We start from the raw sequence: 57,671 nt of genomic DNA on the forward strand, positions 1-57,671 counted from the left end.
CAACCAACCTGTAGGGACAGGCCTCGTGCCTGTCCGCCACACGCTCATCGGACAGACACGCGGTCTGTCCCTACATTTTCGCTTGCCACAAACAGGGGATTCGTGCCTGAAATCTGTCCTTTATACGGATTCTGTCTGCGCTATAGGAGGAGTGCAACCAACCTGTAGGGACAGGCCCCGTGCCTGTCCGCCATACTCATATCGGACAGACACGCGGTCTGTCCCTACATTTTTGATTGCTGTCAAAGGAAGATTCAAGCCCCGAAAGCGGCTTTGGGGGAGGGAATGTATAAATTGTTGATAATCAGCAGAATAGAAACGGAGAAACAAAAATGGTATTCCGGCAATGTGAAAGTGCCACTTTGACCATGCGAAAACGGTACTTTGACTATGCGAAAACGGCACTTTCGTTTCATGGCAAAGACTGGCCGGCTCTTATATGCAGCAGGATGGCCGAACGGCAATGCCGGACGGAAAGGGCGGCGAGTGGTAGATGGTGGCATTTCCGGTGCAGGGCGGCGGTGGCGGAAGTCCGGCTGCAGTCTGCCGGCGGCCGTCTTCTCATATCAGGCTGAGCAGGAGGGCCACAAGGGCGATGCCGCCCTGCTTGACGACGATGAGGGGATGGCTGGTGATGCTCCCGTAGATGGCGACGAGAACTATGTAGCCCAGCAGGAGCTGCATCCAGAGCCTGTTGCCCGGAATCCACACGGCAAGGAGGAGAAGGACGGCAAGAAGCCCGTTGTAGACGCCTGATTGCGGAACAGGGTGCGGACGGCCGGCTGCCGAAGCTCGTCGGCGGAGATGCTGAAGACGCGTGCGGTGGTTGCCGACGTGGTGAGGACGGTCTCCAAGAGCATGATGTAGAGATGCTCGAGGGCGGAGAGGGTGGCGAGAATCTGTATGAGGGTCTGCATGGCGGCGGTACTTTGTGATGACGGGATGGGGAACAATAAGGCGCGAAGTGCCTGACGGTACTTCGCGCTTCCGTTATGATTTGCCTATAGGAAAGGTTTCGCTATGATTACTTCAGGGCGGCTACCTTGCTGTCGACGTGGCTGATGGCGTGCTCGGGCATCTGGTTGAAGAGGTCGATAATCTCGCTCACGGTGTATTCCTCCTCCACTTGCTCGTCGATATACTTGGCGATGAAGTTCTGAGAAGCGCGGTCTTTCTCATCGTCGGCAACGTCTGCGAGCTTGTTTATGAGTTCGGTAACGTGCTGTTCGTGCTTGAGGGTCTCCCTGAATATTTCCTCGGGGCTGTTCCATTCGGTCGGAACGGCGTCGATAGTGCCGAAGCTCGCCCTGCCGTTGCGCTGGCAAACGTAGTTGGCCATGTCGAGTGCGTGTCCGCGCTCTTCCTCGGCCTGCTTTGCCATCCAGCCTGCAAAGCCTCTCCATCCCTTGTTGCGGAACCAGAACGACATCTGAAGGTAGAGGTTAGACGACCAAAGTTCTGCTGTAATCTGTGCGTTGAACGCATCTTGCATCTTTTTGCTGATATCCATAAGCTGTATTTTTGTTTTAATAGTTTGTACTTTTTGCAAAGTTAGATGTTTTTCCGTGGACGGGCAAGGGTAACGGACTGATTAACATTATATTAACAGCTGACGGCCGTATGGCGGCTACCCGGGTGTCAGGCCCCGGCTGAGGAAGAGGTCCGCCGTCTCCGTGCGGCCGTCGCGTCAGGAGCAGTCAGATGCGTGCGGAGGGCCTGCCGTGGCTCCGGTCGTGGGACAGGGGGTTAGGAAACGGCGGATGCGCTGCTTACAAGCAGGATGTAGCGGACGACTTTCCCCAAGGTGATGGTGAAGACGGAAAGGGGAATGTTGGCGCGCGTAAGCCCGAGCACGATGGTGATGGCACTGCCGAGGATGGGCAGGAAGGCGAAGATGCCCATCCATGCACCGTGTCCTGCCATGAAGCGTTTGGCGCGGTCGAGCGATTCGGGCTTCACGCGCAGGTAGCGTTCTATCCAGTCGAGGTTGCCGAGCCGCCCGAGTCCGTAGTTGAGCATGGCACCGAGAACATTGCCCACGCTGCCGTAGATGATGAGGGGGACAGGTTGCAGTCCGGCGGCAAGGAGTCCGAGCATGACGACCTCGCTGCTGAAGGGCAGGAAACTGCCTGCGAGAAAGGCCGAGGCGAGCATGCCCCAGTAGCCGTAGTCTAAAAGGAAATGGGTAAGGAAGTCCATAGGTTGTAGGCGGTGAGGACGAGCGAGAGGACGACGAGCACGCGGAAGGTGATGTCGCTCAGCCTGCTGTGGGTCAGGGCAATGAAGTGTCCGATAAGCGGGGCGGTGGATACGGTGATGATACCGAGCAGCGGCTCGTAGTGCTGGGGCTGTAGCGCGGCGAAGGCGATGGCTGCCAAGTCTGCCGCAACGAATATCTGACAGAGCAGGCGCGTGCGGATGTTGTCGCGGCGGCGTTGCAGAACCACGTGCGCCATGCCGATGAGGGCGCAGAGGAGCACCATGGAGATGGTCATAATCTGGTTCACCGACAGCATGCCGTAGTCGGGGACGGGCTGGAATACGGCTATCTCGGCAAAGTGGCCGACGAGTTTCGACGGTTCCTGCCGGAAGAGGTAGTAGCCTCCGAGGAAGAGATTGGGGAAGACAAGGCCGAAGATGGACGAGACGAAGCTGCGCAGGCTAAGTGCCAAGAGGTTGGTGCGCATGATTATCCACAGCATGGGGACGAAGAGAAGGGTCTGTACCCATACGACGCTGCTAAGCCCTACGCACAGGAAAGCGTAGAAAGTCCACCCCTGCGACTGCGTGTCCTGATAGCAGCGGAAGGCGATGATGTAGTAGCCTACGGTACACAGGATGACGATGGCGGCCCGGATGGAGGTGAACTGGAACGTTGCCATCGTCGTAAGGACGAGGAACGAGCAGGAAATCATGCGGCTGTAGATGCGGATGAGGGCGTTGCTGTTGTTCAGCTCCATCATCAGGTAGGTGGAAAAGACGAGGCACAGCAGGGGCAGTATGGCGGCATGGTCGAAGTAACCGACCACCGCCCATACGGCAACGGCTATCGGCATGACGGTGGGAAGAAGCCAACGGCTCTCCGCTATGCGGTTCTGTAAGCGTTTTTTCTGCATAATCTGGGGAACACCGGGCTGCGGCAGGGGCAGGAGAGGGTAGAGACAAAGGGTCTGCCGCTATGGAATACAGTGCTCCGGCGGTATGCGGCAACAAGTTCCGGCGGCCGTATGGCAGTTGCCTTTGCCTTCTCCTGCTCCTTCGGATTCTTGGTTTTTCCTCCCGCTACAGGTCTTGTCCGATGTCCTTTCTGAAGTATTTGTCCTTAAAATCAATCTTGGCGGCCTCGCTGAAGCTCTTGCGCAGGGCTTCCTCCTTGTCGCGCCCGTAGGACGAGACGGCGATGACGCGTCCGCCGGCGGTTACGGTCTGTCCGTCCTTGATGGCGGTTCCGCTGTGGAAGACGACCGAGCCGTCTACCCGTTCGAGTCCGCTGATGGGATAGCCCTTGACGTATGACTCGGGATAACCGCCGCTGACGAGCATCACGCAGACTGCCGCGCGTTCGTCGAACTCTGCCTTGCACTGGTCGAGCGTGCCCGTAGCGACACCTTCAAACAGGTCGACGAGGTCGCTCTTCAGGCGGAGCATGACGCTTTCCGTCTCGGGGTCGCCCATCCGGCAGTTATATTCGATGACCATAGGTTCGCCTTCCACGTTGATGAGACCGAAGAAGATGAAGCCCTTGTAGTCTATCCCCTCCTCGCGTAGACCGTCTACCGTGGGTCGGATGATGCGGTCTTCGACCTTCTGCATCCACTCCTTCGTGGCGAAGGGAACGGGCGTTACGCTGCCCATTCCGCCCGTGTTGAGTCCTGTGTCGTGCTCGCCGATGCGCTTGTAGTCCTTGGCTTCGGGCAGAATCTGGTAGTGCTCGCCGTCGGTCAGTACGAAGACGGAACACTCGATGCCCGTGAGAAACTCTTCGATGACGACCTTTGCCGATGCGTTTCCGAACATTCCGCCGAGCATTTCGCGCAGTTCGCGCTTTGCTTCGTCGAGTGTCGGGACGATGAGCACGCCCTTTCCGGCCGCCAGTCCGTCGGCCTTGAGCACGTAGGGGGGCTGGAGCGTCTCGAGAAAGCGCATGCCCTGCTCCACGGTCGTGCCGTCGAAGGTCCCGTAGGCGGCTGTGGGGATGTGGTGGCGTTTCATAAACGCCTTGGCAAAGTCTTTCGACCCTTCGAGCACCGCGCCTGCCTTGGATGGCCCGATGACGGGAATGGCGGCCGTGCGCGGGTCGTTTCGGAAATCGTCGTAGATGCCTTTGACCAGCGGGTCTTCCGGCCCGACCACCACCATGTCTACTTTCTGCCCGGCGGCGAAGTCCTTCAGCCGCCCGAACTCGTTCACCCCGATGGGCACGTTCGTACCCACGGCAGCCGTACCGGCATTGCCCGGTGCGATGAAGAGTTGTTCACACTTTGCGCTCTGCGCGATTTTCCATGCCAAGGCGTGCTCGCGGCCGCCGCTGCCTAAAAGAAGTATTCTCATAAAAACATTCCTCCCGGCTGTCCCCTCCGCCGTCTTCTCCTTGTCGGGAGGGCGGTGGTGGACGGCCTGTGGGTATTATTGGTGTTGCTGTTTGGCGTTGTGTGCCGGTGTAAGGACTGCGACGGTGCCGCAATCTGCCGGACTTCAGCCCTTGGATATGGCCTTCCTGCCCTTCCTTTTGCGGAGGGGCAGGGGGCGGGGTGGGGGCTGCGGCTACTTCAGATAGTCCTCAAAGTACTGCGTAATACGCTCGTGGAGGTGTACGCTCTGGTGTCCGCGCATGTTGTGAGGCTCACCGGGATATACGAAGAAGTCCGGCTGCGTGCCTGCACCGATACATGCTTTCAGGAAGGAATAGGCGTGCTGGGGAACTACCACGGGGTCGTTGAGACCGATGATGACCTGCAGCTTGCCTTTCAAATCCTTGGCCTTGCCGAGCAGCGAAGTCTGTGCGTAGCCCTCGGGATTGCTCTGCGGCGTGTCCATATAGCGTTCGCCATACATTGCCTCGTACCATTTCCAGTCTATGACCGGGCCGCCTGCCACTGCCACCTTGAAGACATCGGGGTAGTTGGTGGTCAGGGAGATGGTCATGAATCCGCCGAATGACCATCCGTGTACGCCGATGCGGTCCTTGTCTACGTAGGGAAGCGACTGCAAATACTTCACGCCCTGCATCTGATCCTTCATTTCTTCCTGTCCGAGATGGCGGAAGGTGGCCTGCTCGAACGCCTTGCCGCGGTTCTCGCTGCCGCGGTTGTCGAGGATGAAGAGGAGGTATCCCTTCTGCGCCATGTAGGTTTCCCATCCGCGTGAACCGTAGTGCCACGTAGCGTCGACGTTGTGGGCGTGAGGCCCTCCGTACACATAGACCACGGTAGGATACTTCTTCGACGGGTCGAAACCGACGGGCTTCACCATTCGCCAGTAGAGGTCAGTTGTTCCGTCGGCTGCCTTCACTGTTCCGCACTCATATTCCGGCACGCTGTATCCCTCCCACGGGTTCTTGGCGGTGAGCCAGTTGATGCGCGAGGACTTTGCACCGACGCTGATGATGTCAATCTTCCGCGGTACGGAAGGTTCGCTGTAAGAGTCGAAGACCTGCGTTCCGTCGTCGGCAATGGTGGCATAGTGGTAGCCCTTTCCGTTGTCGAGAAGCGTGCGCTTGCCCGTCTCGGTGCTGACGCTCCATATATTCCGCTGAATGGGCGAGCACTCGTTGGAGGCATAGATGACCGACTTGGTCTTGCTGTTGAATCCGAGCAGCTCCATGACTACCCACGGGCCTTTGGTCAGCTGGCAGACTTCCTTCCCCTCCTTATTATATATATAAAGGTGGTTGTATCCGTCGCGCTGGCTCTGGAGGATGAACTCGCTGCTGTTCCACGGCAGGAACTGTATGGATGGAGGGGTTCTACATACTTCGCGTCGGTCTCGCGGTAGAGTTCGGTGAGCCTGTCGCCCGTGGCGGCATCGTATGCAACGAGCCTGCAATCGTTCTGGTCGCGGTTCAGCTCGAACATGTAGATGGTCTTGCTGTCGGTGCTCCATGCGATGTTGGTGAAATAGCGGTCGGTCGGGTCGCCTGCCTTGAGGTAGACGGTCTTGCCCGTGAGCAGGTCGTAGACGCCCACGGTAACCTTGTGAGAAGTCTCGCCCGCCATCGGATAGCGGATGGGCGAGGCCTTGGCAGCGCGCGACTCGCCCTCTTTCGGAGTCCAGTCAATCTCGGGGAAGTCTGCCATCGGATAGGCGGCAACCATGCTCTGGTCCATCCGATAGAACGCGAGCTGATTGCCGGAGGGGCTGAAGAAGAGTCCGCCGTCGATGCCGAACTCGTCCCGGTGTACTGCCTGTCCGTAAACAATGTCGCCGGATCCGTCGGTCGTCAGCTTGGTTTCCTTTCCCGAGGCATCCGCTACGTAGAGCTGGTCTCCGAGCACATAGGCTGTCGCACCTGACTTCTTGTTCCACTGCCGTGCCTGTGTGTTCTGCACGCGTGCCCACCGCTTCTCGAGCTTGCGGCTCTTGAAGTTGACGAGCATGTTCTCGCGGCCGTTCACGACGAGCACTACGGGCTTGCCGCCATACGGGAACTCTGCGGAATAGAGGTGGCGCACCTTCTCGTCGTCGGCAGAGAGGCCTGCCCAGCTATTGATGTCGGAGAGGGAGAACAGCCGCTTTTCCTTGCCCGTCTTCGGGTCTACGAGTGCGCAGTAGTCTGTCTCGGTGCGGACAAGCTGGTTGCCCCACCATGTGGTGTAGCGGCTCTCGGGCCGCATGTTGTGGTAGTTGTTGCCTCCGAAGTTGAGGTCTTCGAGTGTGAGCGTCTTCTGCTGTGCCATTGTCGGTGCAGGGGCGGCGAGTGTCAGACAGCACACCAACCCCAATGTTGTAAGTATTTTCATAGGTGATTGAACCTCATCCCGGCCCTCCTCCAAGGGGAGTGGGAAGGCGATATGCCCGCGGGTGAAGGCTGATGTTAAGTTGTTGTTATTATTAGTTTGTTATATTCATTTCTCGACAGGACCTGTTCCGCCCTTCGGGGGACGGGGACAGACCTCCGTCCCCTTACTCTCCGTCCTTCGGGCGGTGGTTGCCTCGCTGCCCGAAGGGCTTCCGTCCCATTCCGCCCTTTCCGCCGCGGCTGTCCCATCCCGGCCGGTCGCGCCGGTCATCGCGTCTGAAACGGCTGTCGGGCCGGTCGGATTTCCCGAACCTTGCCGGCCTGCGGTCGCGCCGGCCGTCGCTATCATCCCTGAACCTCGTGCCTCCGAAAGGCTTGCGCTCCAAGCTGTGGAAGGTGAAGGAGCGGATGTCCGCGTCTTCGTTCTCCTCCTGTTCATCAATCCGCTTCTTGAAATCGCGCTCCTTCTTGAAGCGGTGTTTCTCTGCCATCTCCCTCTTCTCTTCCTCGGTCTTTACGATGCCGCCCTCGTGGCGGAAGTCGCTCATCTTGCCGTCGAAGAGCTGATAGCGGCGGAACTCGCACTCCAGAGAGCCGTTGTAGACGGGAATCTTGATGCTGGGCTTGAGTCCTATCTGCCGGAAACACTCCTCGCGGTAGGACAGTATCCACGCATTGTTGCCCATGAACTGATGCTTCAGCCGTTCGCCTATCATCTTATAGGTCTCCAGAAGGTTGGGCGTGGAGATGCGCTCGCCGTAGGGCGGATTGACGACGAGGATGCTTTTCTCCTTGGGCTGGGTGAAGTCCTTGAAGTCCTGACACTCTATGGTGATGCTGCGCGACAGGCCTGCTGCGGCGACGTTGCGCCGTGCGGTGTTGACAGCCTTCATGTCGGTATCGTAGCCGTAGATGTGGTGGGTGAACTCGCGCTCGGCAGAGTCGTCGTTGTAAATCGTGTCGAACAGCTCTTGGTCGAAGTCGGGCCACTTCTCAAAGGCGAACTCCTTGCGGAAGACGCCCGGCGAGATGTTTCGCGCTATGAGGGCGGCCTCTATGGCAACGTTCCCGAGCCGCACATGGGGTCGATGAAGTCGGTCTCGCCCTTCCATCCCGTCATCAGAATCATTCCTGCGGCGAGCACCTCGTTGAGCGGTGCCTCCACGCGCTCCTGCCTGTAGCCGCGCCGGTGAAGCGACTCGCCGCTCGAATCGAGCGAGAGCGTGGCATTGTCCTCGGCTATATGGATGTTCAGGCGTATGTCGGGGTTGCTGACGGAAATATTCGGCCGGTTGCCCGTCTTCTCACGGAACTGGTCTACGATGGCGTCCTTCACCTTATAGGTAACGAACCGCGAGTTGGTAAACTCCTCGGAATAGACGACGGAGTCGACGGAGAAGGTCTTCCCCTTGAGTATGTATTTGCTCCAGTCTATCTTCCTGACCTCGTCGTACATGTCTTCCGCGCTCTTGGCCTTGAAGTGCGCGATGGGCTTGAGTACGCGAATGGCGGTGTGCAACTGGAAGTTGGCACGGTACATGAGTTCCTTGTCTCCTGTGAAGGACACCATCCGGCGGCCTGTCTGTACGTTATTGGCCCCGAGTTGGGTCAGCTCCTGTGCGAGGACAGGCTCAAGTCCCATGAAGGTTTTGGCGATGAGTTCAAATTCTTGCATTATCTTGTCTGTATTATTGTTCTGTCGTTCTGTTGCACGAAAACCCTGCCGCCGGCTGACGGCCGGGGAGACGGTGCAGACGCCCCGCGCTGACGGGGGTCTGATATGTTTGTGGTGTGTAGGCTGGCGGACGATAGTTCATGGTAGGCAGGGGAGGAGACGGCATGCGGAAATCCGGCGGTTGCCTCCTCTTCTGCGGCAGACGGCAGCAGACGGCCGCCACTGCGTCCGTGGGAGAAGCCCCCGGCGGACTCGTGTCCCGAAAGCCGGCTGACGACGCGCGTGAGCTGCTGAGCGATTTCCTGACTACTCATTGATGTCTCAAAATGTAATTACAATTCCATCTGCAAAGATACGCAATTATCTTGTTATTGCCGATGAATGGCGCGATTTTTTTGCCCTTGCCGTGCTGTATTTTGCCTGTCGTGTGGCGGAAGCGGCGTTATGGGCAGACGAAAGTGCCGTTTTCGCATGGTGAAAGCGGCAGTTTGACCAGACGAAAGCGGCTGTTTCGTTTTCCCGTCTCTATTCTGTTGATTGTCAGATGATTAGTTGGAAAGCATGCAGGGGATAGGTTTTGGAGTGGGGAAGAGAGGGGGTGAGCAGGTTGATATTCGGAGAGAAAGTACGGAATGAACAGATTCCGGGTGCGAACACCCTGTTTGCAGCAAGCGGAAATGTAGGGACAGACCGCGTGTCTGTCCGATACGAATATTGCGGACAGGCAAAGGGCCTGTCCATACGGATAACTTTCTGTTTGTCAAATGCTATTCCCTGTCTGCTTCAAGCTCCACTGCATCCTGACCATCATCCTTTTTCCTGTTCCTTGCCGTGTTGATTTTGTCCTGTATGCTCTGTATATGGGCGATGGCGTGGCGGCGTGCGGAGAGAATCTGGTAGCGGTAGACGAGGCAGGTGGCAAAGAAATAGACCGTCGTCTGAATCCACAGGGCTTGGTATTCGGGCAGGATGTCTTCGAGAGTTGCGCCCATCGACGAGATGCGGAGGAAACCGCGCACGCCGAAGGTGGAGGGAATGAGCCAGCCGATGCCCTGCCAGATGCCCGACATGTTGCTCTGTGGCCAGCTGATGCCGGTGAGGAAGAGGAACGGAACGGAGGTGAAGACAACGAGAAGCATGACATTCTCGCGGTAGCGACAAGGCAGGAGAGCATCATCCCGAAGAAGATGACCGCGAGGAGATAGGGAACGAGCAGGGCAATGAGGTCGCCCGGACGGGCAAGCATCGTGAAGCTGAACATCCGGGGGACCACGAGTGTGATGTAGGCGGCAAGGACGCAGTAAATCATAAAGTAGCAGAGCGATTTGCCCAGCACTATCTTGAAGATACCGTTATAGCGGTGGCTGATGGGGACGAGGTCCTGATAGCGGTTGTTCTCGCGTGCGGTGCCTGCCGAAAGTCCGATGCCGAGGAGGAGGGTCTGCTGCAGAATGAGGATGAGCACGCCCGGGAGGATGGCGTTGCCGTACCCTCCCGTGGCATTGAAGACAGGCTGTTCGTCGAAGGCGAGGGGCTGCGTGCTGAGCTGTTCCTCGCGGACGGTGAAGCTGCGCGACCGGGGTTTCTGTATGTCGGCGTTCATTCTGAGCGACACGGCCTGCGCGCTCTGGAAGATGGCCTTGTAGGTCAGCATCAGCGACATGTCGCAGTAGACGCTTACGTGAGCTTGTCCGCCGCGGCGGAGGGTTCGCTCGAAGTCGTCGGGGAAGTAGACTATGCCGTGCACGGCCTGCTTGCCCACGAGCCGCTGCGCCTCGGGAAGGCTGTTGCACCAGTAGGCGGCACGCACGTCGGGGGAGGCGTCAAAGTGGCGGACGAACTCGCGCGAGGTGGCGGAGTGGCAGTTGTCGACGATGGCCACGGGAACGTCGCGCACCACCTCGTTGTTGTATATCCACGAATAGAGCAGCGGATAGGCAAGGGGAACGAGGAGGAAGAATATCAGTACGCCCTCGTCCTTGACGGTGTTCTTCGTCTCGAGCCACCAGATGTAGCACAGGTCGGCAACGCCCTCCCTTATCTGTTGCCACAAGGAAGGTGTCGCGCGCCGCGCGCCGCCCCTCTCCGGCTGGGGAGAGGGCGATGTGCGGTGTGTATGTTTCTTCTTCTTTATCATCATGCTGAAGCTCCGGCGGTCTCCCTCCTGCGGCGAGAGGTGCCGCTTGTAAGTGGGAGCGCGGGCGTTTCTTTGTTATGAGGAGGTCTTGTCCCGGTTGTTTCACCTCTTGGGAGGGCCGCTCCCGGCTTGGGATGCAGGAGGGCGCGCGGTACGGGGCGGCCGGGATGTTATGGTATGTATACGTATTCGAGCATGGCGCGCTTGATGTTCCTGACCGTGAGCATCGGCAGCAGGGCGAAGGCTACGAGCGCGACGACGTATGGCCAAGCGTCGGCAAGGGGATAGCCGTTGAAGATGCAGATCTGGTAGAACATGTAATAGTGGCGCAGGGGTATCAGCCACGAAAACGACTGGAGCATGTCGTCCATGGCAAATACGGGGTAGGTGGCACCGCAGGCGGAGAAGCCGACGACCGCCCAGAGCGAACAGACGCTCATGGACATGCGGAGCGAGGGGACGAGTCCGAACATGAACACGCCGAAACCCTGCGAGGAAAGGACGGTGAGGACGGTCTGCAGGAGTATCATCGGAAGTCCGCCGGGATGCGGAAAGCCGAGATGCCCGTAGACATACCACTGAAAGCCGAGGAAGACCGTGAGGAAAATGAGCGTCTGGGGCAGGAGCTTCCCCGTCAGGCTACGAAGATGTTGTTGCCCGAGAGCCGCATCCAGTCGTGGGCACGCCCGAATTTCAGTTCCGTACCGATAGAATAGGCGGTGATGAGGAACATGAAGAGGACGAGGATGCCCGGTATCATGATGGAACTGAGGTAGATGTTGTAGTTCATCCACGGGTTGCCAATCGCGTGGAGGTCGATGGCGATGGGCTGCAGGAACGTCCTTATCTCTCCGTCGGTCTTTCCGAGCATCTGCAACTTGGCTGCTCCGACGGCGGCCGAGCCGAGTGTGGATATGGTCTTGAGGTCCTTGAAGAGCATGTTGCCCGCAACGAGGGTTACATTGCTGTAGTAAAAGGAAATCTTCGGCTGCCGTTGGCCGATGAGGTTGGCCGTTGTCCGCTGGGGAATGTAGAGGAAGGCATAGATGTCGCCGCGCTGTATGGCCCGCCGCGCCTCGTTGACGTTGGAATAGCGGGCCACGATGTCGGTGCTCTGAAAGGCATCGAGCTTCCTGATGAGGGCACGGGTGGTGGGCGTGTTGTCGTTGTCGACCACGCCGCACGGAAGGTCTTGCGGCACGCCCTCGTCCATCATCGACGTGAAGAAGAAGATGACGAACAGCGGAAAGAGCACCATGCAGGTGAGATATATCGGATTGGAGAGGAGGATGGAGACCTCGCGGCGAAGAAGAGGTGCCCATCCGAGGTTTCCGCGGAGGGGGAGGGAGAGGAAGCCTCTCTCATGGTCTCTCCCCGGAAGGGAGGAGAGCGGTATGCGGTGTTGCTTTTTCTTTTTCATAGGCGTAGTGGAAAGCTGCGGCAAACCGGCGGCATGCACGACCTGTGGTTGTTTTTTCCTGTGGGGCAGAACGCCTCCCCGGCCCGGCCGCAGGGGAAGAAGATGCCTGCGGTGTGCCCACAGGGGCAGTGCCGTCTTGCTCTGTGGGCTACAGCGGGCTCGCAGCCTGAAGTACACGGGAAAGCATGGGGAGGACCGGGACGAGCCCTCGCGCTATTTCCTTACTATCAGCGACATGCCCGGGCGCAGTCCGTCGACGGGCTTCAGGGGCACGGCTCTCACCTCGAAGGTCTTGAGGTCGTACTGCCCCGTGGTCTTCGTCGCCTTCCATACGGCGTAGGAGCCTTCGTCGCGGAGGGAGGTTACGCGGAGGGAGACGGTCTTCTTGAAGGCCGGGACGAAAGCCCTGACGATGCTGCCCACCTTCATTCCGTTCAGCTGGTCTTCGCGGATGTTGAACGTTCCCCACACATCGCCGGTCATGGCGATGCTCATTATCGGACTGCCCAAGCCTACCAGCTCGCCCACTTTCGGGTAGATGGTGGTAACTTCTCCGTCGGCCGTGGCCACCTGCACGGTTTCCCTGATGAGCGAGCGCACCACTTCGACCGCGGAACGTGCCGCCTGTGCCTGCTTGGCAGCGGCCCTTTTCGACTCTTCGCGTGCTCCGCTCTTGGCAAGTTCCCACTGCGATTTCGCCACCTCTACGGCTGCCTGCGTGCCCTTGTATGCCGTTGCAGCCTCGTCGCGCTTCTGTGCCGAGACCACGCCCTCGTCGAAGAGGCGGCTCAGCCGTCCGTAGGTCTTCTCGGCAAGGTCGTTGGCGGTTATGGCCTGCAGGTAAATCTGGTAGGCCGCCTCCACGGCCTCGCGGCGCGTGGGAGCCTCGGCCAGGTCGCTGAGGGCGTCGGTGGCACTGGCAGTCGCCTCTGCCACCTTCTCCTGTGCGTTGGCCTCGGGTATGGCAAGCACTGCAAGCGTGTCGCCCTTGTGTACGAAGTCGCCCTCCTTGACGCGTATCTCGGTGATTCGTCCGGGCAGCTTGCAGGCTACGCGGTACTCGCTGACTTCGACTTCTCCCTGTATAATCTCCTCGGCATCGTCGAAGGCGAAGAACCCTATCACCGCTACGGCCACCACAACGGCCACGAAACCGATGATGGCAAGGAGGATATTGTTGTGTTGTGATTTTGCTGACATATCTTTCTTTGGCTGATAAGCTGACGGGCAGACGGGCAGGCGGATTGCCTGCTCTTGCGAATCCAGACTGCCTCCGTTCCGACTTCGGGGTCTTAGCCCGCAGCTCTTACTTCAAAACTTTGACTTTCCAATTTCCTGTTTACATGTTTCCCATTGCCTTCTGTACGCCCGCTTCCGCCATGCGGACGGCGATTTCGGCATCTATGATGGCCGTCTTGGCTGCCTGCCATGCCGTTTGCGCGGTCATTACATCGGTGATGGTCATTACTCCTTCCTTAAATCCGAGGTTGGCGCAGCGCAGGCTCTCGTCGGCCGCCCTCATGTTCTTGTTGGCCGTGGCAAGCTGTCTGCTCGCGTTCTTGAGGCGGAAGCGGTTCTGCTCTATGTCGAGCTGAATCTTGCAGCGCACGTCGTCGAGTTCCATGCGTGCGATGGTCGTCGCCGTGCGTGCCGCCTTCACCTTGTACTTTCCTTCCCCCCAGTTCCAGATAGGAACTTGCACGACGATTCCAATGTTCCATATATCGGAGAATTTCTCCTGAAATCCGTTGAAGAGATTGGGATTGGAAACCGTGTATCCTGCCGTCAGGGCGACATGGGGACGATAGAGCGAGCGGACGAGCTTGGTGTTCTGTTCGCTCAGGCTCACCATATTCTGCAACAGCCGCACCTCGGGCCGTGCCGCGTAGGTGGTGTCCTGTGTCTCCTGCCGGAGCGAATAGGCTGGCGTAAGGTCGCTGACGTCCTCGTCGGCAAGGCGTATGTCGGCCGTCGAGGGCGATACCGCAGAGCTGACAAAGGGCCATCTTGGCGAGCGAGATGCCGTTCTCTATCTGCGTGATGTGGAGGTTGGCCGTGTTCAGCCCTACGTCTACGCGCAGCCCGTCGGCCCGCGTGGCGACTCCTTCCCGTATCATCTTGTGTACGTCGTCGTCAAATTTCTGCATCAGGTCGCGGTACTGCTCTGCCAGCTGCTGCTTTTTCTTCAGGGAAACGGCTATCCAGTACGCATTGTCCACAGCGAAGAGGACGTTCTGCCGTTTCAGTTCTATGTCGTTGGCAGCCATCTCCTCGCCAATCGCCGCCATGTCGTTGGCTGCCTTGATGGCCCCGCCCATGTAGACGGGCTGCGTGAGGAGGATGCTCCCTGCGTAGACATTCTTCGTGTTGGAGCGGAAAGCGTCGCGCACCGCCTGCCCGATGTTGTTGCCGGCCTGTGCGAGCGGCGTGACGACAGAGCCGACGACGGTTGCGAGCTGCTGCGCTGCCTCGGGACTGATAAGCCCCTGCTGTGCCAGAGCACCGATGCTTTCGCCTATGTTGCCGCCCAGCTTCCCTACCGTATTCGTCCCGATGCCGGAGAGGGCATCCTTCTGTTTGTCGCTGAGCAAGGATATTTCGCGCGAGAAATGCTCGTAGCCTGCCAGTCCGTCTACGCGCGGCAGGTACTTGGTCTTGGCTGCCCGGTGCACGTCGGCCGACACATCGGCGGTGAGACGCGATATTTTCAGCTGCCTGTTGTTGGCGAGGGCAAGCTGCCGGCACCGCTGAAGCGAATAGACTCCCTGTGCCGGCAGGAGAGCCGGTACGGCAAACGTGGCAAGCACGGCAAGGAGTATGGGTATTTTCTTCATCATTATTATATATAGGTCCTGCGGCCTTCGCTTCGTCTCCACCCCTCAGGGGATGGGAGAGTCAGCCGGCAAGAAGCCCCGTGTCCTTGCCGCCGCTGGGTAAGACTGCACCGGAGCCGCAGTGAACACAACGCCCTCCACGTGCCCCGCGGAGTGTCCGGCCGGACGTTTCCGCCCCTTTGGAGAGGCGAGGGGGAAGCTCTACGGCGACAAGAGCTGTACGGCTGCAAAATTACTCCTTTTTGTTTATAATGCCAATGGAAATGTGTTACGATGTGTTTATTGCGCCAAAATAGTACATTTTTGTGGTAAAAAAGACCAATTCTCGAAATTTTTGCTTACTTTTGCCAAAACTATTGTAATTACTACAAGTTAAACAAACATTACAGATACAATGAAACGGACAGGATTCTTCTACCGGGTCTTCGACTTATACTACGACGGTTTCAGGCAGATGACGCTGGGCAAGACGCTCTGGGCGGTGATACTGATAAAGCTCTTCATCATGTTTGCCATCCTGAAAGTGTTCTTCTTTCCCAATATAATAAAGGAGAAGGCACAGCCCGGGCAGGAAGCCCAGTTCGTGGCAGGGCAGGTGCTGAAATAGCCCTTCGCCGTCCTGCCGGTCCGCAGGGGGGCAGCAGACGACACATAATTATTAAAATATTCATCAAATCACAAGACAATGGGAAATCTACTGTTGGCCATTGATCCCGGCACAGTCGACTGGTCGCGGGCACAATTCGCCCTGACCGCCATCTATCACTGGCTTTTCGTGCCGCTGACACTTGGCCTGGCCGTCATCATGGGTATTATGGAAACGTGCTATTACCGCACGCGTAAGGAATTCTGGAAGACTGCCGCCCGGTTCTGGCAGCGGCTCTTCGGCATCAATTTTGCCATGGGCGTTGCCACGGGCATCATACTTGAGTTCGAGTTCGGAACGAACTGGAGCAACTATTCATGGTTCGTGGGCGACATTTTCGGCGCGCCGCTCGCCATAGAGGGCATCCTTGCCTTCTTCATGGAGTCTACCTTCGTGGCCGTCATGTTCTTCGGCTGGAAGAAAGTATCGCCGGGCTTCCACCTCGCCTCGACGTGGCTGACAGGCCTCGGAGCGACCATCTCGGCATGGTGGATTCTGGTTGCCAACGCGTGGATGCAGTACCCGATAGGCTGCACGTTCAATCCCGACACGATGCGCAACGAGATGACATCGTTTGCGACGTGGCTCTCAGCCCGTTTGCCATCGACAAGTTCTTCCACACCATCACTTCCTCGTGGATACTCGGGGCCGCCTTCGCCGTGGGCGTGGGCTGCTGGTATCTCCTCAAGAAGCGGCACACCGAACTGGCCCGCCAGAGCGTGAAAATCGGTTCGATAGTCGGACTGACGGCCTCGCTCCTCGCCGCCTTCACGGGCGACAACTCCGCCTACATGGTAGCGCAGACGCAGCCTATGAAGCTCGCCGCAATGGAGGCCCTGTATAAGGGCGGAAAGGCCCAGTCGCTTACGGGCGTGGCCCTGCTCAACCCCTTCAGCCAGCCCGACTACATGAACGAGAGCGAGCCTCCGATGCGCATTGCCGTGCCGAACATGCTCTCGCTGCTCGCCACCCACGATGCCGACGGATTCGTGCCGGGCGTGCAGGACATCATCAAGGGATATACCAAGGACGACGGGACGCGCGAACCCTCCCTGCAAGAGAAGATGGCCCGCGGACGAAACGCCATAGCCGCGCTGAAAGACTACCGCTCGGGCAACAAGACAGCCGAGAACCTCCGCGTGCTCAACGAGGACATGAAGTACTTCGGCTACGGCTACATCAAGGATGCCGCCCAAACCGTTCCCTTCATCCCCGTCAACTTCTGGGCGTTCCGCATCATGGTAGGCTTGGGCACGCTCTTTATCCTTGCCTTTGCGGTTCTGCTCTTCTTCGTCTACAAGAAGGACATCACCCGTCCGCGCTGGCTGCAGATGGCCGGCATCGCCCTCATTCCGCTGTCCTACATCGCCAGCGAGAGCGGATGGCTCGTAGCCGAGTTCGGCCGTCAGCCGTGGACCATTCAGGACATGCTCCCCACGTGGGCGGCCGTGAGCGACATTTCCAGCGGCGGCGTTGCCCTGACCTTCTTCCTCTTCCTCATCCTCTTCACGACGATGCTGGCAGTGGAAATCAGCATTATGTGTAAGCAAATAAAGAAAGGACCCGAACTATGACCTACGAATTTCTTCAACACTACTGGTGGTTCATCATCGCCCTCTTGGGAGGCCTCCTCGTCTTCCTGATGTTCGTTCAGGGTGCCAACTCCATGATATTCCAGCTCGGCAAGACCGCCGAGGAACGCCGCATGCTCATCAACTCGACGGGCCGCAAGTGGGAGTTCACCTTCACCACCCTCGTAACCTTCGGCGGAGCGTTCTTCGCCTCGTTCCCACTCTTCTACAGCACGAGCTTCGGCAGTGCCTACTGGGTATGGCTCGCCATCCTCTTCACGTTCATCATACAGGCCGTCAGCTACGAGTTCCAGAACAAGGCAGGCAACCTTCTCGGCGTGAAGACGTTCCAGACCTGCCTTATCATCAACGGACTCCTCGGGCCGCTGCTCATCGGCGGAGCCGTGGCAACGTTCTTCACGGGGTCGAACTTCACCGTGGAGAAGGCGAATATCGTCAACGACCTGCAACCCGTCATCTCGCAGTGGGCCAACGGCTCGCGCGGACTCGACGTGCTTCTCAACCCTTGGGTGGACATCTTCGGGCTGGCCGTGGTCTTCCTCGCCCGTGTGCTCGGCACGCTCTACATTAACAACAACGTGAACGACGACGCCATCCGCGGCCGCATCCGCCGCCATCTGCTCATCAATGCGGTGCTCTTCCTCGTCTTCTTCCTCGCTTTCTTGGCGAAGACCCTCGCCAGCGACGGCTTCGCAGTGGCTGCCGACGGCACCATCGTGATGGAACCGATGAAGTATCTCAACAACCTCACCGAGATGTGGCCTCTCGCCGTTGTCTTTCTCGCAGGCGTAGTCCTCGTGCTCTTCGGCATCGTCCGGACGCTGCTCAAGCCCCACTACGTCCGCGGCATCTGGCCTGCAGGCATCGGCGTGGTGCTCGTCGTCATCGTCCTCTTCCTCATTGCCGGATGGAACTCCACGGCCTACTATCCGTCCACGGCCGACCTGCAGAGTTCGCTGACCATCCAGAACAGCTGCTCGAGCGAGTTCACCCTGAAGACCATGTTCTACGTCAGCTTCCTCGTTCCGTTCGTTCTTGCCTACATCGTCTACGCTTGGCGCAGCATCGACAGCAAGGAGATAGACCGGCAGGAGATAGCCGAGGACGAAGAGGCGTATTAATATATTCCGCCCCTTTTGCCTCCCCGGGAGCGCAGGGCTGTCCGCCCCCGTTTCCCGTGCAGGCTTGTTCACGAAATGAAAGTGCCGTTTTCGTTATGCGAAAGCGGCACTTTCGCATAGTTAAAGCGGCACTTTCGTATCCTCGCCTTTATTAGTCTGATTATCAATTGTTTATTCAGGAAGTATGTCGTAAACAAATTCAAGGCGTCAATCCCCTGTTTGCAGCAAGCGGAAGTGTAGGGACAGACCACGTGTCTGTCCGATGAGCGTATGGCGGACAGGCACGGGGCCTGTCCCTACAAGTCGGTTGCTCTCCACCTGTAAGCCAGACAGAAGATACATAAAGGACAGATTCAAGGCGCGAATCCCTGTTTGCAGCAAGCGGAAGTGTAGGGACAGACCACGTGTCTGTCCGATACGAGTGTGGGCGGACAGGCAGCCTGCAAATCTCAGCCCACGCCATCCGACTGCCCGAATCTGTCTGCCGGTGCAACTGTCTGGGCACTTTCAAAATGGTAAACCGCTGCTTTCGTTTGATAGGCAAACCGTGCTGAAAATCAGCAAGTGGTATGTTCCGATTGTCCTCCTTTTGCTTAGTACAGATAGCAAAATGCAGGTCGAAGGGCGCAACGGCAGGGCTTACCGTGTTATTTTCTGTGAAATGCTTGCCATTTCGGTTTTTTCTTTATAATTTTGGTGCTCGAAAGCGAGGATAAGGAAAGCGTTTCCCCCGGCTGCCCTACAAGAGCGGCGGCGGCAGGACACGCAACCTTGTTCCCCGACAGGAGGACACGGGGCCGGCAGCACAGCCCGCGCGGCCTGTTTGGCGTGCATCCTCCCATTGTCTTCCGCGCAGGATATTCATTTATTTATAAAACAATAAGGTAATTATGAAGATTGAAAAAGTACATGCTCGCGAGATTCTCGACTCACGTGGCAATCCGACAGTCGAAGTAGAAGTAACCCTCGAAAACGGTGTTATGGGCCGTGCAAGCGTTCCGTCCGGTGCATCTACCGGCGAGAACGAGGCTCTCGAACTCCGCGACGGCGACAAGGGCCGTTTCCTCGGCAAGGGTGTCCTGAAGGCTGTTGAGAACGTGAACAACGTCATCGCACCGGCCCTGAAAGGCTGCTGCGTACTCGAGCAGCGTGCTATCGACTACAAGATGCTCGAACTCGACGGTACTCCTACCAAGAGCAAGCTCGGTGCAAACGCTATCCTCGGCGTATCGCTCGCCGTTGCTCAGACCGCTGCCAAGGCTCTGAACATCCCCTTGTACCGCTACATCGGCGGTACCAACACCTATACGCTGCCCGTTCCGATGATGAACATCATCAACGGCGGTGCTCACTCCGACGCCCCCATCGCCTTTCAGGAGTTCATGATTCGCCCGGTAGGCGCATGCTGCGAGAAGGAAGCTATCCGCATGGGTGCCGAAGTGTTCCACGCACTGGCCAAGAACCTCAAGAAGCGTGGCCTCTCCACCGCTGTCGGCGACGAAGGCGGCTTTGCTCCTAAGTTCGACGGCATCGAGGATGCCCTCGACTCCATCATTCAGGCCATCAAGGACGCAGGCTACGAACCGGGCAAGGACGTGAAGATTGCCATGGACTGTGCTGCATCGGAGTTCGCTACATGCGAGAACGGCAAGTGGTTCTACGACTACCGCCAGCTGAAGAACGGCATGCCGAAGGACCCCAACGGCAAGAAGCTGACTGCCGACGAGCAGATTGCCTACCTCGAAGAGCTGATTACGAAGTATCCTATCGACTCCATCGAGGACGGTCTCGACGAGAACGACTGGGACAACTGGGTGAAGCTGACTGCCAAGATTGGCGACCGCTGCCAGCTCGTAGGCGACGACTTGTTCGTTACCAACGTGAAGTTCCTCGAGAAGGGCATCAAGATGGGTGCTGCCAACTCTATCCTTATCAAGGTGAACCAGATTGGTTCGCTGACCGAGACTCTCGAGGCCATCGAGATGGCTCACCGCGCAGGCTATACCTCCGTAACCTCTCACCGCTCCGGCGAGACCGAGGACACTACCATTGCCGACATTGCCGTTGCCACCAACTCGGGTCAGATAAAGACTGGTTCCATGTCGCGTACAGACCGTATGGCCAAGTACAACCAGCTCATCCGCATTGAGGAGGAACTGGGCTGCACCGCAAAGTACGGCTTTGCGAAGCTGAAGTAAGCAGCCTTTCCCTGTCCCTCCCGCTCCGGGGAGGGAATCCTGACGGATGAAGGGAAGACGACAGAATAAAAAAAGGATTGCCCTTGATGGGGCAATCCTTTTTTCGTTTACGCGTAAATCCGTTTTCGGATAGGCCGGCGGACAGGAATACGCATTGTCAGGAGCATACCGGCATGCGTGTTCCCTATCACAAACGAAGCGCACGCAGCTTGTAGGGACAGGCCCTGTGCCTGTCCGCTCCGTGTGTTTCGGACAGACACGCGGTCTGTCCCTACACTTCCGCTTGGCACAAACAGGGGATTCGCGCCTGAAATCCGGGCTTCCTGCACATTCTGCCTGCATCACAAACGAAGCGCACGCAACCTGTAGGGACAGGCCCTGTGCCTGTCCGCCAAACGTGAACATTGCTCCCACACCGCCTTCGGGCTGTGCTATCTTCGTTGCCACGGCGTTGAGGGTCGGGTTCTGTAGCCGGGTGTAGAAGTGGCCGGTCCTCTTCAGACCGAAGAGCATGGCTATCTCTTCGGAACATTCATACTTGAAGGTAATGCTCTTAACGATGGACGGCTCTACAGGCTCACCGTTTTTGGCCTTCCATCCTCCGCGGACGCAGAGGGTAGAAGGCCTTAACTGTTATATAATGGATTTTTTATGACCTGCTCCTAAACTCTTTCCCAGTAGGGAGATACAACATGCACGCCCGGCAAAGGACAAGCCGGGAAAGAGCGGAGAGGGGTGTGATTGATAGTGAATAATTCAGTATCGGGAGCAGACCTTACACTTCTACCGCCTCGGTGTTGGGCACTTCGCGTTCGCGGAGCATCTGATCGAGACTCTTGAAGGTATAGGCTGCCTTGTCCTTGACGTAGTTGGTGGCAAATCGGTTGCGCAGGTCGATGAGCTTCTGCATGGCCTCCGGATAAGTCTCGGCGGTGATGCGGTCGGCCATCTGCTTGGCATTGACGGGCGTAAAGTCGAAGTATTGGATGAGCATCTGCTGGAACTGGCGGCGTTGCATCTCGTTCATCTGCTCCAGCTGTGCGTTCATCTTGTCCTTGGCGCGGTGAATGATGAATACCAACTCGTCGGGTTCGCCTCCCCGCTGTCCGTGGTCGTACTTCTTGTCGTAGTCGAAGTAGCAGTCGCAGAAGCCCTTGTCGGCAAGCTCCTGCAGCTCCTGCTTGGCAGGGTCGAGTACGCGCCGGCAGAAGTCGGAGAACTTCTTGTAGTTGTTTTCCAGCCGGAGCATCTTGCGGAACTCCACGGTCTTGATGACGGTCTTGCCCTTGTCAATCCACGACTCTATGAACATGTATATGCGCTGGGTGTACCTGTTCTTGCAGGCGAAGACTATCTGCTTGCCGAGACGGTGGTAGCCGAAGTCCAAGGATACCAGCCGCTCGGCTACGGTATGGTCGAGCTTGAGGATGGCATACTTGTTATAGGACCGGTCTTCGGGTATATAGACGTCGCAGAGGTTGGTTGCCTTGGTGTATTTCCGGCCCTCGGCGGTCTTGTAGGGAATCTCTACGGGGATGGAGGCCAGCATCTTCAGCGAGGTGCGGAGCTGCGGATAGTGGTTCGGGTCGACACCAAGCTCCTTGAAAGGCAGCTTGATGGGCATGCGGCCGTCCTCGTCAAGCTCGTTGGTACGGAAGATGTCGAGCTGCGTGCTCCGCTTGTTGTTGAGGATTCCGTGCAGGATGGACTGGAGGCTTTCGACGATGGAGACGAGTATCCGCACCTGAATGAGCGAATAGTCGTGGCGCATCATCGTTACGGCGATGGGCTGCAGGAGCCACGTCTCCTCCTCTATGGGGATGAGGTCGCCCGAGATGCCTCGCTTGACGGGGGCTTTCTGCGCCTTCGCACCTTTCTTGCGGACCGGCTTCCGTGCCGCGGACGTCGTTTTATTATCGGTTTCTGTCTTTGCCATAATGATAAAGCGTATAGGCGACAAAGATACGGAAAGTTTTCGACAATGAGGAATTTTGTGTTTCTATTTTTCTGTTTTTCATCAACGAAAACGCCTGCCGCCCTCGGGAAAGGACGGCAGGCGCATGATGTTATAGCCTTCCGATGGCCGCTGCCATGCCGGCGGTGACCGATGGATGATTATTCCTCAACGGGGCTGAAGTCTTCCTTCGTAACGCCGCACTCGGGGCAAACCCAGTCTTCGGGAATATCTTCAAAAGCCGTTCCCGGCTCGATGCCGCCATCAGGGTCGCCTACTGCCGGGTCGTAAATCCAGCCACAAACATCGCAAACATACTTCTTCATAATGTCTTTGTTTTAATTTATTAGTAAATAAGGGGTGTTATCGCCTTGTTGGTTCTAACGTTTCAGGATGGGATTCTCTTTTCCCAATCCGATTGCAAAGATAAAACTATCTGTTGATGTTTCGGGTATCAATTGTGGTTTTTTGCGATTAAAGTATGTTAAATGGCCGGTGCTTGGGCAACGGAACAGCCTTATCGCGTGATTGTAACGGCCGGCCGGTGGTCGCTGCTGAACGTGAACGAGTGGCCGGATTCCTCCAGATGGCGGACGTGGAAGTAACGTTCGGGCAGGCTGTCCTGCCGCCCGTCCATGGCAGTGAGGCGGTATCCGGTGCGGAGTCCGGCAGCGTATGCCGACGACCGGGGCCAGACGTTGGTAACGAGGCAGGTGCTGTCGGCTATCTGTAGGAAGTATTCGTAATGGGGAAAGGCGGGGAGGATGCTGCGGCAGGCCTGCTGCTTCCTTGCGATACGGCTGTCGGCAGGCTTGTAGGGGGCGTAAGGCTGGAGGCGCAGCGTGTGATTGGAGTAGTCGAGAACGACGGAAGCATAGTCGAGCAGTTCACTGCCGATGCGCGAACGTGTGGCATTTGCCGTGTAGGCATAGATGTCCTCGAAGACGAGACGGCCGAGGGAGAAGGCTTCGAGACGGTAGAGAAACAGCTCAGAAAGCCCGGAACTGCCGAAGATTCCCGAGGAATTGCTGCCGACGGAGCGGTCGACGGTCTGCCGGAGCACGTCTTTCGGCATGTTGCGGTGTGCCTTTATCTGACTGACAATGTCGTTTCCGATGAGCAGGAAGGGCGCGCTGCCCGTGTCGAAGATGGCTTTCGTGCCAATTCCCTTGAAGGGAGAAATGTAGACGGAGGGGCAGAGAGACCTCGGGGTGAAGGGAATGACGATGCCCGGCTCGTTTTGGAACATGCCGGGATGGTCAGTTACGATGATGCACTGGTTCCTCATGTCCATCTTCACGGCCTTTCCGCCAGCGAGAAAATCCATGCCGATGCAGCCGTCTATGCCTGCCGCGTTTATCATAAGGTCTGCCACAATCCCGAAGGGGGAGGTAATGGCGATGGAGTCGCGGATGATTTGCCGGCCTATCTGCATCTCCGGAATACGGCAGGTGAGCACTTTGCTGACCTGTCCGTTTACATCAGCGGCTTCAAGCCACCGCTGCGGAACCACGTCGAAGCGTCGGAAGTCGAAGAGCAGGGTGTGCGTGCACCCTGTATCGAAGACGAAGGTGGCGGCTTTCTGCCCGATTCGCACGGGGACGAGGATGCGGTGGCCGACAAAACGGACGGGAATGGTGTCGGCAATCGCGCTCCGAGGTCCGGTGGAGGAGAATCCGGGAAGCGCGAGGACAAAAAGGAGGCAAACAAGAAAGGCGCGAGTCGCCCTATGAACTCGCGCTGAAGGTGTGGCGGATGATAGGTGTTTCTTTGTCATAAGCAATGGGGAAACGTCCCCTGCCAGCCCTCCCGAAGGAAGAAGGAAGCATCTCGGGGGAACTCCTGTCCTGTCTTTGGCGTCGGAATCATGGGCTTGCAGCAAAGCCGCAGCACACAAAACGGAGGCGGAGAAGCCGCAGGGACGTCCCGGTGCTGCCCTTCTCCTTCTTCGGAAAAGCACCGGGGAAAAGACAATATAGGGACAGGGCTTACAGCACCTCGTCCACTTTCTTGTCGTATTTGTCGGCAGGAATCTCGTCGAGCTTTTGGAAATCGAAGCAGATACCGAGCTTGTAAGCCTGTGGAATATTGGGCAGGAAGCGGTCGTAGTAGCCCTTTCCGCGTCCGAGGCGGTTGCGGTGGGAATCGAACGACATGCCGGGGACGAGCGCAAACTCTATCTGCGCAAAGTCGGTAAAGGGTTCTCCCGACGGCTCAAGGATGCCGAAGGAACTTATACTGAGGTCGTCCGGCCCAGTATAGCGGCGTATTTCCATCTCGGTATCGCTCACGACGACTGGCAGCAGGACGGTCTTGCCCTCTGCAACTGCCTGCGCCACGAAGTCGTGGGTATAGACCTCGTCGGGCAGAGAGTGGTAAAGCAGGACAGTCGTCGCCTGCCGGTAGCGTGGATGAGCCGCAAGGCGTTTGAGAATGGGCTGCGAAAGTGCAATCAGCATCGGGGGTGAACTGCTTCTTGCGCGCTCTGATTTCGCGGCGGAGGGAAGACTTGGAGAGCTGCCCTCCGTCTGACGGCTTCTCCCCGAGAGACTGGGGAGAAGATTGTTCTGTGGATGGATTCATATATAGATAGGTGATGATAGCAATGTTACGCTTCGGACTCTCCCCCAAGGAGGAGGGGCTGCCCGGCGGAAGCCCTGCTAGCCAAGGCGACAGCCCTGTCGCCAGATGCACAGCGGCAAGGACAACGGCAGAGTTTAGTCCGCAAGAGACGGCGCAAGACCTGCATCCCTCTCTCTCGAAGAGGGACAGGACGGGCGGCCACAAGGCATCAGCGGCGGAGGAGCGGCCGTCCGAACGCCTCGACAGCCGCCTTTATGTCGGGGTCTCTTTGGTTAAGATACTGGTTCCACGCCTGTTCGTCGAGGATATTGTAGACAATCCGGCTGTTGATATAGTTCTCGAGCAGGGCATGCGAACGGATGATGAGGTTGTTGCGGCGGCGCAGTCCGAACCGCTCTGCGTAGTTGGCGAAGTCGTCTACGAGGTTTCTCCCACTGAGATAATCGGACAGCGGCTTCATCTCGGTGAACTTACTCAGCCGCGGACGGTTCTCATCGGTGTACTTATAGGCGTACTGAAGTATCAGCCACTCATGGCTGCCTGCTTATAATAAGAGGTAACGGCAGAGGTATCTTCGGGTACAAACACGTCGGGAGTAATGCCGCCGCCGCCGTAGACGGTGCGTCCGCCGACCGTGTGGTAGGCAGGGCCGGTGTGCTTGATGCTGTCCTGCGAGAAGAGTTCGCCGTGCTGATAGCGCGAGAGGATGTCCTGCTCGTAGTCGGCATCGCCGCCCAGCGTATAGGGCTTCTGTATGCAACGGCCCGAGGGCGTATAGTAGCGTGCTATGGTCAGCCGTATCATGCTTCCGTCGGGGAATCCTATCTGCTGCTGCACAAGTCCCTTGCCGAACGAACGCCGGCCGACGATGGTGGCGCGGTCGTTGTCCTGCATGGCCCCTGCAAAGATTTCGGAGGCCGAGGCAGACCCCTCGTTGATGAGGACGACGAGCGGAATGTGCTGATAGCTGCCCTTTCCGTTGGTGTGGTATTCGTCGCGCGGACTCTTGCGGCCCTCGGTGTAGACGATGAGACGGTCCTTGGGCAGGAACTCGTTGGCCATCTGCACTGCCCGGTCGAGCAGTCCGCCGGTATTATCGCGGAGGTCTATGACGAGCTTGTCGGCCCCGCGGATGGTCAGCTGCTGAAGAGAGGCGAGCATTTCCACGTAAGTCTTCTCGCCGAAGTTCTTGATGCGGATATATCCCACCGAGTCGTTGAGCATATAGGTAGCGGAAATGCTCTTCATCGGAATGTCGCCGCGGACAACCGTGAAGTGCTTGACGGCCTTCTCGCCATAGCGTCTGACGCCGATGCGCACCTTGGAATCCTTCGGTCCTTTCAGCCTCCGCTTGGCCTCGTCGTCGGTAACTATCTTGCCCACAAACGGCTTCCCGTCTATGAGGACTATCTTGTCTCCTGCAAGGATTCCGGCCTTCTCGGCAGGCCCGCCCTTGATGACGTTCTGCACATGGATGGTATCCTGCCGGATGGTGAACTCAATGCCCACGCCCGAGAACGACCCTTTCAGCTCGTCGGTAGCCTTTGCCACATCCTTTGCCGAGATGTAGACGGAGTGCGGGTCGAGTTCGGCAAGTATCTGGGGAATGGCCTTTTCCACGAGGTCGTTGATGTTTACGGAGTCGACATACTGGTCGTCGATGATGTGGAGAAGGTTGCTCAGCCTGCTGCTTCCGCTGTTGATGATGTTCAGGCGGTTGCCGGAGAAGTGGCTGGTGTAGAAAGACCCGATGACGATGCCTGCTGCCACGCAGAGAGCCAGCCAAAGCGGCATGAAGCGGTTGTTTTTGTTTTGACTCATATAGGCCTCACCCCGGCTCTCCCGAAAGAAGGAGGAAGAATGTCTCCTCCTGCTCCTCCGAAGGGGAGAGAGCACGTATAGGGTGCTCGCTGTTTTACTTGTTATACATTTATATTATGATGCCTGTCGGTTGAAACATGTTCTGAACACGGTGAAGACCCCCTGCCTGTCTGCCTTACTCCCTTCTCCCTTCGGGGGAAGCAGGCGTGCAGGGGTCGGGAATGGGCATATACTCTACCCTGACGCCTGCCCTCCGCAGGAGGTCTATGCCGTCGGTAAGCCGGTATTGGTCAGCATAGACGACGCGGCTGATGCCCGACTGGATGATGAGCTTGGCACACTCTATGCAGGGCGAGGCCGTAACGTAGAGCGTAGAGCCGTCGCTGTTGTTGCCGCTGCGGGCGAGCTTGGTGATGGCGTTGGCCTCGGCGTGGAGCACGTAGGGCTTGGTGATGCCGTTGTCGTCCTCGCAGACATTCTCGAATCCGGAGGGCGTGCCGTTGTATCCGTCGCTGATTATCATCTTGTCCTTGACGACCAGCGCACCCACCTGACGACGCGTGCAGTAGGAGTTCTCCGCCCAGATGCGTGCCATGCGCAGGTAGCGCAGGTCGACGGCGGACAGCCGGCCGGGCTTCTCTCCCACGGAGAGGGGAGGGGTCGGCCCTGTTGGATGGTTTTCTTTCATATTCCTGTTGGATGTTATGGGGAGGACTGCAATATGGTTGCAGCGCACTGAACCAAGAGCTTCCTCCGTCCTGCCTACCGTGTGTGGGACGGGGGAACGGCTATCCCGTTGCGCTCGAGCAGCGCATCAATGGTAGGCTCCTGTCCGCGGAAACGCTTGTAGAGCGTCATGGGGTGTTCCGTGCCGCCGCGCGAGAGGATGTTGTCGCGGAACGACTGTGCCGTCGCGCGGTCGAAGATGCCGTTTCGCCTGAAGACGCTGAAGGCATCGGCATCGAGCACCTCCGCCCACTTGTAGCTGTAGTAGCCTGCCGCATAGCCGCCTGCCATGATGTGGGAGAACTGTACGGTCATGCACGTGTCGGGGAGCTGCTTGCCTACGATGGCCTTCTCCCACGCCTGCTTCTCGAAGGGGATGATGTCGGACGTGAACTCCTCGCGCCGGGTATAGTAGGCCATGTCGAGAAGCCCGAAGCTGACCTGCCGCAGACAGGCGGAGGCAGCGTTGAAATTGCGCGAGGCGACTATCTTGTCTATCAGCTCGTCGGGCATCGGCTCGCCGGTCTGGTAATGGAAGGCGAAGGTACGGAGGAATTCCTTCTCGACGGCATAGTTCTCCATGAACTGCGAGGGCAGCTCTACGAAGTCCCACCATACGTTCGTACCCGAGAGACTCTCGAAACGGGTATTGGCAAACATGCCGTGGAGCGAGTGGCCGAACTCGTGGAGGAACGTCTCCACCTCGCCCAGACGCAGCAGGGCCGGCTTGTCGGCGGTAGGCTTGGAGAGGTTCATCACGAGCGAGGCATGGGGGCGCACGTTCGTCCCGTCGCGCTCAATCCACTGCCCCTGAAACTCCGTCATCCAAGCTCCGTCGCGCTTGCCCTTGCGGGGGTGGAAGTCGACGTAGAGCACGGCCAGATAGCTGCCGTCGCGGTCGTAGACCTCGAACGGCTTCACGTCGATGGTAGACGGGTATGGCGTCGTTCTCCTTGAATGTAATGCCGTAAAGCCTTGTTGCCAAGCCGAATACGCCCTTTATGACGTTGTTCAGTTCAAGATAGGGGCGCAGTTCCTCGGGGTCGAAGTCGTACTGGCGCAGCTTCAGCTTGTGGGCGTAGAAAGCCGAATCCCACGGCATGAGGATGAAGTCGTCGCCCTCCGCCTCGCGCGCGATGCTCTTTACGGCCTCCAGCTCCTTTTCGGCAGTGGGGCGGTAGGCGGCGATGAGGTCGTCGAGCAGCTTGTAGACATTCTCCACGCTGGTGGCCATGCGGTGCTTCATCACGTAGTCGGCAAAGGTGTCGTAGCCGAGCAGCTGCGCCATTTCGCGGCGGAGATTGACAAGACGCTGGCAGATGCGCAGGTTGTTCTCGTCGTTCTCCTTGATGCAGAGCGTGTTCCGCGCCATGTAGAGCTGCTGGCGGAGGTCGCGGCGCGTAGAGTAGGTGAGGAACGGCCCGTAGCTCGGTGCGTCGAGGGTGAACACCCATCCGTCGAGCTTGCGCTCCTCGGCAGCCTGCCGGGCGGCCTCGCGTGCCGTGTCGGGCAGTCCGTCGAGGTCGGCCTCGTCGGTCAGGTGGAGGGTGAAGGCCTTTGTCTCCTTCAGCAGGTTCTGCGAGAATTGCAGCGACAGCATGGAGGCTTCCTCGGTCAGCTTGCGCAGGCGTTCCTTGTCGTCGTCGGACAGGAGCGCACCGCTGCGCACGAAGCCGTCGTAGCTGTCTTCGAGCAGGCGCGCCTCCTCGGGCGTCAGTTCGCGGTGATGGTCGTACACGGCTTGATGCGCCGGAAGAGGCGCGGATTGAGGCTGATGTCGTTGCCGTGCTGCGTCAGAATCGGACTCATCTTCTGTGCCAGTGCCTCCATCTCGTCGTTGGTCTCCGCGCTGAGCATGTTGAAGAAGACGCTCGAGACGCGGCTCAGGAGGTCGTAGTAGTGCTTCCGTCCCTTCACCTCGTCTTCGCGGATGAGCGTATTGTCGAAAGTAGGCTCTTCGGGGTCGTTGATGGTCTTGTCTACCTGCTCGTTCTCACGGCGTATTCCCTCCATGAACGCCTCCTCGTAGTCGGCAAGGGTGATTCGGTCGAATGGCACGGTGTCGTGCGGAGTGCCATACGGTTGCAGGAAGGGATTCACGTGGACTTCCTTCTCGGTATTGTTTTCTGCCATTTTGCGTTGCTTTCTCTATAATAATAACGTGTTACAAAGTTACGGAAAAGAAATGTAACAGCAAGAAAAAATAATGTTTTTAACAAAAACAGGGGGAGAAGGATGGGGTGGGGCGGTGTGATGAAAGAACGGGAAAGGCGGTTGCAAAGATGGATAGACAGGCATTGATTTTCAGCGAGTTATGCAGATGTAGTGAAAGTGCCGCTTTCACCATGCGAACAAGCCCGTTTCGCAGTGCGAAAGTGCCGTTTCCGATTTATGAAAGTATCGTTCCCGATTTGCGAAAGTGTGTTTTCCGATTTCCTGCAACGGCAGAATGAATATGCCGCTGCCGGATTTTTAGTGGTCCGTTGTCAATGGCCGGCGAATCACACGCAACCTGTAGGGACAGGCCCTGTGCCTGTCCGCCACACTCGCATCGGACAGACACGCGGTCTGTCCCTACATTTCCGATTGCCGCAAACAGGGGATTTGTGGCCGGAATCTGTTTGCGCTGTGCGTTCAGCTCCCTGTCTCCCCTTGCCTCTACATCCGCTGCATCTTGTATCCGAGGGTCTTCAGCTCTACCGCCGCCCCCATGAGATACAGCTGACGGAGGGCAGCCACGTAGGCGCGAAAGGCCTCTTTCGACCCCGGTTCCAAATGGAGGTGATACAGACGGCTGTAGGTGCGCGAGGCACATTCGGCTACCAAATCCTGCAAGGCGGCATGCCCATCGGCATCCAGCAGGAGAACCTTTTGGCAGATATAGTCGTCGAGATGGTCGAAGTCGATGCGGTCGCGGAGGTATCTGTAGAGGTTGGGCACCTTGCTGTACAGCTCCCAGTCTTCGTCCCAGTACTTGGCTATCGCCATGCCTATGTACATCATCCATCCGAGCGACACTTCGGGATAGCCGTTGTATTCGCGTATGCCGTCGGGGAGATACGCCTCGCCTGTCTGTGCCCACCGCTGCTCTATGTCGGGGGCGTCGGGCAGGCGTTCGTCCAGCCGTCCCTGCTTCAGCAGGTAGGCATGCAGGTCGGCTTGGAATATTTTCTCGAAGTCCTGAAGCGTTTGTTTTGTTTCCATATTTACTTTATTTGATGTTCTTATCCTTTTGACTTGCAGTTTGTTTTGTATGTTTCTGCATCCTCCCTGCGAAGCCCTTGCCTGTCGGCCACGGCACGTATAGGAGTCCGCCCGGGCTTGCCGTGCAAAAGTACGAATAAATATCGGTTCGTCAGGGCGGAGACATGCAAAAAAAGCCGTGCAGTGCTGGCGGTATGGATATTTCTTGCTAAATTTGCAGTCATCATACATTCATTTACAACTATGGAGATAATCAGAAAGCAAGACTATAGGGTCAACGACTGGAGCGGCGGAACCACGCGCGAGCTTTTCATCCATCCGGCAGGCAGCACGCTCGCAGCCCGCGACTTCGACATCCGCATTTCGTCGGCGGTTATACAACAGACGGAGAGCCGTTTCTCCGATTTCTCGGGTTTCACGCGGTATATCATGCCTCTGAAAGGCGACATGCGGCTGACCGTCGGTGGGGAGACCATCCGGTTGCAGCCTCACCGGCTTTTCCGATTCAGCGGCAGCGACGAGGTGAAGTCGGAGAACACGCCCGGCGCGGTCGACTTCAATGTCATCGTGCGCAGCGGTCTGGCCGTGGGGACGGCCGTCGTCAGCAGTATTGACGAACCGTCGGCCGTGGGCAAGTCGGTCGTCTTCGCCCTCGAAGACATTACCGTCAACGGCTGCCGGCTGCCGCAGGGCGACACGGCCGTAGTGGACGGGCCTGTCCGCATAGACGGACTTGCGGTGCGGGTACGGCTTTCCGATAATGCCGATTATGATAAATAAAATATCCGGGCAGTTAGTTTGACCATGAGGCAATGTCAATGAAGCACAACGGAGTGGCAGGAAATATCATGCGGACGCTCTATCCGCGGAGGCTGAGGAAGAATGTGGCACTCGTCCTTTCGGGCGGCGGCGCACGCGGATACGCGCACATCGGTGCCATCGAGGTGCTCGTGGAGCGCGGCTACCGCATCACGTCGATTGCAGGAACGTCAATGGGCGCGCTGGTCGGCGGACTCTACGCGGCAGGAAAACTCGACGAGCTGAAGAGGCGCGTGCTGACGCTCGACAGGCGGAAAATACTGGGACTGATGAACATTTCGCTCGGTCTCGACCACGTGGCAAACGGTGAACGGCTGATGAAGCTGATAGACGAACTCACTCATAATGAGACGATTGAGAATCTTCCCGTCAAGTTCTGCTGCGTAGCGTCCGATATTGTCAGCGGCAAGGAGCGTGTTTTCCGTTCCGGCCCGCTCTGTACGGCGGTCAGGGCTTCGGTTTCGATTCCCTGTTTCTTCAAGCCTGTGCATGAGGACGGACATATAGACGTCGACGGCAGCATACACAATCCGCTGCCGCTCGACCGCGTAGACCGCAAATGGAATGACCTGCTCGTGGCGGTGAACGTCAGTGCGCCCGACAGCGAACCTTTCACGGGCTACCTGCAGCACTCCGAGCCTGCCAACGACACCGAGCGGAAGCTCCGCAGCCGCCTGCCCTTCTTCAAGATTCAGTTTTCCGAGAACTACATGACGATGGCTACACGCGTCGCCCGTATTTCCTTGCAGAACAATACGCAGATGGCGATGCGGCTGACACCGCCCGATGTCTGCATGGAACTGCCGATGAACCGCTACAGCCTCTTCGACTTCGACAAGGGAGAGGAGCTGATAGAGTACGGCAGACGGGAAATGGAACGGCAGCTTGACGCCTTTCGGGCAGGCGGATAAACAAGTAGACGGGGAACAAGTCAGGTTAGACGGACGGGCAAACAGGTAGAAAAGCAGGCAGTTGCTTGCTTATTGGTGGGTTGACGGTAGGATGACGGACGAGTGAAGGGGCAGAAAAGCAGGCGGTTGCTTGCTTATTGGTGGGTTGACGGCATAATTACAGATAAGTGAAGGGGCAGAAAATAGCATGTAAACCGGCAAGCAACCGGACTGCTTTTCTGCCCCTTCACTCGTCCGCTGCCAACCGTTCGCCCGTCCGTTGCCTCTCAATAGTTCTCCCGGTATCTGTCGGTCTCAATGTAAATGAATATCTTGTAGGCAGGCAATGCGGCGCGCACGTTGCGTTCGATGTCGTTGATGATGTCGGCAGACTGCGACTCGAAAGGTGTCTTTATGTCTATCTTGGCGGTCAGGAGCAGGTCGGTCGGCCCGAGATGGACGGTTTTCATGTTGATGAGCCTGCCTACTTCCTCGCGCCCGAACGCCCTGCGGATGATGGCAAGGTCGCCCTCCGTGGCACTCTCGCCAATGAGCAGGCTGTAGAACTCGCGTGCGAGGAAGAGTGCCGCAAGGCAAAGCAGGATGCCGATGAGCAGTCCCGAGAACGCGTCGTAGAATGGATTGCCCGTTATGTGGCTCATGGCCGTGCCGCCGATGGCAAGCAGCAGACCGATGACGGCGCAGGTGTCCTCTGCAAAGATGATGAGAATCTCGCTGTGGCGGCTTTCCCTCAGAAAACGGTAGAGCGGCAGCCGTGCCGCGTTCAGTTCGCGTATCTCCCTGAAAGCGACGCGCAGGCTGGCCGATTCCACTATCAGCCGAAGCCGAGAATACCCATTACCAGCCACGTATTCTCTACGCTGTGTCCCGGATGGAAGAGTTTCTCCGACGCTTCCATGATGCCCAGTGCGCCGCCGGCAAAGAACAGTGCCATTGCCACGACCATGCTGTAGAAATACTTCGCCCGTGCCTGCCCGAAGGGATGCTGCGACGAAGCTCCTTTCCTGCCTGCCTGTTACCCACGAGCAGCAGTATCTGATTGCCGCAGTCGACGATGCTGTGTATCGACTCGTTGAGCATGGCTGCCGAGCCGGAAAGGGCATAGCCCACAAACTTCGAGGCGGCAACCAGAATGTTGGCTGCCAAGGCGGCCAGTACGCTCACCATACCGCCCTGATGTTGCTTTTGTTCCATTCTATATGTCCGTAGCCCGTCCGCCACTCTGCGGTGGACGGGGATTGATTCTGCTAATTTTAATAGATTCTGACCTCATCCCCGAGCCGCAGTCCGCGCTCGGCAATCTTCCGGTTCTTCCTTACGATGCTCTTCAGCCGTACTCCGTACTTCTGCGCAATGTCGTAGAGGCTCTCCCGGCTGCGCACGCGGTGAGGCCGGTTCTTGAAGTTCCGCGGCGCGCGCTTCTGTTTCTTCTTCAGCCAGATACGCTCGCCGGCATGCAGCTGGTCGTTCTTCCCGCGCTCATTGTACTTTGCCAGCTTGCGGCGGCTGACGCCCAGCTCCTTCGCAAGCGACTTGAAGGTATCGCCGCGGCGCACCTCTATATAATAGTTCTCGTTGTACTCGTGAATCTGATGGAGCGACATGTCGACGCGCGGAGCCGTATTTTCGGGCACGCTGACGCTTCCCGACCCGCTGTGCTCTGCCATGAAGCGGTCATAGTCCTTCGCGGTGTCGTACTGGTAGAGCTTATACAGCTCGATGATGTCTATCAGCCGCTGCGCATAGTGCGGATTGGTGGCATATCCGGCCCGCTTCAGGCCGTGCGCCCATCCGCGGTAGTCGGTCCGCGAGAGCGAGAAGAGGCTGCTGTAACGCTGCCGTCCGCGCAGGAAGAGCGAGTGGTCCTCGAAGCTCTCCTGCACCGTGTCGTAGGCGCGGAAACACTCGCCGCGCTCGTCGTCGTCGTGCGTCATCGTCCTGCCCGTCCATCCGTGGCACTTGATACCGAAGTGATTGTTGCCGCGGACGGAAAGGTCGCTCCTCCCGGCACCGCTCTCCAAGACGCCCTGCGCCAAGGTGATGCTTGCCGGGATGCCGTACTTCAGCATCTCCTGTATGGCGAGGTCCTTGTATCGGTTGAAGTAGTCCTGATAGGCTTGGTTCCACTTCATGGCAGGGCCGGCGGCACTTTGGGTCAGCCACAGAAGCAGTGAAATAAGCAATAGGAAGTATCGTCTCATCTGGAATCCGTAATGTTGAAATGTTGCAAAAATAACAGAAATACCGTGAATGGCAAAACTATTAGTCTTAAAAACTCCAAAACCACAAAACTTATTTCTATCTTTGCACCTGCCTTGGGGCATCCGCGGACGTGCCGGACAACCTGCCGGACAAGACGGGCCGCGCCTTACAGCCCTGCCCCTCACGAATAACAAACGTATGAAAGCAGTCATCAGCCTCGGCTCGAACACCCGGCAGCAAGACAACATCAGCAAGGCGAAGGCCCTGCTCCGTACCGCCTACCCCGACATCACCTTCACCCCGGAAGTCTGGACAGACCCGTCGGCGTCCCGACCGACCGATACCTGAACTGCCTCGGGCGGTTCCACGCCTCGGGCGGAAAGGAGAAGGTGGCCGAAAGCCTCCGCCTCATTGAACGGAAGATGGGCGACTCGCATGCGAACCACCTCCGCCACGTCGTCCTCATCGACCTCGACCTGATTTCATACGGCAGTCAGAAACTAAGAAAGATAGTGTGGAAGGAATAGCCGACCGTCTCCGAAGCCTTGCCTTGCGGACCGTCTGCTGCTGCCTTGTCCTGCTGACGGCTCCGCCTTCTCTCCATGCCCAGTCGCCGGGTTCGGAGCAGTTGGGGAAGGCTCTCGACTATATGATGTCGGAGAAGTACCACGAGGCTCTCATCATCTTCCAACAGCTTGACAGAGAGTATGAACTGAACGAACGGTTCAAGGCTTACATCGGACTCTGCTACTACCACGAATGGGACTACGAACAGGCCGTGAAGTATTTCGACCGTGCCCTTCCCCACCTCGGCGGACTGGCTCCCCACGAGCGTTCGGTCTACTATTACGCGGCCGCGGAGAGCTATTTCCAATTGCGGAAATACGCCGCTGCCCTGCCCTACTACCGGCAGGCACTTGCCGTCTGCTACGACAACGAGCGGGGAGACATCTACTTCCGCATCGGTTTCTGCCATCTCTTTGCCGAGGAATGGCCCGAGGCCCTCAGTGCCTACCGCAAGGCGCAGACCGCATATACCCGTTTCAGGCGGCCCGACGACGTTGCTGCACGTCAGGCGCAGACCGCGCGCATCATAGAGGGAATAGACGCCCGGTTGCGCAAGCAGGCATTGGCAGACAGTCTCCATGCCGCAAAGGTACGCGAAGACAGTCTGCGGCGCATTTCCGCTGCCATTCCGTTAGACTCCCTCCTCCTTACGCCCGTTGCCCCGTCCGACAGTCTGCCTGTGCCGTTCGGTGGCGGCAATCCCTCTGCGGACGGCAGCGAGCCGCCCCTGAACCTCTGGCAGCAGATAGTCCCTCCCGTTCCCGAGACGTGGTTTCTTAGGCCGGACGAACAGGAGCAGCAGATTTCGGAGGGAGAAAAAGAGAGAATGGACAGATAGGCCTTTAGGTAGCAAGTGCATAAGGGACAGGTTCCGGCTGCGAATCCCCTGCCTGTGGCAAGCGGAAATGTAGGGACAGACCGCGTGTCTGTCCGATGCGAGGAAGGCGGACAGGCACAGGGCCTGTCCCTACAATTCGCCTGCGATTCGCTGCATATTATCAGTCGCACATCGAAAACAACACTCCGTTTTGTCCGTCCTGCTGTTTCCATGAATCGAAAGTGCCGTTTTCACACCGCGAAACGGGCTTGTTCGCATGGTGAAAGTGCCACTTTCGCCATGCGTCTTTTACCCCTCTGACTATCAATATCTTACAACCGCATGCCCTTACCCACTCTCTGAAACCCGGGACATGCCGATGCGGAAAATCTATTATATATAGGTCATATTTTCTGTTATCACTTCTTGGAAGTTAGAAAACTATTTCGTAACTTTGCTACCTAACTCTATCACACAAAAAGATACTACACATGACACAATCCGCGAAGACAATCAGCAATTTCAACGAGCTGCTCACCCACCTGAAAGACAGCGGGGTACGCCGCCGTCTCGCCGTAGTATGGCCCGAAGACGACCATACGCGCGACGCCGTAGACGCCGCCTTTGCAGAAGGATTCGTCGAACCGATACTCGTATGCTCTGCCGAGACGCAGGCAAGCTGTGCCGGACGCTATGCCACGCTGCCTGCCGCGTCGCCCGAAGAGGCTGCCGCACGGGCCGTGGAACTCGTGCGCGAGGGCAAGGCCGACATGCTGATGAAGGGATTTGTCAATACCGACGTGCTCCTGCGTGCCGTGCTCAACAAGCAGACAGGCATCCTGCCCCCCGGAAACGTCCTGACCCACATCACGGCAGCCCACATTCCCGGCTATCCGCGGCTGCTCTTCTTCACCGACGCTGCCGTCATCCCCTTCCCCACCGAGGCCCAGCGGCGCAGTCAGCTGCACTATCTGGCAGACCTCTGCCGCGCCTTCCGCATAGAGTGTCCGCGCATCGCGCTCATCCACTGCTCGGAGAAGCCCGACGCGAAGCACTTCCCCTACACAGAAGACTACCTCGCCATCAGGCAGGAAGCCGCGGAAGGACGCTACGGACGGTGCATCGTCGACGGTCCGCTCGACCTCAAGACATCGTGCTCGCCCGAAGCCCTGCGCGCCAAACACATAGATTCGCCCGTCGGGGGCTGCGCCGACGCCGTCATACTGCCCAACATTGAGGCCGGCAACCTGTTCTACAAGGCCATTACCCTCTTCGCGCAGGCAGAGACGGCAGCCGTCCTCCAAGGAACGGAAGTGCCCGTGGTGCTCCCCAGCCGCGGCGACTCGGTGCAGTCGAAGCTCTACAGCCTCGCGCTGGCTGCCGTAGGCGCAGGATAGCGGCAGGAGAGTTCCGCCGCCCACCGCGTGCCTGCCGCACCGCAGACGCCCCATACCGAGAACACCGTCCCGTCAAACCCCATTACCCCATCCCGACATTACTACATGCACAAGATTCTCGCCATCAACCCCGGCTCCACCTCCACCAAAATATCAGTGGCACACGACGACCAGCTCGTCTTCGTGGAAGACATCCCCCATTCGCGCGAGCAGCTCAGCCAGTTCGACAAGATTTCCGACCAGTTCGAGTTCCGCAAGCAGCTCGTACTCGACGAGCTTAAACGCCGCGACATGCCCCTCGACTTCGATGCCGTAGTAGGTCGGGGAGGCCTTGCCAAGCCCGTGGAGAGCGGTGTCTACCTCATCAACGACAAGATGATTTCCGACCAGAAGCGCGCCACCACCCAGCACGCCTGCGACCTCGGCTGCATCATTGCCTACGAGATAGCACAGATGATGCCCGGATGTCCCAGCTTCACGGCCGACCCCGGCGTCGTCGACGAGATGGCGCCCGAAGCCCACGTGTCAGGCTCGCCCCTGCTGCCCCGCATCTGCATCTGGCACGCGCTCAACCAGAAGGCCATCGCACGCCGGTACGCCAGCGATGCCGGCACCGACTACGAGCGTCTGAACCTCATCGTCTGCCACCTCGGAGGCGGAATCTCCATAGCTGCACACGAACAGGGGCGTGCCGTCGACGCCAACAACGCCCTCGGAGGCGAAGGGCCCTTCACGCCCGAACGGGCAGGCTCGCTGCCTGCCACCGCCCTCATCAGGCTCTGCTTCAGCGGAAAGTACACCGAGGACGAGCTGCGCCGCCGCGTCTGCGGACAGGCAGGGCTGATAGCCCACCTCGGGACGAACGACATGCGCGAGATTCTCCGCCGCATAGACGAGGGCGACAGCCATGCCGAAGCCGTCGTCTCGGCCATGATATGGCACGTCGCCAAGGCCATCGCCGCCGAAGGGGCGGTACTCTGCGGAAAGGTAGACGCCATTCTGCTGACGGGCGGACTGGCACACAGCGACTATATCGTCTCACGGCTCCGCCGGCGCATAGAGTATCTTGCCCCCGTCCACGTCTATCCGGGACAGGACGAGATGAAGGCTCTGACCGAGAACGCCCTTGCCGTGCTCCGGGGCGAGCGCGAGGCAAAGCTCTATTAGCATCCGTGGCTTGGAGAGGACGGCGTTTCACCTCTCCCATCCTGTCTGCTGCGCCCCGGCAGCGTGTCGGGAAAAGGTTCTGTGTCGGCCTTTTCCGGCACAGCTCTGTGCTGCCGTGTCCGTGCAGGGAGACGGGATTCTATTTTTCTTTCCTTTTTATACGCGCATTGCAACTTTTTTTTGTAACTTTGTCTCCAAATAATTATCAACTCATAAATACGATATGCTTACATTGAAGCTCATCAGTGAGGAAACTGAACGCGTAGTAAAGGGACTCGAGAAAAAGCACTTTCAGGGTGCGAGAGAGGCCGTAGGGAAAGTTCTGGAATACGACAAGATTCGCCGCGAGTGCCAACAGAAGCTCGACGGCAACAAGCAGCAGCAGAACCAGCTCTCCAAGCAGATTGGGGGACTGATGAAGGAAGGAAAGAAGGAAGAAGCAAACCAGATAAAGGAAACCGTAGCCGGGCTGAAGGCAACCGACAAGGCTCTTCAGGAGGCTATGGAGAAAGCGCAGCAGGACATGACCGAGGTGCTGCTGACGATACCGAACATTCCGCACGCCGACGTGCCCGAGGGCAAGGACGCGAGCGACAACGTCGTGGTGAAGGAAGGCGGAGAAAAGCCCTCACTGCCGGACGATGCGCCCTGCCACTGGGACTTGCTGAAGAAGTTCAACCTTGCAGACTTCGACCTCGGCGTGAAGATTACGGGGGCCGGATTCCCTATATATATAGGTAAGATGGCACGCTTTCAGCGCGCGCTCGAGGCCTTCTTCCTCGACGAGGCACGCAAGAACGGCTACTTGGAGGTTCAGCCTCCGCTGGTGGTCAATCAGGCTTCGGGGCTCGGCACGGGCCAGCTGCCCGACAAGGAAGGGCAGATGTACCATGCCACGGCAGACGACCTCTACCTCATTCCTACCGCCGAGGTGCCTGTAACCAATATCTTCCGCGACGAGATTCTCGACGAGAAGGAGCTTCCCGTCAAGCGTTGCGCCTACTCGGCCTGCTTCCGCCGCGAGGCAGGAAGCTACGGCAAGGACGTGCGCGGACTCAACCGCCTGCACCAGTTCGACAAGGTGGAAATCGTACGCATCGACAAGCCCGAACATTCCTACCAGTCTCTCGCCGAGATGCTCGAACACGTGGAGGGCCTGCTCCGCAAGCTCGAACTGCCCTATCACATTCTCCGCCTCTGCGGAGGCGACATGAGCTTCACCTCCGCCATCTGTTACGACTTCGAGGTGTGGAGTGCCGCACAGAAACGGTGGCTCGAAGTGTCGTCGGTTTCCAATTTCGAGAGCTATCAGGCCAACCGCCTGCACTGCCGCTACCGCCACACCGAGGACAAGAAGATAGAACTCTGCCATACCCTCAACGGCTCTGCCCTCGCCCTGCCGCGCATCGTCGCCGCCATCATCGAGAACAACCAGACCCCCGAGGGTATCCGCGTGCCGAAGGTGCTCGTGCCCTATTGCGGCTTCGAGATGCTCGACGACAAGATGTAGACGCCTCCCCGGTCCTCCCCCTCGGGAGGGATTGCCCCGTGGAAGCCGCGTCTTCCTGCCTTCTTCTCCGCTGTCTGAACAGGCGCACGGACGGATGGCAACCAGCCGGCGAAGCAGGGATTTTCCTTGGTCTGCCCCTCCCCATTCTGCCGTTAGCCGGCGTTGGAGGGCAGATTTTCCGGCATCGTGCCGGCCGCAAGGGTGTTCCGGCACAGCCGCCTCCCACATTTTATTACGGAAGAGAGCATATCTCATCATGGAAGAGAGAACATCTTATCACGGGAGAGAGAACATCTCATCACGGGAGAGAGAAGGCGAAACCTTACAAAAGACAACAACCAAAAACCAAAATAATGCCCCATCAGCCACAAGACATGCCACGTCTCCATTCCGGGACGGCTGCCGTGGACAGGGCCTTTGCTACTATGAACAAGATTATTTCCAAACAGCAATTCTCCGAGAAGGTCTTCTGCATCGACGTGGAAGCCCCCCTCATCGCACGGAGCTGCCGTCCGGGCAACTTCATCATTGTGCGTGTAGACAAGAACAGCGAACGCGTGCCCTACACCATCGCCAAGTCAGACCCCGTAAAGGGCACGCTGACCATGGTGATTCAGGAAGTCGGACTCTCGTCTACCAAACTCTGCGAGATGAACGTAGGCGACGAGGTGCTCGACATTGTCGGGCCGCTCGGCAATCCATCCCACATTGAGAACTACGGTACGGTCATCTGTGCCGGCGGCGGCATCGGCATCGCTGCCATCCTGCCCATCCTCACGGCACTGAAGCAGGCCGGCAACCGCGTCATCTCCGTACTGGCAGGCCGCACGAAGGAGCTGGTCATCATGGTGGACGACGTTGCCAAGTATTCCGATGAGGTCATCATCATGACCGACGACGGCTCTTACGGAAAGAAGGGCGTGGTTACCGTCGGCGTCGAGGAGGTCATTCAGCGCGAGCATGTAGACAAGGTGATTGCCATAGGTCCGCCCATGATGATGAAGTTTACGTCGCTTATGGCAAAGAAATACGGCATCCCCAACGACGTATCTCTCAATACCATCATGGTGGATGGTACGGGAATGTGTGGTGCCTGCCGCCTGACCATCGGCGGAAAGACCAAGTTTGTCTGCATCGACGGGCCGGAGTTCAACGGCGACCTCGTCGACTGGGACGAGATGTTCAAGCGCATGGGCACGTTCAAGAATATAGAACGGGAGGAGATGGAGCACAAGCACGCGGCTTCTCCAAGCCACTCCGGCGAAACCGATGCGCCTGCAAAGAACGCGCAGCAGGCCGCATCTGCGGAGCAAGCTGCCAACGGCGGCAATCCGGCACCGGCTTCTTCGGATAATCTTGGCGACGACACCGACTGGCGGACCGCCCTCCGCAAGGCCATGAAACCTAAGGAGCGCACGGCCATCGAGCGCGTGAAGATGCCCGAACTCGACCCTGCCTACCGCGCAACCACCCGGCTTGAGGAGGTGAACATAGGTCTTACGCCCGAGATGGCAATGCAGGAGGCGAAGCGTTGCCTTGACTGCCCGAAGCCGTCGTGCGTGGAAGGCTGTCCCGTAAACATACACATACCCGACTTCGTCAAGCATATCGAGCACGGAGACTTCCTCGGTGCTGCCAAGATTCTGAAGGAAACGTCCGCCCTCCCGGCTGTCTGCGGCCGCGTATGTCCGCAGGAGAAACAGTGCGAGAGCCGCTGTATCCACCTGAAGATGAACTCCCCGTCCGTCGCCATCGGCTACTTGGAGCGTTTCGCAGCCGACTACGAGCGCGAAAGCGGACAGATGGCACTGCCGGAAGTTGCTCCTGCCAACGGCATCAAGGTGGCTGTGGTAGGCTCCGGGCCTGCCGGACTGAGCTTCGCCGGCGACATGGTGAAGCGCGGCTTTGAGGTCTACGTGTTCGAGGCACTGCACGAAGTGGGCGGTGTGCTCAAGTACGGCATCCCGGAGTTCCGCCTGCCCAACCGCATCGTAGAGGTAGAGGTAGACAATCTCCGCAAGATGGGCGTTCATTTCCAGACCGATACCATCATCGGCAAGACCATTTCAGTAGACGAACTCAAGGAGAAGGGCTTCAAGGGCATCTTCGTCGGCTCGGGAGCAGGCCTCCCCAACTTCATGGGCATCCCGGGCGAGAACAGCATCAACATCCTTTCGAGCAACGAGTACCTCACGCGCGTCAATCTGATGGACGCTGCCAACCCCGAGACCGACACACCTATTATCATAGGAAAGAAGGTTATCGTAGTCGGAGGCGGCAATACGGCGATGGACTCCTGCCGTACCGCCAAGCGGCTTGGGGCTGACGTAACCCTCGTCTACCGCCGTTCGGAGGCCGAAATGCCGGCCCGCCTCGAGGAGGTGAAGCACGCCAAGGAGGAGGGAATCAACTTCCTCACCCTCCATAACCCGAAGGAATACCATGCCGACGATACGGGCCGCGTATGCGCCTGCGTCCTCGACGTGATGGAACTCGGCGAACCCGATGCCAGCGGACGCCGCAGTCCGCAGTCGACAGGGCGCACCGAGACCATCGAGTGCGACCAAGTGATAGTTGCCGTAGGCGTTTCGCCCAATCCGCTCGTGCCCAACTCCATCGAGGGTCTCGAACTGGGACGCAAGAATACCATCGTTGTCAACGAGGGCATGCAGAGTTCCCGTCCCGAAATCTACGCCGGTGGCGACATCGTACGCGGCGGTGCGACGGTCATCCTCGCCATGGGCGACGGCCGGCGTGCAGCCGCCAGCATGGCCGAAAGCCTGTTGGCAGACTAACGTCCCGGCCGACAATTCTATCTTCTCTCGCCCGTCCGTCCTGTCATGGAGGGCGGGCGAGAGCCTTTTACAGCCGACATATAAAAATCAACCCCTAATAAAAAACAATCCGCCAACGCCCATGCTTCACCGTGCAACAACCCTTCTCGCCGCCCTCCTTGCCTGCATCTCCCTCGCGGCACAGCCCAAGGACGAGTATGTGCAGCCCCATTTCAAGGTGGGGCAGACCATCCGCTACAACTACCGCTTCACCTGCGACTCCCACAATCCGCAGACCGGGCTTCCCATAAAGCCGTCCGCATCCTCGCTGGCAATGTTCTGGCCTATCCGCTATTGGACATACATGACCGGTGTCATGCCAGAAGACACCATCGAGACAGAAGCCCTGCTGACCGTCAGGGAGGCAACGCCCCACACCTACACCATGGGCCTGAGGCTGACACGTATATGCAACCTCATCGGCAAGCTGGATGCAGACGGTCTGTTGTTTTACAAAATCTGCGAAAAATTCTTCTCCGAACATGAAATTCTCCTCACTTTCTCTTCCGAAATGACCAACTGCATGCCCATCAGGATTACAGAGACGATGAGCCAGTTCGCAGACGCCCTGTGGGACTGGCGCAATTCCGACCCCGAACTGGCAGAGTCAATGAAGAAATTCCCCGACAAGGAAGAACTGCGGAAAGACTTATGCGACAGCGAGATTGCCGGAGGGGTGATTACCTTCATACTCCATCTCTCCTGCCCCACCCTCGACACGCTGCCCCAAATCTACGGCCTGACTTACACGATGGGCCACCGCGAGAGCGAGAGGAAGACCGACGGAGACAACCCCACCACCATCCGGTGGACACAGGATGCCTCTACCGACAGCCGGGGCAACCTGCTGCTGACCTACGCTACCGACTATACCCTCCCCTCCACGAACTTTTTTGACTACGAAGACGAGGAAGAAACAGACAGCGGAACGGGCCGGCACGACAAGCCGGCAGAAGCCCTTCCCGTCCCCATCCATACACAGACAAGCACCGCCTTCAGCCCCGACGGCTGGATGACCCACTACGAGAACACCACGGTCATTGCCCACCCCAACGCCGCAATCACCCTGAACGAGACCATTACCGGGCAGATTGTCCGTCCCTGACCACTACATCCCTCCCCCGAATCCCCATCAATCACAACGCCTATGTACGCAACATCCCGTTTCCGAACCCTCCTCCGCCCGTCGCGCTCCTCCCTTTCCGGCAGGGGCTGGGCGTCGCTCGTCCTCCTTCTCTTCCCCCTGCACCTCCTTGCCCAACAGACACCGAGGCTTGGCGAGGAAGTATTCTACGAGCTGACCAACGCTTGGAGCTGTACCGACAAGGCCGACGGAACGCGCCAGACCGACAGATTCTTCTATCAGTATTCCCCTCTCCACGTCCTCAAGCCATATTCCGGGCTATACCACGTCGTTGCCGACAGCGTCAGCTCCGCCTTTTCGCTGACGGCCATCAGCTCCAGTCCCTACGGCAGCTCCTACCGCCTGCGAATCACGAAGCCTTACCGCAAAGACTTCCTGCGCAATCCTCTGGCAGAAAACCACCCGACAAAGTCCGATTCGCTCGTACAGCTGTTTACCGGCCGCGACATTATCCTTGCCTATTCGCCCACGATGGACAACTTCATCGTATGCAACACGCACGACTTTGAGCCGCAATTCACCAGTCTGTTCACCGGCCAGCCCGACAAGGAAATGAGCTTCCTGCTCTCCGACTCCTACAATCAGGAGACATATCTTTCCCCCTTTTTCTACATCACTCCATCACGGACTATGACCGTCCTCATCAACTACATCTGCCCGGGACTGACCCTTGCCATGAGCGCACAGGCCATTCCACAAAAGGAACAGCTGACCGTCTTCGGCGCACCCCTTGACGGCAGCAACCGCATGGCGACCTATCAGCGGACGGCCGACCGCATTGCCGACGGCAGCTTCTACCGCGAAATAGATGCCGAGGCGTATGTCAGCGAACTGGATTTCAGCAACCCTGCCAGTTTTGCCGAAGATGTCGACAGCACTGTCGAGGTTGACAGCGTTGTCGTCGACAGCGCGTGGGACGTGAGTGCGGAATGGAAAAGATATTCCGACTCGCCCGATGTCGACACCGCCGGCTATTCGGAAGACATAGATACCGTCATCACCGATGATGTGGAAGCAGATACCTTCCTCGCCGATACAGTGGATACAGATACCACCTTCTATGAGAGCGTCGCCATCGACACCACCGTTACCGACGAATATCACCCTCTCCGCACGGCTATCCGCCTGCAAATAGCCCCCGACGGCTTCGTTGCCGATTATAGAGTCAGCTCCACCGTCGACCTCGGCACCGCCCTCTGGCAGCGGCGCATCCGCCTGAAGCGGGTAAGCAAGTAGAAAGATAAAGTACATAGCCGGCAGATTCCGCACCTTGAATCTCCTTTTCATAGCAAGCGGAAATGTAGGGACAGACCCCGTGTCTGTCCGATGCGTGTGTGGCGGACAGGCACGGGGCCTGTCCCTACAGGCTGCTTGCACTCCGCCCGTGATGCAGGCAGAATCCATTAAAGAACAAATTTCAGGCATGAATCCCCTGTTTATGGCAAGCGGAAATGTAGGGACAGACCGCGTGTCTGTCCGAAGCAAGCGGGGCGGACAGGCACGGGGCCTGTCCCTACAATCCGCCTGCGATTTGCTGCACATTATCTATCGTACATCGCAAACAGCACTCCGTCCTGATTATCCTGCTGTCTCCATAAAACGAAAGTGCCGTTTCCGCATGACGAAAACGGCACTTTGACACTGCGAAAACGATACTTTCATGTGGTCAAAACGGCACTTTCACTTTGCCTCTACTGACTCTTCCCGACTGTCCTAAGCACAACCCGGCTGACGAGGGCGAGAAGATGGCGGACAGAGACTAAAGCAGAGGAAGAACAGAATCAAGCGTATTCACTGACAATCAACAGATTACTACTTTCACTTCCCGGATATATGAAGAAAGCGCGAAAGGAAGCGAGAGAAGTCTTGCGGCTTGTTGTTGATGAAGGCATCGAGCACCTGACACTGCCCCGAGGGATTGTCGGGAATGATGTCGTAGTCGGCAATGCAGGCCGGAATAAAGGTGCTGAAGCCCTCTCGCAAGGCTATTTCGTCGCCCGTACGCCGGATGCGGATGCGGCAGTCGCCCTTAAGGCACATCGTGATGATGAAGCTGTCGTACTTCAGCAGGTTGCGGTGGAACGGGGCACTGAAATCGATGACACGGACACTGAAATACCGGCTGTCGACGACGAGGTTGGCACGGTCGCAGGCGTAGTCGTAGTCGGTGCGGTACGACCGTTCTACGTGGAAGTCGAGAGCCTCTGCGGCAAGCTCGGTGTGCAACTCGCGCGGCTTCCCGTCCATTCCCGGGCGGTTGTAGTCGAATATGCGGTAGGTTACGTCGCTGCTCTGCTGCACCTCGGCAAGGAGGATGCCCGAGCAGATGGCGTGCACGCGTCCGGCCGGCAGGTAGAAGACGTCGCCCGGGCGTACCTCGTGGCGCGCGAGCACGTCGGTGATGGTGCCGTCGGCAATCCGCCGCCGGTATTCGTCGGGCGTAATCTCGTCCTTGAATCCTGCATAGAGGAACGCTCCCGGCTGTGCATCGATGATATACCACATCTCCGTCTTGCCCCGCTTACGATGCCTCCGGTGTGCCATTTCGTCGTCGGGATGCACCTGAATGGACAGGTCGCGACGGGCATCGATGAACTTCACGAGCAGCGGCAGCTCGTTGCCGTACTCTGCCGCCACCGCCTTGCCGAGGAGTTCGACGGGGTGCTCGCGGACGACCTCAACGAGGCTGCGCCCTGCCTGACTGCCGTTGGCAATGATACTCTCGCTGCCGGGCACGGCACTGACCTCCCACGACTCACCAATGGGCTGTCCGGAGGACGGGAGATGCTTCCACCGGGTTATCTGTTCCCCACCCCAGACTACGGGATGGAGGTTGGGTTGGAAAAGGTAAGGGTAGTACATGTTAAAAGACCCACCCTGCGCTCCCTGCTGGGAGGGAGAGACTGACGGGGCACTTGTGGGCGTTAATGAGTGTTGATGGATATTTAAGAAGAGGCCGGGAGACCTTGGGGCGGATTCATCCACTCCCTACAGGGAAGGATTGGGGGCGGATTTCCTGTACCATTCGTACAGCATCCTCACGCCCTCCTCTATCTCTACCTTGTGCGTCCAGCCGAGCCGGTGGAGCTTCTCTACGTCGATGAGCTTGCGCGGAGTGCCGTTGGGCTTCGTGCTGTCCCATACCACCTCGCCCGTGAAGCCGACGACGTCTACTATCAGACGGGCAAGGGCACCGATGGTAAGCTCCTTTCCCGTGCCTACGTTGATGTGGCAGTTGCGTATCTCGCCCAGAGAGGGGATGGCACCGCCGCGCCCCCCGGAGTTGTTGCGGTCTACCGCACCGCCGGTCTTCGCACCGCAGAAGACGCTCGAGTACTTCTCTATGCCGATAATGTCCTTGAAGTCGACATGGAGGAGGATGTGCACGCTTGCGTCGGCCATATCCTCGCTCCACAGAAACTCGCGGAGCGGAGTGCCGTCGCCCCAGAGCGTTACCCTGTTGTCCCCGATGCCGTAGAAGGCGAGCGCGCTCAGGATGCGCTCCTTGGTGCTCCGCCCGTCTACGTTTCCTTCGCCGACGAGGGCGCGGAGCCTGTCGGAGGGGTTGACGGGACGGCAGTCCATATCGGCGCGGATGGCCTCCCAATTGTCCTCGTGAATGAGTTTGGCAAGATAAATCTTGCGCATCATGGCCGGCATGACGTGGGAATTTTCGAGGTGAAAATTATCGTTCGGGCCGTAAAGGTTGGTCGGCATGACGGCGATATAGTTGGTTCCGTACTGCAAGTTGTAGCTTTCGCACATCTTGAGTCCGGCTATCTTGGCGATGGCATACTCCTCGTTGGTATATTCGAGGGGCGAGGTGAGGAGGGCATCCTCGCGCATCGGCTGCGGCGCGTTCTTGGGATAGATGCACGTGCTGCCGAGGAAGAGGAGTTTCTCTACGCCGTGCAGATAGCTCTGCTCGATGACGTTGCACTGCATCTTCATGTTCTGCATGATGAAGTCGGCACGGTAGAGCGAATTGGCCATGATGCCTCCGACAAATGCCGCTGCGAGCACCACGGCGTCGGGGCGTTCGCTGTCGAAGAAGGCGCGCACTGCCTGCTGGTCGGTCAGGTCGAGCTGGCTGTGGCTTCTGCCCACAAGGTTGGTGTAGCCTCGCTGGAGGAGGTTGTTCCAGATGGCAGAACCCACGAGTCCGCGGTGTCCTGCGACGTATATTTTGCTGTTCTTATCCATTGTCTGGCTGATGGTTTGGCGATGGGAGGAATGGGCGACGAGGGGCGGACACGGGCATCTTCGGGACGCGGAAGAGCATCTTCAGAAAACCCGTAACCACCTAATTGTCAATCGTTAGAGTACCATTCCTTAATGTAAAGATAGTGGTCGGCAAACACGCGCGACTGTCCCGGCTCTGCCGCCTTCAGTCTTCGGGCAGGCACTCCTCCCCATATCTCCCCGGAGGAATCTTCGTTCCCTTCAGCACGACGGCTCCGGCAGCCACCACCGCGCCCTCGCCCACGTCGGCATGGTCGAGTACGGTGCGTTCATCCCTACGAGTGCATTGCGGCGGATGGTAGCCCCGTGCACGACGGCAGCGTGCCCGATGCTCGCCCCGTCCTCTATGAGCACGGGAATCCCGGCTGTCTGATGCACGCAGGCAAGGTCCTGAATGTTCACTTCCGACCCTATGCGTATGGCATCGACGTCGGCACGCAGTACGGCACCGAACCATACCGAGCAACGGTCGCCCATGACAATGTCGCCGGCAAGGGTGGCATTGTCGGCTATATAGCAGTCGCTGCCCCACGAGGGGGACTTTCCTTTTACTGATTTGATGATGGTTGGCATATTGATGGTTTGTTTTTATCCATAGTCTACGGTGGATTCACGCTGTTTCCGGCCTATCCCCAAAATGCGGCAGCCGCCGTCCGGCCCTACTTCCGCTCCATCCTGATGTGGTAGAGGCCGGCATAGAGTGCAGGCAGATGGGTGAAAGTGATGACCACCGCCTCGGGGTCGCCCTGCCGGTTGTGCTGCGGATGCTCCATGACACAGTTGCCGTCGGTCTGCCTTGCGGTGCTTCCGCCCAGCGGACGGTAGCCTGCTGCCGCTGCATCGTCGGCAAACCGCATCGCCTCCTCGGCCGAGGCGGTATAGAGATTGATGCGGCTGACGGTCAGCTCACGGTCCGTTTCCACTCCGAAGAAGCCTATCTGCCGGGGATTTCTGCCTGTTATCACGTCCTTTCCCGTGGCTGCGTCGTAGGTCATGTCGTAGTGATAGGTCAGCTCGCGCTGTGTCCCGAAGCCACTGATAGTCTGCGACAGGGGCAGCCCGTAGGCCGACCCGACGGCATCGTAGAAGGTCGTCGCATTGTTGCAGTGGCCGGCATCTGAGATGATGGCGTGGAGATAGCCGAAGCCGAACGGCCTTGCCGCCGTCTGACGGGGCTGTGGCCGGCTGCCTCGGACGGTGTTCGGGGACTGCCGGGGAGGCACGGACTCCCGGACGGCATGCGTCCGGCCGGCACCGGGAGCTGACGGCTGCGGCTTCGGGGCTTTCGTTTCGTCCGACGATTTCCATGCCCGCTCGGCAGCGGCAACGCTCTCCGACTGTGCCATGATGAGCGGCTCATCCTTCCGATACTGGTCGCAGAACGGGTCCTGATTCGTGTCCCAGTCTATGTACTTGTCGCGTCCGCCGCGCTGCTCGCTCACTTTCGTGCCGTTGCGCCACACGGTGGTATATTCCAGTTTGCCTGCCTCGCTGTAGGTGTAGGCCGTTCCGTCGAGCACGCCATTGCGGTAGTTGAGCTTCATGCCGACGCTTCCGCCCGGGAAGAACGACACCGCGCGCCCGTCGGCCTTTCCGTTCCGATACTTCATAATGGACTCTACGCGCCCCGAGGGATGGAAGGTGCGGCACAGGCCCGTCAGTACCGTCCGGCGGTCGTCGCTGCGGTCGATGCTCACATAGTGCTTCTCGGCACGCAGCTGTCCACCGATGTAGTAGTCGTAGAACATTTTCTGCCCCTCCCCGTCGACCGTAAGGAGACGGTAGTAGGCGGCACCGGCAGTCTTGTCCGTCCCCTTCCACCGGCTGTCGTAGAAGATGGCACCGTGGGGAATGGACGGATTGACGTATCGCTGCGCCCCTGCCCCGGACGGAAGCAGGAGAAACAGAAGGCAGAAAAGAAGGATTCGACTCATCATTGCATGTTCATTATAACCGGGATGCCCATAACGGCGGCAGGAGACGGAACTCCTGCCAATGCCACCGAGCGGCACCGGCCATCCCCCTGCGCAGGAACAACCCCACGGCACAGGACGGGATGTGGACTGACAAAGTTAGCCCTTTGCCGTCAAATAGACAAGATTTAAGTCCTTTTTTTGCGATAATATAGCACGATTGGCATTTTTTTTGTACTTTTGCACCTATGATTCACCCCTTATAATAAAGGCTTCCATCAGCCTGTCTCACACTCCTGAGAACATTACAACGCAAGAACAGCCTCTACATGCTGCATTATACAAAGTCCATCGTCCGCTCCCTGCGCTCCGCAACTGCCCTGACGGCAGGCACGGCAGCCCTGTTTCTCATGCTGAACGGATGCGGGACGCCTGACCCCGGAGTTCCTGCCGACGAGGCGCGGAGAGACTCTCTCGACAGCCTTACCGCACAATGCACCGACACCGCACGCCTGAACAGCATGGCAGAAGGCTATGCCCGCAAGCAGGATGCCCTCGGAGAAGCCGTGGCACTGAGGCAACTGGGAAAGACCTACCGCGACCTGAACGCCTTCGGATGCGCCATCAGCAGCCACCAGCACGGACTTCGGGTGGCCGAACGCGCCTGCGACACCCTCGAAATCGTGGCCGCGCTCAACAATCTCGGCACGGACTACCGGCGGATGGGCATCCTCGACGAGGCCGCCAAACACCACGTGCAGGCCCTGACCTACATCATGAAGTTCAGCGGAAGGCAGACCGACCGCGGACTAAAGACATACGTCGTCGCCCTCAACGGACTGGGGAACGTCTATCTCACCACCGACAACCTGCAGCAGGCCGACAGCGTACTCCGAATAGCCCTCGCAGGCGAAATAAAACTCGGCAGCATGGTGGGTCAGGCCATCAACTACGCCAATCTGGGCAGCATCAAGGAACGGCTGGGACAGACAGACTCTGCATGGAACTACTATCAGCGGTCGATGGACTTCAACCAAAAAGCAGGCTCGCAGCTCGGCATCTCGCTCTGCTACAACCATTTCGGAGACCTCCATACAAAGGCCGGGAAATATGCGCAGGCCATAGAGGAATACGGAAAGTCGTACCGTCTCATGGAGCGCAGGCACGACCGGTGGCACTGGCTCGAATCGTGCATATCGCTGGCAGAGCTTTACATACGGACGGGACAGAACGCACAGGCACACCAGTACCTCCTACGCGCCGACGCCGTAGCCGACACCATCAACTCCATCCGGCACGAGGCGCGCATCCACGACCTGTTCCACAAGCTTTACTACAACGAGGGCAACTACCGGGAGGCACTGCGCAACTATACCCTCTCGGCCGCATACAGCGACAGCATGCTCAACGCCGCCAACCTGAACCGCATACAGAACGCACGCATAGCACTCGAGCGCGAACGCCGGCAGCAAGACCTCTGCAAGGCGGAAAACCACTACCGCAGCGAGGCACAGACCAAGAACATCTTCCTCATCACCGCTATCCTCGGACTGGTGTTCCTCGCAGGAGTAGCGGCACTGCTCGCCTACTTCCTCAAGGCAAAGCGTCAGAAGACCGATCTCATAAAACGGCTGCTCTACGCACGCGAACGGCTGTTCACAAACATCACCCACGAACTGCGGACACCGCTGACCGTCATCCTCGGCGAGGCCGAGACGCTGGCCGGGGCAACCTCGTGCAGCCTTCAGCGCACCACCGAGGCAGGACGGGCGATACGCCGGCAGGGGCAGTCGCTGCTCGCTCTGGTCAACGAACTGCTCGACATCGCACGCACGCGCTCCGACGTGGCGGCACCCGAATGGCGGCACGGAGAGGCCATCACCTACATCCGAATGATTGTGGACAGCTACCAGCCGCTGGCAAAGGAAAAGAATATCTTCATGACCTTCCAGCCACGGGAGAACCGCGTAGACATGGACCTCGTGCCGGAATACCTCCACAAGATTCTGCGCAACCTCATCGCCAACGCCGTCAAGTTCACCGACGACGGCGGACTCATCATCATCGACACGGCCCTCGAAGACAACCGCCTGCACATACGGGTCAGCGACAACGGCAGGGGGATAGAGCAGGCACAGCTGTCCCACCTCTTTGAACTCTTCTATCAGCCGACAGCGAGAGCCACGACATAGGAACGGGCGTAGGGCTTGCGCTCGTCAAGCAGCTCGCACAGGGAATGGACGGAACGATTGAGGCCGAATCCGCCCCCGGGGAAGGCTCCACCTTCACGCTCACCATCCCCGTCAGCCACGGCAACGGACGGTGGAAGCCCCTCAGCGACGAAGACGAACCGACGGCAGACGCCATGCAGACGATGCCGGCAGACGCCGCCCCACAGCTCAGGGATGCAGGGGAAGAAGGCGGAAAGGCTGCCAAGGTGCTCGTGGTAGAGGACAATGCCGACGTCGCACACTACATCGGACGGCAGGTAAACCATATATATAAGGTGTATTATGCCACCAACGGCGACGAGGGACTGGAGAAGGCACGGCGCATCCTCCCCGACATCGTCCTCACAGACATCATGATGCCCGGCATCGACGGACTCGAACTGTGCCGCCGGATACGCGCATCGGAGCTGACCAACCACATTCCCATCATCGCCATTACCGCCAAGACGTCGCAGGACGACCGCGAGGAAGGGCTTCGCGCCGGTGCCAATGCCTACCTGCACAAGCCCTTCAGCCGCAACGAGCTGCTCATACAGATAGACCAAATGCTCGCCATGAGGCGCGTGCTCACCGAGAAGACAGAGCAGGCAAGGCACGCAGGCGGCTCCGAAAAGCCCGCCCTCTCTGATGCCGACCGCGAGTTCGTCAGCCGGCTGACCGACGTCGTGCACGAGCAGATGAAGCTCTGCTCCTTCGAGGTGAACACCATCGCCTCCAAGCTCTGCATGAGCCGCAGCACCCTCAGCCGCCGCCTGCTCTCCGCCACGGGCGACAGCGTTACCGGCTACACCGCCAAGGTGCGCATAGCCCACGCGTGCAAGCTCCTCCGGCAGCATCCCGACTGGACCACCAACGAAGTCTCGCTGCAATGCGGCTTCGAGGACCCGTCCTACTTCAGCCGCGTCTTCAAGCAGATAGAGGGCATCTCGCCCAGCCAGTACCGCAAGAACGCCGTCTGACCACTGCCCCACGGCACGCGCATCCCCCGTCAGCCGGACACCGACATCACCGAAACCATTCCCCAAAATCATAAAAGCAAAATACAGGTATGTATATTGAGAACATCGAAAGTCCCCGAGACTTAAAACAGCTTCAGCCCGAACAGCTTCCACAGCTTGCCGAAGAGATTCGTCAGGGTGTACTCAACCGCGTCAGCAACCACGGTGGCCACGTAGGCCCGAACCTCGGATTCGTAGAAGCGACGGTTGCCCTTCACTATGTCTTCAACGCTCCCGAAGACCGCATCGTCTTCGATATCTCCCACCAAAGCTATCCGCACAAAATGCTCACGGGGCGCAAGGAGGGATTCCTCGACGCCGCAGCCATGAGCCGCATATCAGGATATTCGTCGCCGCTCGAAAGCCCTGAATACGACAACTTCGAGATAGGGCACACCTCCACCTCCGTTGCGCTCGCCTCGGGACTCGTCAAGGCGCGCGACATCATGGGCGGAACCGAGAACGTGATAGCCGTCATCGGCGACGGATCGCTCTCGGGAGGCGAGGCCTTCGAGGGTCTCGACACCATCGCCGAGCTGGGCACGAACGCCATCATCGTCGTGAACGACAACGAGATGAGCATTGCCGAGAACCACGGGGGCATCTACCGCGGACTGGCGGAGCTGCGGCGAACCGGCGGAAAGTCGGCCAACAACCTCTTCCGCGCCATAGGCCTCGACTACATCTACCACGAAGAGGGCAACGACGTGCAGAAGCTCGTAGAGCTGTTCCGCAAGGTAAAGGACATAGACCACCCCGTCGTCGTGCACATACACACCGAGAAGGGACACGGCTATACCCCTGCCGTTACCGACAAGGAGGCATGGCACTGGAACATGCCGTTCAACCTCGAGGACGGAAGCCCCAAACAGAAGGGCGGAAGCGGCGAGAACATCGCAGTCATGCTCGGCAACTGGCTCTTCGATGAGATGAAGCGCGACCCGAAGCTCGTCTGCATTGCCGCAGGCGTTCCTGCCGCCATAGGCTTCCATCCCGAAAAGCGCAGGCAGGCAGGACGGCAGTTCATAGACGTGGGCATCGCGGAGGAAGAGGCCGTCGCACTCGCGTCGGGAATGGCAAAGCGCGGCGCGCACCCCGTCTTCAGCACGCCTGCCACCTTCCTTCAGCGCACCTACGACCAAGTATGCCAAGACCTCGCCGTCAACGGAAACCCTGCCGTCATCAACGTCATGGGGGCATCGGTCTACGGCATGAACGACTTCACGCACATCTGCTTCTTCGACATACCGATGTTCAGCCACATTCCGAACCTCGTCTACCTTGCACCGACCACCTACGAGGAACTCATCGCCATGGAGAGCTGGGCCGTCCGGCAGGACAGGTATTCGGTAGCCATCCGCGTGCAGGGCTTCGGCTGCGTGCACACCGACGAGCCGGTAGATACCGACTATTCCGAACTGAACAAGTACAAGCTGGTGCGCCGCGGCAGCCGCGTGGCCGTCATAGCCGTGGGCGACTTCTTCCAGAAGGGCGAGGCCGTCGTTGCCAGACTGGCAGAGCACGGCATCGGGGCGACCCTCATCAATCCCCGGTTCATCTCAGGAGCCGACGAGGAACTCCTCACAAGCCTGCTGGCCGACCACCAGATTGTCGCCACCATCGAGGACGGCTCTCTCGACGGCGGCTTCGGCGAGCGCATATCGCGCTTCTACGGCCCTACGGCCATGCGCGTGCTCAACTTCGGTGTCCGCAAGCAGCTCTACGACCGCTACGATGTCGAGCAGCTCCTGCGCGACAATCATCTTACCGACGGGCAGATTGTCGAAGACATACTTGCGGTGGACGGGCAGATGCGCTGACAGACGGACGAATTGAAAGCTGACAAATAGAATAGTGGGCAGGCAGCAGGTTGACAATTGGATAGTCGACAGGTTGCCTGCCCGCTCTTGTTTGCCCCCGTGCCTGTCCGCCTTTCCCGTATCGGACAGACACGCGGTCTGTCCCTACATTTCCGCTTGATACAAACGGGGGATTCGCACAGGGAGTTTGTGATTTATACATATCCCGTCTGCATTACGGGCTGGCTGCCTGCTGATGGCTGTTCATTATCCACAATTCTGCCCAAACTACATAGCGGCAATTCATTCGGGCACTTTGACCATGCGAAAGTGCCGCTTTCGCATGGCGAAAACGGCACTTTCATTTTATCGTCAAGCCTGTTACATCAGACCTTCTATTACTCCGTTCACTACCTCTATGCGCTCGGCCTGCGGACTCTTCGGCAGACCCGGCATGCGCATGATTTCGCCTGCCACGGCCACTATCATTTCCGCACCGGCATTGATGACGAGATTGCGGATGTTGATGTGGAAGTCTTTCGGACAGCCGTAGGCCTTGGCGTTCTCCGAGAAGGAGTACTGCGTCTTGGCAATGCAGACGGGCAGATGCTCAAGACCAAGCTCCTTGATGCGCTTGAGCTGCTTCAGGGCTTCGCTGAAGCTCTATATGGTCGGCACCGTAGATGTTCTTGGCCACCTTCTCTATCTTCGTCGGCACGTCGTCGGTCAGCTCGTAGGCGAAGCGGAGCTGTCCTGACGGCTGCTTCTCGATGGTGTCTACGACGAGGCGTGCGAAGTCTTCTGCGCCCTTGCCGCCGTCTGCAAAGGCGGTATTGATGGCACAGCCCACTCCGAGTTCCTCGCAGTGAGCGCGGATGAGTTCGAGTTCTTCGTCAGTGTCGGTCGGGAAGCGGTTGATGCTCACCACGATAGACTGCCCGAAGCTGCGCAGGTTGTGGATGTGCTTGTCCATGTTGGCAAAACCCTGACGCACGCCCTCCACGTTGGGCTTCTTGATTTCCTTCTCGTCTACTCCGCCGTGCATCTTCAGGGCCTGCGCGGTGGCAACGAGCACCGACAGACTTGGCTGCAAGCCTGCGCGGCGGCACTTGATGTCGAAGAACTTCTCCGCCCCGAGGTCGGCACCGAATCCTGCCTCGGTGATGCAGTAGTCGCCATAGGTCATTGCCATGCGCGTGGCCATGAGCGAGTTGCATCCGTGTGCGATGTTGGCGAACGGGCCTCCGTGGATGAATCCCGGCGTATGCTCGATGGTCTGCACGAGGTTCGGTTGATGGCGTCGTGGAGCAGGGCAACGATAGAGCCGGCTATGCGAGGTCCTTCACGGTGAAGGCCTTTCCGTCGAGCGTGATGCCGAGGATGATGTTCTCAATGCGGCGGTGCAGGTCGGCCTCGCTGTCGGCAAGGCAGAGGATGGCCATGATTTCCGATGCCGGGGTGATGTCGAAGCCGCTCTCGCTGACGATACCGTCGGTATGGCGTCCCAGACCGCTGACGATGTGGCGCAGGTTGCGGTCGTTGACGTCGAGCACACGCCTCCAGTAGACTTCCTTCAGGCCGAATCCCTCGCTCTGGTGCTGGTAGATGTAGTTGTCGAGCAGGGCGGCTATCATGTTGTTGGCAGAGGTGATGGCATGGAAGTCGCCCGTAAAGTGGAGGTTGATTTTCTCCATCGGGAGCACCTGCGCGTAGCCGCCGCCTGCCGCACCGCCCTTCATGCCGAAGCAGGGGCCGAGGGAAGGCTCGCGGAGGGCGAGCACCGCCTTCTTGCCTATGCGGTTCATGCCCAGCGCGAGGCCTACGCTGACGGTCGTCTTGCCTGCACCGCTCTTCGTGGGCGAAATGCAGGTAACGAGAATCAGCTTCGACCGCTTCGTCTTCTCTTCGTCTATCAGGGTGTAGGGCACTTTTGCCACGTATTTTCCGTATAGGTCGAGTTCACCTACGGGGATGTCTGCCTTCTCCGCTATCTTGGCGATGGGTTCCAAACTTGCCTCATGTGCAATCTCAAAATCTGTTTTCATAAGGTTGGCTGTTTTTTATTAAAATTGGATTTATTGGTTATTGGGCTTCAAAAGTAACGTATTTATTCAGAAAAAGCGAACAAATTTGCAATAATTTACGTTCAGACTGGCTAAAATATAGTTAACAACGCCCATTTGATGTCTTTTGTGCAACTTTCCGGCATGGTCTTCGGGCAACCGCGACGCCTGCGGGGAGAGGACGGGAA

At 58.3% G+C, this 57,671-nt stretch carries 33 protein-coding genes and 14 pseudogenes; 18 read left to right on the forward strand and 29 right to left on the reverse strand.

The genetic code is table 11. From position 1 onward, the window contains the following. Positions 1–561: 561 nt before the first annotated feature. The 13 genes and pseudogenes from JCM15908_RS14425 to JCM15908_RS13375 all read right to left on the reverse strand — a co-directional run bounded on the left by JCM15908_RS14425 (position 562) and on the right by JCM15908_RS13375 (position 15,024). Positions 562–917, reverse strand: a pseudogene (locus JCM15908_RS14425) (DUF1304 domain-containing protein). 107 nt (positions 918–1,024) lie between these two features. Then, positions 1,025–1,510, reverse strand: coding sequence for a ferritin (locus JCM15908_RS09020; protein WP_025003095.1), 486 nt, complete (start codon positions 1,508–1,510; stop codon positions 1,025–1,027). 236 nt (positions 1,511–1,746) lie between these two features. Further along, complete coding sequence (locus JCM15908_RS09025) at positions 1,747–2,199, reverse strand: YqaA family protein (RefSeq protein WP_025003096.1); 453 nt, start codon at positions 2,197–2,199, stop codon at positions 1,747–1,749. Further along, positions 2,172–3,116 carry a hypothetical protein gene (locus JCM15908_RS09030; RefSeq protein WP_025003097.1) on the reverse strand — a complete coding sequence of 315 codons (945 nt, stop codon included), beginning with the start codon at positions 3,114–3,116 and terminating at the stop codon, positions 2,172–2,174. The genes JCM15908_RS09025 and JCM15908_RS09030 overlap by 28 nt, the downstream gene beginning before the upstream one ends. 166 nt (positions 3,117–3,282) lie before the next feature. Beyond that, positions 3,283–4,551, reverse strand: a complete 1,269-nt coding sequence (gene purD, locus JCM15908_RS09035) for a phosphoribosylamine--glycine ligase (protein ID WP_025003098.1) — start codon at positions 4,549–4,551, stop codon at positions 3,283–3,285. Between the two features lie 213 nt (positions 4,552–4,764). Beyond that, positions 4,765–5,472, reverse strand: coding sequence for an alpha/beta hydrolase family protein (locus JCM15908_RS15620; protein ID WP_373277422.1), 708 nt, complete (start codon positions 5,470–5,472; stop codon positions 4,765–4,767). Between the two features lie 207 nt (positions 5,473–5,679). Further along, positions 5,680–6,959, reverse strand: a pseudogene (locus JCM15908_RS15625) (DPP IV N-terminal domain-containing protein); the annotation flags it as partial. 163 nt (positions 6,960–7,122) lie between these two features. Continuing rightward, positions 7,123–8,633 (reverse strand): annotated as a pseudogene (locus JCM15908_RS13360) (THUMP domain-containing class I SAM-dependent RNA methyltransferase). Beyond that, positions 8,633–8,947, reverse strand: coding sequence for a hypothetical protein (locus JCM15908_RS14680; protein ID WP_148295565.1), 315 nt, complete (start codon positions 8,945–8,947; stop codon positions 8,633–8,635). The pseudogene JCM15908_RS13360 and the gene JCM15908_RS14680 overlap by 1 nt, the downstream one beginning before the upstream one ends. Before the next feature lie 453 nt (positions 8,948–9,400). Further along, positions 9,401–10,773 (reverse strand): annotated as a pseudogene (locus JCM15908_RS13365) (ABC transporter permease). 167 nt (positions 10,774–10,940) lie between these two features. After that, positions 10,941–12,061, reverse strand: a pseudogene (locus tag JCM15908_RS13370) (ABC transporter permease). Positions 12,062–12,403: 342 nt separating this feature from the next. Then, complete coding sequence (locus JCM15908_RS09070; RefSeq protein WP_025003099.1) at positions 12,404–13,390, reverse strand: HlyD family secretion protein; 987 nt, start codon at positions 13,388–13,390, stop codon at positions 12,404–12,406. 139 nt (positions 13,391–13,529) lie between these two features. Beyond that, positions 13,530–15,024: pseudogene (locus JCM15908_RS13375) on the reverse strand (TolC family protein). 394 nt (positions 15,025–15,418) lie between these two features. Here JCM15908_RS13375 and JCM15908_RS09085 point away from each other — a divergent pair. From JCM15908_RS09085 to eno, 4 genes and pseudogenes are all read left to right on the forward strand, one after another. Beyond that, complete coding sequence (locus JCM15908_RS09085; RefSeq protein ID WP_025003102.1) at positions 15,419–15,631, forward strand: DUF4492 domain-containing protein; 213 nt, start codon at positions 15,419–15,421, stop codon at positions 15,629–15,631. A 78-nt stretch (positions 15,632–15,709) separates the two neighbouring features. Beyond that, a pseudogene (locus JCM15908_RS13380) lies at positions 15,710–17,244 on the forward strand (cytochrome ubiquinol oxidase subunit I). Further along, positions 17,241–18,383 carry a cytochrome d ubiquinol oxidase subunit II gene (locus JCM15908_RS09095; RefSeq protein WP_025003103.1) on the forward strand — a complete coding sequence of 381 codons (1,143 nt, stop codon included), beginning with the start codon at positions 17,241–17,243 and terminating at the stop codon, positions 18,381–18,383. The pseudogene JCM15908_RS13380 and the gene JCM15908_RS09095 overlap by 4 nt, the downstream one beginning before the upstream one ends. A gap of 890 nt (positions 18,384–19,273) precedes the next feature. Continuing rightward, positions 19,274–20,581 (forward strand): phosphopyruvate hydratase, encoded by a 1,308-nt coding sequence (eno, locus tag JCM15908_RS09100; protein WP_025003104.1) that lies wholly within the window; start codon positions 19,274–19,276, stop codon positions 20,579–20,581. A 381-nt stretch (positions 20,582–20,962) separates the two neighbouring features. Here eno and JCM15908_RS14430 read toward each other — a convergent pair. The 9 genes and pseudogenes from JCM15908_RS14430 to JCM15908_RS09145 all read right to left on the reverse strand — a co-directional run. Further along, positions 20,963–21,214 (reverse strand): annotated as a pseudogene (locus tag JCM15908_RS14430) (PLP-dependent transferase); the annotation flags it as partial. 142 nt (positions 21,215–21,356) lie between these two features. After that, positions 21,357–22,517, reverse strand: coding sequence for a replication initiation protein (locus JCM15908_RS09105; RefSeq protein ID WP_025003105.1), 1,161 nt, complete (start codon positions 22,515–22,517; stop codon positions 21,357–21,359). Positions 22,518–22,696: 179 nt separating this feature from the next. Then, a complete protein-coding gene (gene rd, locus JCM15908_RS09110) occupies positions 22,697–22,861 on the reverse strand; it encodes a rubredoxin (protein ID WP_025003106.1) in 165 nt (54 codons plus the stop codon). Between the two features lie 191 nt (positions 22,862–23,052). Further along, positions 23,053–24,312: a retropepsin-like aspartic protease gene (locus tag JCM15908_RS09115; RefSeq protein WP_084607858.1), complete on the reverse strand. Its 1,260-nt coding sequence runs from the start codon at positions 24,310–24,312 to the stop codon at positions 23,053–23,055. Between the two features lie 211 nt (positions 24,313–24,523). Further along, positions 24,524–25,118, reverse strand: a pseudogene (locus JCM15908_RS13385) (5-formyltetrahydrofolate cyclo-ligase). Positions 25,119–25,326: 208 nt separating this feature from the next. Continuing rightward, positions 25,327–26,939 (reverse strand): annotated as a pseudogene (locus JCM15908_RS13390) (S41 family peptidase). A 175-nt stretch (positions 26,940–27,114) separates the two neighbouring features. After that, positions 27,115–27,627, reverse strand: a complete 513-nt coding sequence (locus JCM15908_RS13395) for a dCMP deaminase family protein (RefSeq protein WP_025003109.1) — start codon at positions 27,625–27,627, stop codon at positions 27,115–27,117. Positions 27,628–27,701: 74 nt separating this feature from the next. Continuing rightward, positions 27,702–29,798 (reverse strand): annotated as a pseudogene (locus JCM15908_RS13400) (M3 family metallopeptidase). A 525-nt stretch (positions 29,799–30,323) separates the two neighbouring features. Continuing rightward, a complete protein-coding gene (locus JCM15908_RS09145) occupies positions 30,324–30,869 on the reverse strand; it encodes a hypothetical protein (RefSeq protein WP_025003110.1) in 546 nt (181 codons plus the stop codon). 243 nt (positions 30,870–31,112) lie between these two features. On the opposite strand from JCM15908_RS09145, the gene JCM15908_RS09150 reads away from it, so the two are divergent. Then, a complete protein-coding gene (locus JCM15908_RS09150) occupies positions 31,113–31,649 on the forward strand; it encodes a HutD/Ves family protein (protein ID WP_025003111.1) in 537 nt (178 codons plus the stop codon). A 38-nt stretch (positions 31,650–31,687) separates the two neighbouring features. Further along, positions 31,688–32,599 carry a patatin-like phospholipase family protein gene (locus tag JCM15908_RS09155; RefSeq protein ID WP_025003112.1) on the forward strand — a complete coding sequence of 304 codons (912 nt, stop codon included), beginning with the start codon at positions 31,688–31,690 and terminating at the stop codon, positions 32,597–32,599. Positions 32,600–32,865: 266 nt separating this feature from the next. On the opposite strand, the pseudogene JCM15908_RS13405 reads toward JCM15908_RS09155, so the two are convergent. Both JCM15908_RS13405 and JCM15908_RS09165 read right to left on the reverse strand, forming a co-directional pair. After that, positions 32,866–33,709, reverse strand: a pseudogene (locus JCM15908_RS13405) (cation diffusion facilitator family transporter). A 143-nt stretch (positions 33,710–33,852) separates the two neighbouring features. Further along, complete coding sequence (locus JCM15908_RS09165) at positions 33,853–34,800, reverse strand: glucosaminidase domain-containing protein (protein WP_025003113.1); 948 nt, start codon at positions 34,798–34,800, stop codon at positions 33,853–33,855. 199 nt (positions 34,801–34,999) lie between these two features. Between JCM15908_RS09165 and JCM15908_RS14830 the strand changes: the two genes are divergently transcribed. The 9 genes from JCM15908_RS14830 (at position 35,000) to JCM15908_RS09205 (ending at position 45,473) form a co-directional block, all read left to right on the forward strand. Further along, positions 35,000–35,149, forward strand: coding sequence for a hypothetical protein (locus JCM15908_RS14830; protein ID WP_159101330.1), 150 nt, complete (start codon positions 35,000–35,002; stop codon positions 35,147–35,149). 41 nt (positions 35,150–35,190) lie between these two features. Beyond that, on the forward strand, positions 35,191–35,328 hold the full coding sequence (locus tag JCM15908_RS14835) for a hypothetical protein (RefSeq protein ID WP_159101331.1): 138 nt from the start codon (positions 35,191–35,193) through the stop codon (positions 35,326–35,328). Continuing rightward, on the forward strand, positions 35,316–36,206 hold the full coding sequence (locus JCM15908_RS13415) for a tetratricopeptide repeat protein (RefSeq protein ID WP_025003114.1): 891 nt from the start codon (positions 35,316–35,318) through the stop codon (positions 36,204–36,206). The genes JCM15908_RS14835 and JCM15908_RS13415 overlap by 13 nt, the downstream gene beginning before the upstream one ends. A 470-nt stretch (positions 36,207–36,676) precedes the next feature. Continuing rightward, a complete protein-coding gene (locus JCM15908_RS09180; protein WP_025003115.1) occupies positions 36,677–37,582 on the forward strand; it encodes a phosphate acyltransferase in 906 nt (301 codons plus the stop codon). Positions 37,583–37,687: 105 nt separating this feature from the next. Further along, positions 37,688–38,749 carry a butyrate kinase gene (gene buk, locus JCM15908_RS09185; protein WP_025003116.1) on the forward strand — a complete coding sequence of 354 codons (1,062 nt, stop codon included), beginning with the start codon at positions 37,688–37,690 and terminating at the stop codon, positions 38,747–38,749. A gap of 223 nt (positions 38,750–38,972) precedes the next feature. Next, positions 38,973–40,259, forward strand: a complete 1,287-nt coding sequence (gene serS, locus JCM15908_RS09190) for a serine--tRNA ligase (protein ID WP_025003117.1) — start codon at positions 38,973–38,975, stop codon at positions 40,257–40,259. 425 nt (positions 40,260–40,684) lie between these two features. Then, positions 40,685–43,054, forward strand: coding sequence for a bifunctional dihydroorotate dehydrogenase B NAD binding subunit/NADPH-dependent glutamate synthase (locus JCM15908_RS09195; RefSeq protein WP_025003118.1), 2,370 nt, complete (start codon positions 40,685–40,687; stop codon positions 43,052–43,054). A 121-nt stretch (positions 43,055–43,175) separates the two neighbouring features. Beyond that, positions 43,176–44,198 (forward strand): hypothetical protein, encoded by a 1,023-nt coding sequence (locus tag JCM15908_RS09200; protein WP_025003119.1) that lies wholly within the window; start codon positions 43,176–43,178, stop codon positions 44,196–44,198. Between the two features lie 42 nt (positions 44,199–44,240). Next, positions 44,241–45,473 carry a hypothetical protein gene (locus JCM15908_RS09205; RefSeq protein WP_025003120.1) on the forward strand — a complete coding sequence of 411 codons (1,233 nt, stop codon included), beginning with the start codon at positions 44,241–44,243 and terminating at the stop codon, positions 45,471–45,473. A gap of 582 nt (positions 45,474–46,055) precedes the next feature. Here the strand turns inward: JCM15908_RS09205 and JCM15908_RS09215 are convergent. From JCM15908_RS09215 to JCM15908_RS09230, 4 genes and pseudogenes are all read right to left on the reverse strand, one after another. Next, a complete protein-coding gene (locus JCM15908_RS09215) occupies positions 46,056–47,099 on the reverse strand; it encodes a type I phosphomannose isomerase catalytic subunit (RefSeq protein ID WP_025003122.1) in 1,044 nt (347 codons plus the stop codon). Between the two features lie 126 nt (positions 47,100–47,225). Continuing rightward, the gene (locus JCM15908_RS09220) at positions 47,226–48,440 is read right to left on the reverse strand and encodes a GDP-L-fucose synthase family protein (RefSeq protein ID WP_025003123.1); all 1,215 of its coding nucleotides are present in this window, start codon (positions 48,438–48,440) and stop codon (positions 47,226–47,228) included. 107 nt (positions 48,441–48,547) lie between these two features. Continuing rightward, positions 48,548–49,052: pseudogene (locus JCM15908_RS13420) on the reverse strand (gamma carbonic anhydrase family protein). Between the two features lie 86 nt (positions 49,053–49,138). Further along, complete coding sequence (locus JCM15908_RS09230; protein WP_051530788.1) at positions 49,139–50,416, reverse strand: toxin-antitoxin system YwqK family antitoxin; 1,278 nt, start codon at positions 50,414–50,416, stop codon at positions 49,139–49,141. A gap of 305 nt (positions 50,417–50,721) precedes the next feature. On the opposite strand from JCM15908_RS09230, the gene JCM15908_RS14175 reads away from it, so the two are divergent. The 3 genes from JCM15908_RS14175 (at position 50,722) to JCM15908_RS09240 (ending at position 55,441) form a co-directional block, all read left to right on the forward strand. After that, positions 50,722–52,584 carry a tetratricopeptide repeat protein gene (locus JCM15908_RS14175; RefSeq protein ID WP_051530789.1) on the forward strand — a complete coding sequence of 621 codons (1,863 nt, stop codon included), beginning with the start codon at positions 50,722–50,724 and terminating at the stop codon, positions 52,582–52,584. 44 nt (positions 52,585–52,628) lie between these two features. Then, positions 52,629–53,582, forward strand: coding sequence for a response regulator (locus JCM15908_RS15390; protein ID WP_051530790.1), 954 nt, complete (start codon positions 52,629–52,631; stop codon positions 53,580–53,582). A gap of 89 nt (positions 53,583–53,671) precedes the next feature. After that, a complete protein-coding gene (locus JCM15908_RS09240; RefSeq protein WP_025003125.1) occupies positions 53,672–55,441 on the forward strand; it encodes a 1-deoxy-D-xylulose-5-phosphate synthase in 1,770 nt (589 codons plus the stop codon). Between the two features lie 360 nt (positions 55,442–55,801). Here JCM15908_RS09240 and JCM15908_RS13430 read toward each other — a convergent pair. Further along, positions 55,802–57,465 (reverse strand): annotated as a pseudogene (locus tag JCM15908_RS13430) (formate--tetrahydrofolate ligase). Positions 57,466–57,671 lie beyond the last annotated feature (206 nt).

It is taken from the genome of Prevotella dentasini JCM 15908, from assembly GCF_000614065.1.
In the GTDB taxonomy this organism is placed as follows: domain Bacteria; phylum Bacteroidota; class Bacteroidia; order Bacteroidales; family Bacteroidaceae; genus Prevotella; species Prevotella dentasini.

Excerpts from the sequence above, each read along its gene's own strand:
- JCM15908_RS09070 (WP_025003099.1), bottom strand. The coding sequence starts at position 13,390 with ATGTCAGCAAAATCACAACACAACAATATCCTCCTTGCCATCATCGGT.
- JCM15908_RS09020 (WP_025003095.1), bottom strand. The coding sequence starts at position 1,510 with ATGGATATCAGCAAAAAGATGCAAGATGCGTTCAACGCACAGATTACA.
- JCM15908_RS09105 (WP_025003105.1), bottom strand. The coding sequence starts at position 22,517 with ATGGCAAAGACAGAAACCGATAATAAAACGACGTCCGCGGCACGGAAG.
- JCM15908_RS09030 (WP_025003097.1), bottom strand. The coding sequence starts at position 3,116 with ATGCAGAAAAAACGCTTACAGAACCGCATAGCGGAGAGCCGTTGGCTT.
- rd (WP_025003106.1), bottom strand. The coding sequence starts at position 22,861 with ATGAAGAAGTATGTTTGCGATGTTTGTGGCTGGATTTACGACCCGGCA.
- serS (WP_025003117.1), top strand. The coding sequence starts at position 38,973 with ATGCTTACATTGAAGCTCATCAGTGAGGAAACTGAACGCGTAGTAAAG.
- JCM15908_RS09195 (WP_025003118.1), top strand. The coding sequence starts at position 40,685 with ATGAACAAGATTATTTCCAAACAGCAATTCTCCGAGAAGGTCTTCTGC.
- JCM15908_RS09200 (WP_025003119.1), top strand. The coding sequence starts at position 43,176 with ATGCTTCACCGTGCAACAACCCTTCTCGCCGCCCTCCTTGCCTGCATC.
- JCM15908_RS14680 (WP_148295565.1), bottom strand. The coding sequence starts at position 8,947 with ATGAGTAGTCAGGAAATCGCTCAGCAGCTCACGCGCGTCGTCAGCCGG.
- buk (WP_025003116.1), top strand. The coding sequence starts at position 37,688 with ATGCACAAGATTCTCGCCATCAACCCCGGCTCCACCTCCACCAAAATA.
- JCM15908_RS09230 (WP_051530788.1), bottom strand. The coding sequence starts at position 50,416 with ATGATGAGTCGAATCCTTCTTTTCTGCCTTCTGTTTCTCCTGCTTCCG.
- JCM15908_RS15390 (WP_051530790.1), top strand. The coding sequence starts at position 52,629 with ATGGACGGAACGATTGAGGCCGAATCCGCCCCCGGGGAAGGCTCCACC.
- JCM15908_RS09145 (WP_025003110.1), bottom strand. The coding sequence starts at position 30,869 with ATGGAAACAAAACAAACGCTTCAGGACTTCGAGAAAATATTCCAAGCC.
- JCM15908_RS09165 (WP_025003113.1), bottom strand. The coding sequence starts at position 34,800 with ATGAGACGATACTTCCTATTGCTTATTTCACTGCTTCTGTGGCTGACC.
- JCM15908_RS09180 (WP_025003115.1), top strand. The coding sequence starts at position 36,677 with ATGACACAATCCGCGAAGACAATCAGCAATTTCAACGAGCTGCTCACC.
- purD (WP_025003098.1), bottom strand. The coding sequence starts at position 4,551 with ATGAGAATACTTCTTTTAGGCAGCGGCGGCCGCGAGCACGCCTTGGCA.
- JCM15908_RS09095 (WP_025003103.1), top strand. The coding sequence starts at position 17,241 with ATGACCTACGAATTTCTTCAACACTACTGGTGGTTCATCATCGCCCTC.
- JCM15908_RS09085 (WP_025003102.1), top strand. The coding sequence starts at position 15,419 with ATGAAACGGACAGGATTCTTCTACCGGGTCTTCGACTTATACTACGAC.
- eno (WP_025003104.1), top strand. The coding sequence starts at position 19,274 with ATGAAGATTGAAAAAGTACATGCTCGCGAGATTCTCGACTCACGTGGC.
- JCM15908_RS15620 (WP_373277422.1), bottom strand. The coding sequence starts at position 5,472 with ATGGTGAAGCCCGTCGGTTTCGACCCGTCGAAGAAGTATCCTACCGTG.
- JCM15908_RS09205 (WP_025003120.1), top strand. The coding sequence starts at position 44,241 with ATGTACGCAACATCCCGTTTCCGAACCCTCCTCCGCCCGTCGCGCTCC.
- JCM15908_RS13395 (WP_025003109.1), bottom strand. The coding sequence starts at position 27,627 with ATGAAAGAAAACCATCCAACAGGGCCGACCCCTCCCCTCTCCGTGGGA.
- JCM15908_RS09155 (WP_025003112.1), top strand. The coding sequence starts at position 31,688 with ATGAAGCACAACGGAGTGGCAGGAAATATCATGCGGACGCTCTATCCG.
- JCM15908_RS09115 (WP_084607858.1), bottom strand. The coding sequence starts at position 24,312 with ATGACAAAGAAACACCTATCATCCGCCACACCTTCAGCGCGAGTTCAT.
- JCM15908_RS09220 (WP_025003123.1), bottom strand. The coding sequence starts at position 48,440 with ATGGATAAGAACAGCAAAATATACGTCGCAGGACACCGCGGACTCGTG.
- JCM15908_RS09025 (WP_025003096.1), bottom strand. The coding sequence starts at position 2,199 with ATGGACTTCCTTACCCATTTCCTTTTAGACTACGGCTACTGGGGCATG.
- JCM15908_RS09240 (WP_025003125.1), top strand. The coding sequence starts at position 53,672 with ATGTATATTGAGAACATCGAAAGTCCCCGAGACTTAAAACAGCTTCAG.
- JCM15908_RS14830 (WP_159101330.1), top strand. The coding sequence starts at position 35,000 with ATGAAAGCAGTCATCAGCCTCGGCTCGAACACCCGGCAGCAAGACAAC.
- JCM15908_RS14175 (WP_051530789.1), top strand. The coding sequence starts at position 50,722 with ATGCTGCATTATACAAAGTCCATCGTCCGCTCCCTGCGCTCCGCAACT.
- JCM15908_RS09150 (WP_025003111.1), top strand. The coding sequence starts at position 31,113 with ATGGAGATAATCAGAAAGCAAGACTATAGGGTCAACGACTGGAGCGGC.
- JCM15908_RS09215 (WP_025003122.1), bottom strand. The coding sequence starts at position 47,099 with ATGTACTACCCTTACCTTTTCCAACCCAACCTCCATCCCGTAGTCTGG.